This is a genomic window from Mycobacterium sp. 050272 (assembly GCF_039023525.1).
Lineage (GTDB): Bacteria > Actinomycetota > Actinomycetes > Mycobacteriales > Mycobacteriaceae > Mycobacterium.
The window spans coordinates 456434-512879 of the sequence record NZ_JBCHKV010000002.1; the positions used below are offsets into that span (position 1 = coordinate 456434).

A 56446-nucleotide genomic window follows, 5' to 3' on the forward strand; every position below is an offset into this window, starting at 1 on the left:
CGTCCAGCACATTCTCGGCCAGATAGTCGCCGATCGAGTGGTGACGGCCGGAGAAGCCGCTGATCAGCCCGGCGGCGTCCTTGGTGTTGCGCAGCGACAGGGTGGCCAGTTGCAGCGCGGCGATCCAGCCGTCGGTGCTGGTCCACAGCCGCAGCACGTCGTCGCCGTCGAGCTCGAGCGCGTTGAGGTCGAGCAGGAATGCCGCGGATTCGCGTTGGTCGAACCGCAAGAGCGTCGCGTCGATTTCGCTGACCTGGTCGCGCACCTTGAGCTTGCCGATCGCCGGTGTACGGGTTCGGCTGGTCACGATCAGGTGCAGGTTGTCCGGGCCGACGTCGAGCAGGAATTCCAGCGCCGCGATCGTCTCGGGATCGTCGATCAGATGCCAGTCGTCGAGCACGATCGCCACGGGCAGACGGTATTCCGCGACTTGGTTGACCAGCTCGGCCAGCACATAACGCCGCGCGTCGCGGGAGTGCTGTTCGAGCAGATCGGCCAGTTCGGCGCCCACCGTCGGCTCGACGCGACGGGCCGCCTCGATGAGGCTGCGCAGGAAGGAATAGACGTCGTTGTCGTCGCGGTCGAGACTGATCCACGCCGTTGGTACGCCTTCGGCACGCAATTCGCGCTGCCATTGCATCGCCAGGGTGGTCTTGCCGAATCCGGCCGGTGCGTGGATCAAAGTCAGGCGCTTGCTGCGGTTGGCGCGCAGTAAGTCGATGAGGCGGTCGCGAGCGACCAGCTTGCCGAAGTAGGTGGGCGGTTGGATCCTGGTGGCGACGATCCGTGCGGAGCTCGCGTTGGTCTGCACCGAATACGCCTCCCCTCGCGCGGCTACCCCGCAATGCAGCGAGGCAGCTTATCCGATCCCCCATCACATCTTTATCCAAACCGTCCGCCCTTGCCAGGCCTGGGACTTTCGGATCGGGTGATACGGCGGTCGCAGGCGGTGCAGCCGCGGGCTCCTACTACGGTCGCAGATCAAGATCGAACCTCAGCACGATGCGTGGGAATAGCCGAAATTCGTAGCGTCGATGCATGACACGACACGAGGAGCGATCCGATGGCTGACATCGGCGCTGTGTGGAGGCGTCCGGCATCCGTCGAACGCGCATCGGTGACAGGCTGGTTTGCCGGGGTGGTTCTCCCGGCGAATTCAGCCCAGGTCGGCGTCGGGTCGTTCCCGTTGCCGCACAACAGTATTGGCCGCCTGCTCGCGGACTTGGTGGTAGGAGCGCGCGAGGCTGTCCGCAGTGCATTTGGGACCCGAGCGCCACGCATGCAACCCCGGCAGCGTTACCACCACCCGCGCCGCGAGGCCTTCATCGAGGACGCGGCGATGTCTCGCGAGATGTACCGGCTGTGACAGGTTGGGATGTACTACCGGGGTAGGACATCGATGCCTGCCCCGGGGTGATGTCAACGGCCCTCGCGCCCTTTACGATCAGGCCATGCCGGACGCGCTGAAGCGCCGCGTACGAACCTGGGCGCGAAGAAAAGAGCAGTTGCTGCCCTACGGCTTCAGCATGACCGTCGTCGCCGGTTTCGACGCGATGATGCTCGTGGTAGGCAGCATCGCGGCCCTGCAGCGTCCCGCTTCTGAGTGGCCGATCGTGGTGATCGCGATGGTGATCGCGTTCAGCCCCGAGATGGTGTTCTTCGCCTTCGATCTCAGCGGCATCGTCAACAGGCACGAGGGCCCCACGCTCTGGGCGGCGTTCATGGTGGGGACCGCGATCCTGCTGTTCGCCACTCCCACAGCGATTACCGGTGATTTCGCTCCGCTGATGCTGACCCTGACCGTCGGCATGGTCAGCGCCATCACCTCGACACGGGGCGGCGCGCTGGCCGCTGTTTCGGCGGCCGCCCTGCTGGGCTACGCGGCAGCCATGCACCGCCTGAACACCCCAGCGCTATACCTGGCTTTCGTCGCAATCGGCTGGCTCGTCGGATATCTGATGCGCACCCAGCAAGACCTCCTGACCAAGCAGGGCCAGATGCAGGACCAGCTGGCTGCGCACGCCGCAGCCGACGAACGCCGGCGCATCGCCCGGGAAGTGCACGACGTCATCGCACATTCGCTTAGCGTCACGCTGCTGCACTTGACGGGAGCACGCCACGCGCTCGAGCACGACGGCGTCGACGAGGACTCCGTTCGCGCCCTGCAGCGCGCCGAACACCTGGGGCGACAGGCAATGGCAGACATCCGACGCACCGTCGGATTGCTCGATGCCGAAACCACGGGACTCACCCCGGAGCCGGCCATCACCGATATCCCGACCCTGGTGGAGGATTTCAGCCGTGCCGGACTGAATGTCAGCTTCGGTGTCAGCGGATGCCTCGACGACATTTCGGCGGCCGCCGGACTCGCGTTGTATCGGATCGCCCAGGAGTCGCTGGCCAATGTCGCCAAGCATGCACCCGACGCGGCGACCAGGATCACCCTCACCGTCTCGCGCACCGCGGCGACCCTGAACGTCGTCAACGAGCTTCCCGCCGCGGCCGCCGAAGACCCCGTCGAGCCAGGGCGCGGATTGCACGGTATGACGCAGCGCATCGAATTACTCGGTGGCACAATCGATTTTGGCCCCAGCCAGGATGGGTGGTCGGTGCATGCCAGTGTGCCGTCGGGCGCCCACGAATCCGACCCACCGCCGCGGGTGACGGCGTCGTGAACGAAGACGAATCCCTGGTGAACGCCCTGATCGTCGACGATCAGGAGTTGGTCCGCTCGGGCTTGTCGTTGATCCTGCGTGCCAAGCACGGCATCGTCGTGGTCGGCGAATGTTCGGACGGTGACGAGGTTCCCGACGCCGTGGCGCGCCATCGACCCGATGTCGTGGTCATGGATCTGCGCATGAAACGCGTCGACGGAATCGAGGCGACCCGGCGGCTGAGCGAAAGCGGCGGGCCACCGGTGCTCGCGCTGACCACGTTCAACGACGACGAGCTGTTATCTAGCGTATTGCGCGCTGGGGCAGCGGGTTTCGTGCTCAAGGAGTCGCCGGCTGAGGAACTCATCCGTGCCGTTCGGGCCGTCGGCAACGGCCACAGTTACCTCGACCCCGCCGTCACCGCGCGGGTACTGACCACCTATCGCGCCAGTGCCGCATCATCGGCGGCCCCGACCGTCTCGATCGACGAGCTCACTCCCCGCGAGCGCGATGTGCTCACGATGATCGCCAAGGGGCACACCAACGCTGAGATCGCCGACGAGCTATTCATCTCGGGCCTCACGGTCAAGACGCACATCGGTCGCATCTTCACCAAGCTCGCGTTGCGCGATCGTGCCGCCGCGATCGTCTTCGCCTACGAACACCGCATCATCGCCCCGTCCTGACCCGACGGCCTACGGCAGCACCGTGTGCATCAACATCACGTCGTATGCGGACCACAGCGACAGGTTGAAGTACAGGTCCCGGCCCGACGACCAAGGGTGGATCATCGGCGCGTAGATGCCACCGGGCATCTGGAACGACGATACGAGCGGCTGCTCCCCACTCCACGGTCCCGTCGGCGTCGGCGCGGTCCGCGCCACGACGTCGTTACTGCCACCGTTGGTGTACAGCACCAGGTACTGCTTCAGGTAGCTGTTGTACTGGGCCGACATCTCGCCAACCGGGCCGGGCCAAAGTGGTGTCGCCGCACCAGGATTGGCCGCGACCCAGTGCCCGCCGTTGTCGCCGTTCCAATATTGGTACTTGCTCAGGTCCGGCAGCTGGGCCGGGGGAACTCGCGACAGGTATGCCGCGCCACCTCGTCCCGACGGCGTTCCGAAGTTGTAGATGTAGCCGTCCTGCCCCTTCATGAACGCACCCATCTGGAAGTTCTCGTTGCCGGGGGTGTACCCGGCGCCGGGCACGGTGTCGGGCGAAGACGTGCGAATCGAGCCGGGGAAGATCCCCCAGTTCTGGCCATTGTCATTGGATCTCGCGATGGCCGAATAGTTGGTCGACCATTCGCCGTCGCGACCCCACTGCCGGATCGACATGTAGCTCATGTACTGCGTGCGGCCCAGCGACAAGGCCGACGTCGGAATGATGCCCGTTTCGTGACTCGCCTTGTGGATGGTGTTGACGACCTGCTTGGAAAGGCCGTTGGTCCAGACCGGGGAGCCGGAGTAGTTGTTGTTGGGCACCCCGTCGCCGATGTGGATTCCCTGCGACAGATCATGGTCGTTACTGCGGAACAGCACGTTGTATCGCCATTGCTGCCCGCGAACCTTGCAGTAGCCGAAGGTGTCACCGAAGGCCATCAATGCCTGCCGGTTGGCGGGATCTCCGTTGTCCCAAATGATCCCCAGGTCCGTGCCGGAAATACCGAAACGTTGCAACGTCTTGTTCGGCCCGTTGGGCCCGGTCACCCAGTCGACCAGCGACGTCGGCGCTCCGGCGATCTGAGCCGGCGGCGCTGCCGCGTCGGGCGCCGGTTGCGGTGCTGCGGCCGGCGGAGCCGGGGGGGCGGCGTTCGGCCGAAGCGGCGCCGCATTCGGCGACTGCGGCAGTCCGGGCGCCGGCGGGTTCGGCGCCGGCGGCGGCACCACCCCCGCCTGCGGAACCATCGGTGCCGAGTACCGCTGGCCGCCGCCGGTGGTCGGCTTGAGGAACGACGAAATCAGCGGGCCCAGCTTGGGCAGCGGCGCCTGGTCATTCGCGTGCGAGGGCCGCCGCCCAGTCGGCGGCTGGACGACCGGCTGAGGCGCGGGTATGGGCGCCTGCACGGGAGGCTCGATGTTCGCATCGGGCGCACCGCACGGTGTGGCGTTTGCTGACGGCGCGGGGCCTGCCGCGACGATGTAAGCGATAGCGGCCACCGGCACCAGCGCTAGCGACATGGTCCGAAGAATCCCCGACAAAGTCATACCTTTCCAGGAGCGAGACGCCACATTGACGTACGCAGTTGGCTCATGTGACGATAGTGATTCAAGGGGCTTGTGTGACCAGCGATCAGCTAATAGGTATGCATCCGTGACCGTGTCGAAACCCTGGTTTCAAGCCATTCCCAGCCGGGTTTGCTAGGCGTGCTGCGGGGCGCCCATTAGAGCTTGCCCAACGTCGGCGCGCGCCTTGGAACTCCGGGCATCCTGCGGCCCGCGGCGAAAATGCCATGGACAACCTGCGTTGCCAGGCCGGCCCGGGTACGCTCCCATGCGCAGCAAACCCGTCATCGCGGGTGGGCAGTCCGCCAAGGAGGGCGACCGGTGAGTACAGGTGATGGGTTGCAGCCCAAACGATTCGGAGCCGGACGCGCTTACCTCAGCCGAGTGGTCGCCGCCTCCATGGCCGGCACCGTCGTCGAATGGTACGAATTCTTTCTCTATGGCACCGCGGCCACCCTGGTGTTCGGCAAGATCTTCTTCGCCAAGGGGGGCAACGACCTCGACGCCATCCTGGCCGCCTTCGTGACCTACGCCGTCGGCTTTGCCGCCCGGCCGCTGGGCGGCGTCGTCTTCGGCCAACTCGGGGATCGGCACGGACGCAAGAAGCTGCTGCAGCTGAGCCTGGTGTTGGTCGGCGCCTCCACCTTCTTGATGGGTTGCCTGCCGACGTTCGCTCAGATCGGATATTGGGCCCCGGCGCTGTTGGTGACGCTGCGGTTCATCCAGGGTTTCGCCGTCGGCGGTGAGTGGGGCGGGGCGGTTTTGCTCGTCGCCGAGCACAGCCCGAACGCCAGCCGCGGTTTCTGGGCGAGTTGGCCCCAGGCCGGTGTGCCGGGTGGCAATATGCTGGCGACCACGGTGCTGCTGGTTCTCACCTCGACCCTGTCGGACGCGGAGTTCCTCAGTTGGGGCTGGCGGGTGGCGTTCTGGCTATCCGCGGTCGTCGTCCTGATCGGCTACTACATCCGCACCAAGGTCACCGACGCCCCGATCTTCCTCGAGGCGCAGCGGGATGCCGAGTGCGCCAAGTCGACTCGGGCCGGCATTCGGGAGGTGATAAAGCGTTATCCGCGTGCCATTTTCACCGCCATGGGACTACGGGTGGGGGAAAACATCATGTACTACCTGGTGGTCACCTTCTCCATCACGTATCTCAAGGTGCATGTGCACGCGAACACCAAAACCATCTTGTGGTGGCTGTTGGTCGCCCACGCCGCGCATTTCGCGGTCATTCCCTTTTTCGGGCACCTCAGCGATCGATTCGGTAGGCGCCCAGTCTATTTCGTCGGTGCTGTCGCGACCGCCACCTGGGGCTTCTTCGCCTTCCCGATGATGAACAGCGGCCACGACGCGGTCATCATGTCCGCGGTCGTCATCGGTCTGGTGTTCCACGGGGTGATGTACGCGGTTCAGCCGTCCGCCATGGCCGAGATGTTCCCGACCCGGATGCGGTATTCGGGCGTATCGCTGGGATACCAGGTCACGTCGATCGTGGCCGGGTCCCTGGCGCCGATCATCGCGGTTCGACTGCTCGAGGTCTACAACTCGTCGGTGCCCATCGCCTGGTACCTGGCTGGTGCCGCCGCGGTGAGCGCCGTAGCCGCCGTCGCCGCCCGCGAGACGAAGGGCATCGACCTCGCCGAGGTGGATCGCGCCGACGCTCAGGAGGCCGCGGGCCGGTCTGCCCGGCCTCCCGAGGGGCCCGAACCGACCGAGCTTGTCGGGGGCGCCGTCTAGCCGCAAAGCGCCGGTGAGCAGGGGGAATCGTCGTTCACACAGGTCAAAGGCGGCTGAGCGAATCGCGGCGTGCGTGTTTTGCCATGTTTGCCTGGCTCCGGGGATGGTAATGCCCCACTAGGGTGTGCGCGTCGGCCGGCCTACGCGCCCACCTAGGTCCCGTCGGTTCAGCCCGAGAGCCGACGGGTCCGCCATTTCTGGGGTCATCCAGGAGTACCCTGCGCTGGTATGGACGACGGTGTCTGGATTCTCGGCGGTTACCAGAGCGATTTCGCTCGCAACCTCACGAAGGAGAACCGCGACTATGCGGCGTTGACCGAAGAGGTGGTCGACGGCACTCTCACCGCGGCCAAGATGGAGGCCTCGGACATCGGCGTGGTCCACGTCGCGAACGCCTTCGGTGAGATGTTCGCCAGCCAGGCCCACCTCGGCGCGATGCCGGCGACGGTGTGTGACGGGCTGTGGGACATCCCGGCGTCGCGGCACGAGGCCGCCTGCGCATCCGGCAGTGTGGCCGCGCTATCGGCGATCGCCGACCTGCGCTCCGGTGCCTACGACACCGCGCTCGTCGTCGGGATCGAGCTGGAGAAACCCGTGCCCGGCGACATCGCCGCGGTGTATCTCGGCGCAGCCGCATGGACCGGGCACGAGGGAGCCGACGCGCGCTACCTGTGGCCGTCGATGTTCGCACAGGTCGCCGACGAGTACGACCGCCGTTACGGCTTGGACGACAACCATTTGCGGGCCATCGCGCAGCTCAACTTCGCCAACGCGCGGCGCAACCCCAACGCTCAGACCCGCGCATGGAGCATCCCCGACCCGATCACCGCCGACGACGCGACCAACCCGGTCACCGAGGGCCGGTTGCGCCGCTACGACTGCAGCCAAATGACCGACGGCGGAGCGGGATTGGTGTTGGTCAACGACGCCTATCTGCGCGAACATCCTGACGCGCGCCCGATCGGCCGCATCGAGGGCTGGGGGCATCGCACCGTCGGGCTGGGGCTGCAGCAGAAACTCGACCGGGCCGCAGACAACGGGGACCCCTATGTGCTGCCGCACGTGCGCTCGGCGGTGCTCGACGCGTTGGGGCGCGCACAGGTGGCGCTCGACGACGTCGACGGGTTCGAGGTGCACGACTGCTTCACGCCCAGCGAGTATCTGGCCATCGACCACATCGGGCTGACCGGTCCGGGGGAAGCATGGAAGGCCATCGAGAACGGGGAGATCGAGATCGGCGGGCGGCTCCCGATCAACCCCAGCGGTGGGCTGATCGGCGGTGGGCACCCGGTTGGGGCCTCCGGCGTGCGAATGCTGCTGGACGCGGCCAAACAAGTCAGCGGCGGCGCCGGTGACTATCAGGTCGAGGACGCGAAGACGTTCGGGACCTTGAACTTCGGCGGCAGCACCGCCACGACGGTCAGCTTCGTGGTGGGCACAACCAAAGGCGCATGACATGGACTTGCAGAACGACGTGGCGATTGTCGGCAAGTTCTTGTCGACGCTGCCCGAAGACGACGACCACCCGTACCGGACGGGCCCGTGGCGGCCCCAGACCACCGAGTGGGACGCCAACGATCTGATCCCGGTCGAGGGGGAAATCCCGGTCGACCTGGACGGGATCTATCTGCGCAACACCGAGAACCCGCTGCATCCGGCATTCAAGACGTATCACCCGTTCGACGGTGACGGCATGGTACACGTGGTCGGCTTCCGGGATGGAAAAGCCTTCTACCGCAACCGCTTTATTCGCACCGACGGCTTTGCGGCCGAGAACGACGCCGGGCAGCCGCTGTGGCCTGGCCTGGCCGAACCGGTGCAGTTGGCCCAGCGCGAAGAAGGCTGGGGTGCGCGCACGAAGATGAAAGACGCGTCGAGCACCGATGTCATCGTGCACCGGGGAATCGCACTCACCAGCTTCTACCAGTGCGGCGATCTGTACCGGATCGACCCGTACTCGGCCAACACCCTCGGCAAGGAAAGCTGGAACGGGCGCTTTCCCCGCGACTGGGGCGTCTCCGCACATCCCAAGGTGGACAACAAAACTGGAGAACTGCTGTTCTTCAATTACAGCAAGCAGGACCCGTACATGCGCTACGGCGTGGTCGACGAAGCCAATGAGCTCGCCCATTACGTCGACATCCCGCTGCCCGGCCCGCGGCTGCCCCACGACATGGCATTCACTGAAAACTACGCCATCCTCAACGATTTCCCGTTGTTCTGGGATCCGCGGCTGCTCGAACACGATGTGCACCTACCCCGCTTCTACCCCGACATTCCGTCGCGCTTCGCGGTGATCCCACGCCGCGGATCGACCGCCGACATCCAGTGGTTCGAAGCGGACCCGACGTTCGTGCTGCACTTCACCAACGCCTACGAGGACGGCGACGAGATTGTGCTGGACGGATTCTTCGAGGGCGATCCGCAACCGCTCGACACCGGAGGAACCAAGTGGGACAAGCTGTTTCGCTTCCTCGCGCTGGACCGCCTGCAGGCCCGGCTACACCGCTGGCGTTTCAACCTGGTCACCGGCGCGGTCAAAGAGCAGCAATTGTCGGACTCGATCACCGAGTTCGGCACGATCAACCCGGACTACGCGGGCGGCAGCTACCGCTACACCTACGCCGCCACCGGGAAGCCGGGCTGGTTCCTGTTCGACGGTCTGGTCAAACACGACCTGCACACCGGGAGCCAGGACGCCATCTCGTTCGGCGACGGGGTCTACGGCAGCGAGACCGCGATGGCGCCGCGGGTGGGTGCGACCGCTGAAGACGACGGCTACCTGGTCACCCTCACCACCGACATGAACACCGACGCCTCCTACTGCGTGGTGTTCGACGCGGCTCGCGTCGCCGACGGCCCGGTATGCAAACTGCAACTGCCGGAACGCATTTCGAGCGGAACACATTCGACGTGGGCACCCGGTGCCCAACTGCGCCGCTGGGACTCTGCCGAGTCGGCGCCGTCCGCCGTGGGCCTGTGAACCCCCCGGCTCGGCCACCCGTGATCATAGGATGGCAATGAACTCCGAAAAGCCCCGCCGGACCACACACTGGCCCATGCAATTGGCCCCGATCGGCGCCATCCGTTTCGCCCGCAGGTCGTCGAATTTCGAAGAGACCGTGCGGTTTTACCGTGAGTTGGTAGGTCTGCCGCTCTTCGAGACGTTCGAGGCCAGCTATGGCAGCAACGGCGCGATTTTCGGCTTGCCCAGCTGGAACCTGACGATGGAGATTGTCGCGGCTTCCGACGGCGACGTCGCCGTCGATCACCACGAACAGCTGTGCCTGTACTTTCCAGACGAGCAGTCTCAGCGCGCCGCGATCGCACGCCTGCGCGACGCCGGAGTCGAAGAGGTGCAACAGCATCCGTATTGGGCGGCAACCGGTGCGGTCACCTATCGCGACCCCGACGGTCGCGAGGTCGTGTTCGCGCCGTTTGTGTTCGGGGTCAACGAGCCCGCCGACAGCTCCGTGTCGGGCAAACACGAGTTTCCGTCGCGCTGAGGTCTCACCGCCGGGCGCGGCCGGCCATGACGGCGGCGATCAGCGACGCGACCGAGCACGCGACCGCGCCCAGCGCGGCGATCCCCCCGACATAGAGCCCGTACTCGGCGGACACCGGCGGGTTGACGTTGAGTTTGTAGTACCACACCACCAGCGCCACGATGAGCAGTGAAATCACCAGCGCGGCAATTGAAGCAATCCGCATCGACAGGCCGCGGGCCACCATTGCTCCGGCCACCAGCAAGGCCGAGGACAGCAGCACGATCAGCTGGCCCGCGCCGAATCCCGGCGGGAGCTGCAGGCTGCCGTGCTTGCCGCCGATCGCACTGGCCCAGCCGCCGCCACCCACCGACGTCGTCAGCCACGGCATCCAGGCACTGGCCGAAACGACCAGGGCAAACAACGCCACCAGCCATCCAGGACGCAGGCGGCGGGTCATGGGTGCGACCTTAATAGGGCGCTGGACGCAGCGCGCGCCCGCCACGCTCGGGATCGTCAGGCCGGGGGTTTGACTGCGAGGATCTGGTCCACGCCCATCCGGCCTTCTTCGAAGGCCAGCATGCCGCCGGCCAGGTACAGCCGCCACACGCGGGCGACTTCCTCCCCCAGCAGCGCCACGAATTCGTCGAAGCGCTCATCCAGCGTCGCGATCCAGCACTGCGCGGTGCGGGCGTAATGCTCGCGCATCGCCTGAACGGACGCGATCTCGAAGTCGCCGTCCTGCAGGTAGCGCAACGTCTGCCAGAGCGGTCGCATGTGCATGTCGGCCGCGATGTAGGCCTCGATGAACGCTCCCCCGCCCGGCGAGGCGTCGGCCCGCCGCGACATCTGCTGCAGCAGCAGCCGGCCGCCCGGTCGCAGCGCGCGACCAAGGATCCGCACGTAGGCGGGATACCACTGTTCGCCGACGTGTTCGCCCATCTCGATGGAGCCAACAGCGTCGAAAACACCAGCCCACTGGGGATCAGTGCCGAAGTCGCGGTAATCCTGCAGCCGAACCTCGATGGCCTCATCCAGACCGCGCTCGGCGGCGCGGGCCGCGATGAACTCGCGCTGCTGGGCCGACAGCGTGATACCGGTGGCACTTACGCCGTAGTGCTGAGCGGCGTACAGGATTAGTGATCCCCAGCCGCATCCCACGTCCAGCAGGCGCATGCCCGGTTCGAGCCCGAGCTTGCGACAGATGAGATCCAGCTTCGCGGTTTGGGCGTCGTGTAGCGATTGTCCTGCATCGGTGAAATACGCCGACGAGTAAGCCATGTGCTCATCGAGCAGCAAGCGGTAGAAGTCGTTGGACAGGTCGTAGTGATGGGCGATCACCGCCCGATCGCGCCGTCGGCTGTGCAGTCGCCCGGACAGCCGCGCCTCGCTGGCCGGGGTTCTCGGCGGCGGCCCGAGCGCCCCGAGCCGCGCAGCGCGCAGGGCCGCCACCATCGCGGCCCGCGGTGAGATCGAGACGCGGTCGCGCTCGCGCGCGTGCCGCCAGGCCCGCCGCAGGCCGTCGGCCAGGTCACCCTCGACATCGATATCGCCGGTCACGTACGCGCGGGCTAAGCCGAGTTCGCTTGGGCGCCAGAGCAATCGGCGCAATGCACGACGGGAACGGACCACCAGGACCGGGGCGTCTGGGTCGTTTAGCGGGCCGGCCTCGCTGCCGTCCCAGGCACGCAGCCTGACCGGCAGCTCGACACCGACGGTGGTTGCAAGCAGGTCCGCCAGACGATCAGCGGCCGGCGCCGCCATGTCCGTTGCGGCCGGGATCGGGGGCGGTGAACACGGTGACGAATCTTTCCAGGGATTCGTCGATGTCGCTTCGCAGCGCGGCGGCGACGATCATGCCGATCGGGCCGAACAGTGCGGGGCCGCCGAGGTGCACGTCGAAGCTCACGACCGAACCATCGTCTTTCGGCTTGACCTTCGCCAGCAGCTTGACCTTGACGCCTCCGACCCCGTCGCCGTTGAGTGTCATGGCTTCGGGCGGCTTGTAGTGCACGATCGTCCACTTGATCCGGTTGAGCATGCCCTTGACCTCGACGACCGATTCGATGATCGTGCCCTTTTGCAGGTCGTCGGGCAGCTTGCTGCGCCACACCCGGTGGATGCTCAACCAGTCCTTGAAGCGGGACAGGTCAGACGCGTGCGTCCAGGCCTGTTCTGGCGACAGGGGCACGTCGATTGATCCGGAAAGTTTCGCCATGTGCTAGCTCTGCTGGTCGCCCGGAGCCGACGACCCGGCGGCCTTCTTAGCCTCTTCGGCCACCTGGTGGATGGTGTCGGAGTACTTGCCCCCGGTCTTGTCGTCGACGAACTCACCGGCCTTGTCGATCGCGGTCTCGACCTTGTCGGCGTTCTGCGACAACAGGTCCTTTGCCTTGTCCAGGAATCCCATGCGCTGTCCCTTCCCCGCTGATCCCCGAAGCCGCCCGGGGATCCTGCCTTGCTGGTAAAACCCTACTGGCCCAAGTCCACCCCGGCGCCATCGGCCTCGTCGGCCGTCCGCCACAACCGGGGCTCGATGTTGAGCATTCTGGCCCGGATCCACCACGTCGCCTCGATCGCCGCGGCGCCCAATGCCCCGATCCCCAGCGCGGTCGACGTCACGGCCGGATTCGAGGGATCGAGCAGAAACTTCTCCTGCGCCAGCGGGATGCTGAAGATCGCGAGGTACGCCAGGCCGCAGGCGGTGATCAGCGCGACCCGCCACCACTGGTAGGGACGAGCCACCACCGCCAGCACCCACAGTGCGGTCACCAGCAGCGTGATCAGCGCGGCGGTCGACGCCTGGTCCTGCTCGGCGAAGGTGGCGTGCCGGCCGTGGTAGGCCAGCAGGTAGGAGACGAAAGTCGCGGTGCCGACGATCAATCCGGACGGCAGCGCCGAGGTCAGCACCCGCCTGACGAAGCCGGGATAGGCGCGCTCGTTGTTGGGAGCCAGCGACAGGATGAACGACGGGATCCCGATGGTGAACCAGGCGGCGATCGTGACGTGGATCGGCTGAAACGGGTAGAGCAGCGGATCGGCCCCGAGTGGTTTGGCCAGCAGGCATTCGATACCCACGAACAGCGCCAGCAGCACCGAGTACACCGTTTTGGTCAGAAACAGGTTGGCGACTCGCTCGATGTTGCCGATCACCCGCCGGCCTTCGCCGACGACGTAAGGCAGCGTCGCGAACTTGTTGTCCAGCAACACGATCTGCGCCACGGCGCGCGATGCCGGGCTTCCCGCACCCATCGCCACACCGATGTCGGCGTCCTTGAGTGCCAGCACGTCGTTGACGCCGTCGCCGGTCATCGCCACGGTGTGTCCGTGCGCTTGCAAGGCGTGTACGATGGCCCGTTTCTGATCGGGCCGCACCCGGCCGAAGGTGGTGTAAGCGTCCAGCGCGTCAGCCAATTCGTCTGGTTCCGTGGGCAATTGACGGGCATCCATGGCCTCGCCGCGCAGCCCCAGCTTGGTTGCTACAGCGCCGACCGATACCGCGTTGTCACCAGAAATCACCTTCACCGAAACATTCTGGGCGGCAAAGTACTCCACCGTTTCGCGGGCATCCGGACGTATTTTCTGCTCAAGCACCACCAGCGCGACCGGCGTGACCTGACCCGGCGCGTCCGGGTGGTCCACGGCGACATCGGCGGCGCCGAGCAACAGTACCCGCAATCCCTGGGCGCCGATCCGTTCGGCCTGTGCGGCCGCGGCCGAGGCCGGATCGAGCAACACGTCGGGCGCGCCGATCACCCAGTTGCCGTGATCGCGGTAGGACACACCGCTCCATTTAGTGGCCGACTTGAACGGTGCTGTGGCCGTGGCGATCCAGCCGGGCGACCGGTCGAAGGTCTCGGCGATCGCCCGCATGCTGGCATTGGGGCGGGGGTCGGCCGCGGCCAGCGCGGCCAGCGCGTCGGGCATGGCCTTGTTGCCGGTGAGTTCGACGACGTCGCAGACCCGCATGCCACTTTCGGTCAGCGTGCCGGTCTTGTCGGCGCACACCACGTCCACCCGGGCCAATCCCTCGATCGCGGGCAATTCCTGTACCAGGCAACGACGTTGCCCGAGCCTGATGACACCGACCGCGAACGCGATCGAGGTCATCAGCACCAGGCCTTCGGGCACCATCGGCACCAACGCACCGACGGTGCGCAGCACCGACTGCCGCCAGCCCGCATGCGTGGTGGTGAACAGCTGCGTGTAGATCGTCAGCAGGCCGGCCGGCACCAACAGATAGGTTATGAACTGCAGAATCCGGTTAATGCCGTTGCGCAGCTCGGATTTCACCAGGGTGAACTTGCTGGCCTCCTCGGCGAGCTTGGCGGCGTAGGCCGCCGGACCGACCTTGGTGGCGCGATAGGCACCCGTGCCCGCGACAACGAAACTCCCCGACATGACGGCATCGCCAATGTTCTTGCCGACCGGGTCCGCCTCGCCGGTCAGCAGCGATTCGTCGACCTCCAGGTTGTCTTCCTCGAGCACCTCCCCGTCGACGACGATCTGGTCTCCGGGACCGAGCTCGATGACGTCGTCGAGCACCACCTCGCCGGGCAGCAGTATCGCGGTCCCGGATTGCCTGCGCACCAACGGTTTTGCCTGACCGACGATCGCGAGGGTGTCCAGCGTCTGTTTGGCCCGGATCTCCTGAATCATGCCGATGACGCTGTTGGCGATGATCAGCAGGCCGAACAGCCCGTTGATGACCGAACCGGTCGCGAGCACAATCGCCAGCAACACGCCCAGGATCGCGTTGATGCGCGTGAAGACGTTGGCCCGGACGATGTCCGCGGTGCTGCGGGCAGCACGTGCCGGGACCGCGTTGCTGTGACCGTCGGCTACCCGCTGCGCCACCTCTGCATCGGTTAGCCCGCGATTCATCGGGTGAACGTTCCCAGCTTGTCGGAGTCGTAGTACTCCAGGTTCAGGGCGTTCGGCGAAAATACAGCCTTGGAAATCGTTCCGGGCGGGGCATTTTCGTCGGTGATCGAGAAGGTGAAGGTGTCGCCGTCCCAGTGCGTGAGTCCGAATGTCCGATTCTTCGGCCCCAGCGCGAGCAGAAGTTGTCCGTTGTTCTGGGTCACGACGGCCGGGCCCCAGTAGTCGCTGGCGTAGACGCCGAGGTAGTCGGTGAGCGGCCGGGCCGGCGCGGGGTTGGTTGGGGCCTGCTTGCCGACCAGCGAGCCCTCGGCGTTGTTCATCCAACCGATGGCGTGGTTGTACAGCGCCGGCCAATCCTCACGAATCTGGCCGTACTGCACCAGGTCCATGAATTGGGCGGTCAGCGCTTCGGGGATGCCGTACGGCGCACCGTTGGTCAACGCGATGATGCCCACGTCCTCCGACGGCATCGCGACGAAGTTGGTCGCCGCGCCCGATGCGAAGGCGCCGGAGTGGCTGTATTCGGTGCGTCCCGACGAGGTCACCGACGCGTTGAAGCCGTGACCGTAGGTCCCGGCCCTGGCTTTTGGCGATGACGCCGGCGAGGAAACGATCTGCGGCGTGATCGCGGGCAGCAGAGCCTCAGGCGAGGCGATCTGCTGGCCGTTGTAGGTTCCGTTGGCCATCACCATGGTCAGCCAGCGCGCCATGTCGTTGATCGACGAACTCACCCCACCCGCCGGCGTCTGCGCATCGGGGTCACGCTGGAAGCGCGGCTCCCACTTCTCGCCCACCTTGACGTGCAGCACCGCCCGGTTGGGCCGGGCCAGAAAATCGGCGTACTTCGAACTCGTCGACGCCATACCCAGGGGGCGGTAGAGCACCTCGTCGGACAGGTCCTCCCAGGATTTGCCCGCGGCGGCCGCCACCGCTTCAGCTGCAGCCGTCAAGCCAAAGTTGGTGTAGGCGTAGCTTGTTCGAAAAGGAGCGAGCGGCAAGTACTTCAGCCGCTCCAGCACTTGGCGGCGGTCATACCCGAGATCCTCCAGCTTGTCGCCGGCGTGATCGGGCAGCCCAGAGCGGTGCGAGTACAGGTCGGCCACGGTCACATGGCCGGTGACATAGGGATCCGACAGCGCAAACCATCCCAGCTTGGACACCACCGGGGTGTCCCAGGTGACGACATTGGTGGCCACTTCATGTGCCACCACGGTCGCGCCCACCGATTTCGACACCGATGCCAACTGGAAGACCGTGTCGGCGTCGACCTTGTTGTCTTCAGCGTTGCCTCTGGTCGCGTCTTTCACTCCGAATCCCTTGGCGTATACCGTCTTTCCGCCACGGACAATGGCAACCGACAGGCCGGGGACCCCGGTGCTGCGCATCAGGTCGCCGACCAGGCCGTCGACCTTCGCGATCGCCGCGTCGATGCGGCCGGCGGGAATGTCCAGGCCCGACATCTCGTTGGGGGGCGCTTCGGACAGCGTCGAGAGCGGGCTCGATATGGGATGACCTGAGCCACATCCGACCAGCGACAACAACACCACGACAGCGGCGAGGGCCGCGCGTTTCGTCATGCCCGCAGACTTTAGCGTGCTCGCCCGATGGGATTGGATAGCTCTACAGCCGCCACCACGGGTTGAATCGCAGCGGCCCGGACGGATCCAGCCGTTGTCCGGGGGCCGGAACCGCCACCGCGACGTCAGCGGCCTCGGCGGCCGCCAGCATCCGCTCGACCGGCTCTGCCCACGGGTGTGGCGCCAGCCGGAAGGTGCCCCAGTGGATCGGCACCAACAGACCGGACCCGCCGGCCGTGAGATCTGCGTGGGCCCGGACCGCCTCTTCGGGATTCATGTGAATGTCGGGCCACCCCGGGTTGTAGGCGCCAATGGGCAACAGCGTCAGGTCGAACGGTCCGTGCTCGGACCCGATCTGCTCGAAGCTCTTCGTGTATCCGGTATCCCCGCCGAAATAGGCGCGATGGCTGGGACCGACGATTCCCCACGACGCCCACAGCGTCGTGTTGCGGTCCAGGAAGCGGCCCGAAAAGTGCCGTGCCGGCAGGCAACTCAGGGTCAGCTCGTCGACCTGGCCGCTTTCATGCCAGTCGAGTTCGACGATGCGATGCCCAGGTATCCCCCACGCGCGCAGGTGTGCGCCCACACCGAGCGGGACGAAGAACGGCGCCCGTTGGGTACGGGCCAACGCCATGACCGTGTCGATGTCGAGATGGTCGTAGTGGTCATGGCTGATCACCACCGCGTCGATGGCGGGCAGCGCTTCGAGCTGCACCGGCGGCGGATGCAGGCGCTCGGGTCCGATCACGTCCGACGGCGAGCAGCGGTGGCTCCACACCGGATCGGTCAGCACCCGGCAGCCGTCGATCTCCAGCAGGGCGGTCGAGTGACCCAGCCAGCTGACGGCCAATCGGCCCGGGTCGGCATCGAACGTCCCCGGCGCACCCAGCGGGATCGGCCCCGGCGGACGGCTGCGGCCGCGTCGCCCGACGAACTCCCACGCGATCAGGGCAAACTGCTCGCGGTCCAGGCTGGCATTCGAGGCGGGCTCGAGGTTGACGAAGACGCCGTCGCGCACGTTGGGCGAGTGCTGCGTCACGTCCCGGATCGACGACGGACCGGCGCCCAGCGCGGCCGGCGCCCCCTGCAGCGCGCGCAACATCCACCCGCCGGCGGCGAGCGAGACCGTGCCGGCGGCCAGGCGCAGTGTTGCGGGCACCATGACCGTCAGGCGCCCTGGAACCTCGGCGGCCGCTTCTCCACCCGGGCGACTTGCGCCTCGATCACGTCCTGGCTGCCCCAGGCCTTGTCGAACAATTCCTTGTGCACCGGCCAGGCCTCCTCGATCGAACCGTCGTCGTTGAGTACCCGCTTGGCGTGCTGAATCGCCAGCGGCGCCAGCCCGCTGATCTCCGCACCCCAGGCCTGGGCGTCCGCCAGCGTCCCGATCCGGTTGGCCATCCCGGTCTGTAGCGCGGTCTCGGCGGTCAACTTCTCCGCCGTCAGCAGCATCGCCCGGGCCCGGCCGTGGCCGACCAGCGACGACAGTCGCCGGATGCTCCAGTTATCCAGGGCCAGGCCGTATTTCGACGTCGGAAATTGAAAGAACGCGTCCGGGGCGACGACTCGCAGATCGCATTGCATGGCCAGCTGCAGACCCGCGCCGATGGCCGGGCCGTTGATCGCGCCGATTACCGGGATGGGGGCGGCGTCCAGCGCCTTGTGCAGCTCGATGAGCCGGTCCGGGTAATCGGCGGCAAACGCATCACCGGACAGGTCCGCACCGGCGCAGAACACCGTGCCCTGGCCGGTCAGCACGATCGCCCGGATGGATCCGTCACCGGCCTTCAGCACGGCCTCCCGGAGCTCGTCGACGAGCTCGGAGTTCAGGGCGTTGCGACGCTCCGGACGCTGCAACTCGATGGTCATTACGGCTTCGACCTGCGTGATACCGATCATGGGCGCCAGCCTATATAGCCTGGCCGCGTGAGTCGCATCACGACTGAACAACTGCAGGATGCCGTGCTGGACGAGGGCTCGTTTGTGAGCTGGGACAGCGCTCCGTTACAGATACCGATCAGCGAGGCCTACGCGCGCGAGCTCGCCGACGCCCGGGCCGCCACCGGCCTGGACGAAGCGGTTCTCACCGGCGAGGGACGAATACACGGGCGCCGGGTGGCGGTCGTGGTGTGCGAGTTCGGCTTCCTCGGCGGTTCGATCGGGGTCGCGGCGGCCGAACGGATCACCACCGCCGTGCAGCGGGCCACGGCCGAGCGGCTCCCGCTGCTGGCCTCGCCGAGCTCCGGCGGCACCCGCATGCAGGAGGGCACCGTGGCGTTCCTGCAGATGGTGAAGATCGCCGCGGCCGTCCGGCTGCACAAACGGGCACATCTGCCCTACCTCGTCTACCTGCGCAACCCGACCACAGGCGGGGTGTTCGCGTCCTGGGGATCACTGGGCCATATCACCGTCGCCGAACCGGGCGCGCTGATCGGGTTCCTCGGGCCGCGGGTGTACGAACAGCTCTACGGCGAGCCGTTCCCGAAGGGCATCCAGACCGCCGAGAACCTGCAGCGGCACGGGGTGATCGACGGCGTCGTCGCGATCGACGAGCTGCGCCGGACGGTGGATCGCGCGCTGACCGTCATCGCCGACGCTCCCGAGCCGCTGCCCCGCGCGGCACCCGGCGAATCGATACCCGATGTGCCGGCCTGGGATTCGGTGACCGCGTCGCGGCGACCGGATCGGCCGGGTGTCGGGCATCTGCTGCGCCACGGCGCCACCGACCTGGTGCTGCTGTCCGGTACCGGCATCGGGGAAGCGGCGACCACCCTGTTAGCGCTGGCCCGATTCGCCGGCCAGCCCGCGGTGGTCCTCGGCCAGCAGCGCCTCACCGGCGGGCTGGTGGGGCCCGCGTCGTTGCGGGAAGCCCGACGTGGCATGGCGCTGGCCGCCGAGCTGCGACTGCCGCTGGTGCTGGTGATCGACACCGCGGGCCCTGCCCTGTCGGCCGAAGCCGAGCAGGGCGGGCTGGCCGGTCAGATCGCCCAATGCGTGGCCGAGCTGGTGACGCTGGACACCCCGACGGTGTCGGTGCTGCTGGGTCAGGGCAGCGGCGGGCCGGCGCTGGCGATGGTGCCGGCCGACCGGGTCCTGGCCGCGCTGCACGGCTGGCTGGCGCCACTGCCGCCCGAGGGCGCCAGCGCGATCGTCTTCCGCGACACCGAGCATGCGCCTGAACTTGCTGCGGCCCAAGGCATTCGATCGGCAGACCTGTTGCGGGCCGGGATCGTCGACGCCATCGTGCCCGAGCATCCCGACGCCGCCGACGAGCCGCTGGAGTTCTCGCAGCGACTGTCGGCAGCCATCGCCGCCGAAGTTCAGGCGCTGCGCGACATCCCCGGCGACGAACGGATTGCCGAGCGGCTGCGCCGCTACCGCGGCATCGGATTGCCCTGAAACCGAATGGGTCGTCAGCCCTCCGGTAGCCCCAAATAGCGCTGGATCGTCGGGCCGAGCCAGTCAACAACCTCGTCCGGGGTCATGTCGACAAGGGGCGGAATCCGTAACACGAAGCGGCACAACGCCATACCTAGAATCTGACTGGCAACCAGCCCAGCTCGCAGGCCGGATTCATTATTGGGTGCGAAAGATGCTGCCAGCGGCTGGATTTGGCTCCGAAATATCTCCTGCATGCGCTGTGCGGCTTCTTCGTTGGTGGCGCTGGACCGCAGCAGGATCACCAACGCGTCATCGTCCCAGCGTTCGAGAAAGTGTCGGACCAGCGACCGTCCGATCTGGGCGGGGTCCATCGCCGCGACATCCGGGAACCGCAGATCGAAGTCCGCCGCGGCCGCGAACAGCTTGTCTTTGCTGCCGTAGTAACGCATCACCATCGCCGGATCCACTCCGGCATCGGCGGCGATCCCCCGGATCGTCGCCCCCTGGAAGCCGGCCGACCCAAACCGCTCCCGGGCAGCGGCCAGGATCACCGCCTTGGTCTGTTCCGACGTCCGCCGCATGTCAACAATTGTAGGCCAACAACTGTTGACATCGGGTGCGAGGCGCGCAAGCATGGAATATGCCAACAAGCGTTGACTAGTTCCGAGAGGAGCCGAAAACCATGAACGACACCGATGTCCTGGTCGTTGGCGCCGGACCTACCGGCCTCACAATCGCTGCGTCACTTGTCGCCCGGGGGATCCGAAGCGTCATAGTCGACAAGCAGGCCCAAGGAGCGAACACCTCCCGCGCGGCCGCGGTCAACGCCCGCACGCTCGAGGTGCTTGAAGACCTCGATGTGGCGCGGCGAATGGTCAAAACGGGGCTGATCGCGCCGCGCTTCACCATCCGCCAAGGGCGGCGCATATTGATTCCGGTCGACTTCACCGAGTTGCCGACCGCGCATCCCTACACCCTGATGCTCTCGCAGGCCGACACCGAGCGGTTGTTGCTGGAGCGACTGCACGAGCTGGGCGCCGACGTGGTCCGACCCAAGATCCTGAGCCGCGTCATCCAGGATGCAAACGGCGTCACGGCCACTTTCGAGGATGGCGACGACATTCGGGCCGCCTACATCGTGGGCGCGGACGGGATGCACAGCACTGTGCGTGCGCAAGCCGGAATCGGTTTTACCGGTGGCGAATTCGCCGAATCTTTTACGCTTGCCGATGTCCGCGTGTCCGGCGAGGCGCCTCGTGACGAGGTCGTCCTGTTCTATGCCAAGGAAGGCTTGAATGTATTAGCACCCCTGCCCGACAACATCTTTCGTGTCGTTGCTCCCACTACGGAAGCACCCCAGGTGCCTTCATCGCAGTTCGTGCAGTCGCTGTTGGATACCCGGGGGTTCGGGCCGGGCCGGACGGCGGTCACGGAGCTACTGTGGGGGACCCGGTTCCGCATTCACCATCGCGTCGCCGACAACTACCGGGCAGGTCGCGTAATACTCGCCGGAGATGCCGCCCACGTCCATAGCCCCGCCGGCGGTCAGGGCATGAATCTTGGTATCGCCGACGGTATTTCACTAGCCGCGGCGCTCTCCGAGGTCCTCTCGGGCGAATCGGATGCGGCGCTGGACCGCTATTGCGCCCTTCAGCGCCATCGGGCCGAGCAGGTCCTCAAACTCACGGGTCGCCTCACCCGGATCTCGACGCTGCCGCGGCCGATACGCCCAATCCGTAACTCCGGAATGCGCCTGGCCGCGCAGTTCCCCGCTGTGCGACGGCAGCTCGCGTTGCAGTTGAGCGGCCTGCGGCACCGTTGATCCGCCGCCATGGCGGCGGTTTAAATCTCGAAGTCTCTTGCTGTCCGGTCGGAGGCGTCGCCGACGGGTCTGCGACGGTCGGTCAAAAGATGGCGGTATCGCGGCACTCGAGCGAACAGCTCTGCATGCCTGCCGACATGGGTGATCGTGGGGCCCGGTGCGGCCTCGTCCACGAAGGCCACCCGATCCGCGAGCAGCATGGTGGACAACCGGCGCGCGACGACGATGCCGGTGGCCCCCTTCAGCGCCGCCCGCAGCGCCGGGGCGGTCTCCGTCCCGGTATGCACGCCGAGGCCGGGCCGGGCCTCGTCGATCACCAGCAGTTTGGGCGTCGCGACAATCGCCCGGGCCAGGCACAAGCGCTGGCGCTGGCCGCCGGACAGGCGCATGCCCTGTTCGCCGATGCGGGTATCGATCCCGAACGGCAGGTCGTAGACGAAACGCGCCGCCGCGATGTCGATGGCCGCGGACAATTCCGCGTCGGTGGCATCCGGCCGGCCGATCCGCAGGTTCTCGGCCACCGACATCGAAAACACGGTCGGGTCCTCGAGTGCCGTACACACCGCGCGGCGCAGCGACGGCAGCGACATGTCGCGAATATCCCTGCCGTCCAGCAGTATCCGCCCCTCGGCGACGTCGTAGAGGCGGGAAAGCAACGCTGTCAGTAGCGATTTCCCCACACCCCGCGCACCCACCAGGGCCACCGTCTCGCCGGGTTCGACCACCAGCGTGACATGGCGAAGCAACCATTTGTCGCCCGCGACCGGGTCGGGCACCCGAAAACCCACGTCGCGCAGCTCGAGACGGCCGGCTCGGCCCGGTTGAGAGCTGGGTCCGTCCGCGATATCGACGGGTGTATCGAAGATTTCGGCGACGCGGCCCGACATGGCCATCGCGTCCCGGGGCATCGACGGCAGGAAGGCAGGTGCATCCGGCGGGCGCATGGCCTCAGTCACAGCGATTCCGTCTCTGGAGTTCCGTTACGCGCAGTGGCACCGAAATCGAAGACCCGCAACAACAACGCCGACCAAGACTTCCAATGTCCTGGGCTGCCACCTGGATTCGATCATGACATGGCGGTACCGATCGCTCGTCGCGGTGCAGACTCGAAAACGTAACCATTTGGCCACCGGGCCACTCCCCGATGACCCGTCCACGGCAACAATCCGGCAAAATGGACGCCATGGACTCTGGTGTCAGCTCACCGCGCGTCTTGGTCGTCGACGACGACTCCGATGTGCTCGCCTCGCTGGAGCGTGGCCTGCGGCTTTCCGGCTTCGAAGTGTCCACCGCCGTCGACGGGGCCGAGGCCCTGCGCAGCGCCACCGAGACCCGCCCGGACGCGATCGTGCTGGATATCAACATGCCCGTGCTGGATGGGGTCAGCGTCGTCACCGCACTGCGAGCGATGGACAACGACGTCCCGGTCTGCGTGCTGTCCGCCCGCAGCTCGGTCGACGATCGCGTCGCGGGCCTGGAGGCAGGCGCCGACGACTACCTCGTCAAGCCATTCGTGCTGGCCGAGCTGGTCGCGCGGGTGAAAGCGCTGCTGCGCCGCCGCGGTGCCGTCGCGTCGACCTCGTCGGAAACCATCACCGTCGGCCCGCTGGAAGTCGACATTCCCGGCCGGCGGGCTCGGGTCAACGGCGTCGACGTCGACCTGACCAAGCGTGAGTTCGACCTGCTGGCCGTGCTGGCCGAGCACAAGACCGCCGTGCTGTCCCGCGCGCAGCTGCTGGAGCTGGTGTGGGGCTACGACTTCGCCGCCGACACCAACGTCGTCGACGTCTTCATCGGCTACCTGCGCCGCAAGCTGGAGGCCAACGGCGGGCCCAGGCTGCTGCACACCGTCCGTGGGGTTGGATTCGTACTGCGAATGCAGTGACGACGCGGTAGGCAGCACAGCCATGAATTTCCTGTCGCGGATCTTGGCCCGAACGCCCTCGCTGCGGACCCGGGTGGTGCTGGCCACAGCCATCGGTGCCGCGATTCCGGTCCTGATCGTCGGTGCCGTCGTCTGGGTCGGCATCACCAACGACCGCAAGGAGCGGCTGGACCGCCGGCTCGACGAGGCCGCCGGTTTCGCGATCCCGTTCCTGCCGCGCGGCCTGGACGAGATCCCGCGCTCACCCAACGATCGCGACGCGATCATGACGATCCGGCGTGGCACCCGGATGAAGTCGAATTCGGACGTGACGCTGCCCAGGCTGGACGTCGACTATGCCGACACGTACGTGAACGGCGTGCGCTACCGGGTGCGCACGGTGGAGATCCCCGGGCCGGAGCCGACCTCGCTGGCCGTCGGCGCGACATATGACGCCACCCTCGCCGAGACCAACAACCTGCACCGCAGGGTGCTGCTCATCTGCGGCTTCGCCATCTTCGCGTCGACCGTGTTCGCTTGGCTGCTGGCCTCTTTCGCGGTGCGGCCGTTCAAACAGCTTGCGCAGCAGACGCGATCGATCGATGCGGGCGACGAGGCACCCCGGGTCGAAGTGCACGGCGCCACCGAGGCCGTCGAGATCGCCGAAGCCATGCGCGGAATGCTGCAACGCATTTGGGATGAGCAGAACCGAACCAAGGAGGCACTCTCGTCGGCGCGCGATTTCGCTGCCGTGTCCTCCCACGAACTCCGCACTCCCCTGACCGCGATGCGCACCAATCTCGAGGTCCTGTCGACCCTCGATATGCCCGACGACCAGCGCAACGAGGTGCTCAGCGACGTCATCCGGACCCAGTCCCGCATCGAGGCGACGCTGAGCGCGCTGGAGCGGTTGGCCCAGGGCGAACTGTCCACCTCCGACGACCACGTGCCGGTCGACATCACCGAGCTGCTCGACCGCGCCGCCCACGACGCGACAAGGGTCTACCCCGACCTGGATGTGTCGTTGGTGCCCTCGCCCACCTGCATCATCGTCGGAATGCCGGCCGGGTTGCGCCTGGCGGTCGACAACGCGATCGCCAACGCCGTCAAACACGGCGGCGCCACCCGGGTCCAGCTGTCGGCTGTCAGTTCGCGCGCCGGAGTCGACATCGCCGTCGATGACAACGGCAGTGGCGTGCCCGAAAGCGAGCGCCAGGTGGTGTTCGAACGGTTCTCACGCGGGTCGACGGCCTCACAATCGGGCTCGGGTCTGGGGCTGGCTCTGGTGGCCCAACAAGCCCATTTGCACGGCGGCACGGCGTCGCTGCAAGACAGCCCGCTGGGCGGTGCCCGGCTGCTGCTGAGCCTGCCCGCCCCCAGTTAACCCTCACGTGCCGGAGTTGTTGTGCCACGGCGTAAACCCCGCCCGCAACGCGGATTGCTCGTCGTGAAACCACACCTGCGCCGGCGGCGGCACCGCGATCTTCCTGGTCGGCGAATCCCGTTGCACGCCAGGAATATCCGTCGTCGCAGGATCGGTCACGATCCTCGTCGTCGCAGGGTCGGGTATCACTGGGCGATCGACCGGAACATCAAGTGGCACTGAACGTTTGACGGGCCGGGCCAAACACGCCAGCGTCAACATCAATCCCATCGCGAACGACACGCCGAAGAGCCACCAGTTCACGTGATTCATCGGCGCATACCGACGGCCGCGGTTATCACCCAGGCGAGGCCCGAGCCCGCCACGAAGGCCAGTAGGTACCACAACCACTGGATCACGAAATCCATAGCGAATCCTGCCTGACCACCCACGGTTTCGACGCGGCGATTCTTGGCGCGACCATCGTGCGGTCAACGGCAAGCTGGTCGACGACAGTCAGATTCGACCAGGTGTGCGCGGCGTCGGAGTCGATCGTGTTCTTCTGGTCTTGTGACGCCGCGGTACCGGTCAAGGAGATCGTGTCCCCGTTGACGGTGAAACCGAAGTCGATAATCGACGCGCTGTTTTTGAAAATCGTTCCGGCATTAGAGAAATCGAGTGCGTCGACATTCGGGTCGATTTGGATGCGGTCGATGATGCCGACGCCGGCGGGCAATGCGCCTTTCAGCACCTTCGTCAGCACGGCCTTCGCGGAATCGTCGGGGAATTCACCGGTCAGGGTTATGTCGTTGCCGTTGCGGATAATCGAGAGCGGCGCCAGTGAAAACGGCGGCTTGCCAGGGTTATCCGACGACACCACTATCGGCGGCGCATGGGCAGCCCGGGACGGGGCGTAACCGATCACGGCTATCAGCAAGGGAATAACCACCAAGCCGATCAACCAGCCCATACCCAGCGAACGCGGGTAGGAGATCGGGGTCCGCCGCGGCGTTTCGCCCGGCCGGCCGAAGCGCCCCCCTAGCCCCACGACTGCCCCCTCCTCGACTTCCGGCGCCCTGACGCATCCGTTCTGCCGACGATATTGCAGCGTACCGGCCGCACCTGTGGTCACTCGTTGCGTCGGGCACACTGGAGCAATGGGCAGTGAACCGACCGACAACGAAACCCTGGCGCACATCCGCAACCTCGTCGACGAGGAAAAAGATCTCCGGGCGCAGCTGCAGCACCGCGACATCAGCGAGTCCGAGGAGCATGAACGACTCCGGCGGGTCGAGGTCGAACTCGACCAGTGCTGGGACCTGTTACGACAGCGGCGCGCGCTGCGCGAAACCGGTGGTGATCCACGGGAAGCCGCGGTACGCCCCGCCGACCAGGTCGAGGGTTATCTGGGTTAGCCATGTCCCTCGGTGACGCGCCGGATTTCGACGCCGTTGTCGTGGGCGGGGGCCACAATGGTCTGGTAGCAGCCGGCTATCTGGCCCGGGCCGGCCTCCGGGTGCGATTGCTGGAGCGGTTGGGGCACATCGGCGGGGCCGCGGTGTCGGCGCGCGCCTTCAACGGCGTCGATGTCCGGGTGTCGCGATACTCGTATCTGGTCAGCCTGTTGCCACCGCACATAGTCGCAGACCTGGGCGCCGACGTCCGGCTGGCCCGGCGGCAATTTTCTTCGTACACACCCCAACCCGCGACCGGCGGACGCAGCGGACTGCTGGTCGGGTCCCAGGAATCGTTCCGCGCGGTCGGGGCCGCCGACGACGAGCACGGCTTCGCCGAGTTCTACCGGCGCGCCCGCCTGGTGACCGAGCCGCTCTGGCCGACGCTGACCCAACCGCTGCGCACCCGAGAGCAGGCCCGCCGCCTCGTCTGCGCCGGCGGCAATCCGGCTGCCGACGCGGCATGGCGGTCGATCATCGAGGAGCCGATCGGAGGCGCGATCGCCGACGCGGTACGCGACGACCTGGTCCGCGGGGTGATCGCCACCGACGCGTTGATCGGCACGTTCGCGCGCCTCGACGATCCGTCGCTGCGCCAGAACATCTGCTTTCTGTACCACGTCCTCGGCGGCGACTGGGACGTCCCGATCGGCGGGATGGGCGCGGTGACGGCAGCCCTGGCCGCCGCCGCTGTCCGGCATGGGGCTGAAATAGTCACCGGCGCAGAGGTTTACGGTGTGGAGCCGGACGGCCAGGTGCACTACCGCCATGACGGCGAACAGCGCCGGATTCGAGGCCGGTTCGTTCTGTCCGGCGTCACCCCGACGGTGCTGGCCGAGCTGCTCGGTGAGCCGCCGGGACCGGTGGCACCGGGGTCGCAGGTGAAGGTGAACATGGTGCTGCGGCGGCTGCCCCGATTGCGCGACGACAGCCTCACCCCCGAGCAGGCGTTCGCCGGCACGTTTCACGTCAACGAGACGTGGAGTCAACTGGATACCGCCTACACGCGCGCGGCCGCCGGCAAGCTACCCGAACCGCTGCCGTGTGAGGCGTACTGCCATTCGCTGACCGATCCGAGCATCCTGTCCGCGGAGCTGCGAGAGTCGGGTGCGCAGACGATGACCGTATTCGGCCTGCACACACCGCACCCGTTGCTGGACAACGTTTCCCGCGACCAGCTGACGGAGTCGGTGCTAGCGTCGCTGAATTCCGTTCTCGCCGAACCGATTCAGGACGTGCTCATGAGCGACGCGCACGGCCGGGCCTGCATCGAGACGACAACCACACTGGACCTGCAGCACACACTGGCGATGACGGCGGGCAACATCTTTCACGGCGCCCTGTGCTGGCCGTTCGCGGACAACGACGAAGCGCTCGACAGCCCGGCCCGTCAGTGGGGGGTGGCGACCGCCCACGAACGAATCATGGTGTGCGGCTCGGGTGCTCGCCGCGGTGGCGCCGTGTCGGGCATCGGCGGCCACAATGCCGCGATGGCGGTGCTGGCCTCGCTTGGCTAGAGCTCGCCTAGCGCCCGTCGATCGGGGCGTAGTCGCGCTCGGTGTAGCCGGTGTAGATCTGGCGCGGACGGCCGATCTTGCTGTCACCCTCGTCGTGCATCTCCCGCCAGTGCGCGATCCAGCCGGGCAGGCGGCCCAGCGCGAACAGCACGGTGAACATGCGGACCGGGAAGCCGAGCGCCCGGTAGATCAGCCCCGTGTAGAAGTCGACGTTCGGGTACAGCTTGCGCTCGATGAAGTAGTCGTCGGTCAGCGCCGCCTCTTCGAGCTGCTTGGCGATGTCCAGCAGCGGGTCGCCGCCGAGCTTGGCCAGAATCTTGTCGGCCTGCTCCTTGACGATCCGGGCACGCGGGTCGTAGTTCTTGTAGACCCGGTGGCCAAAGCCCATCAGCTTGACGCCCTCTTCGCGGTTCTTCACCTTGCGGACGAACTCGCCGACGTCGTCCCCGCTCTGGCGGATCTGCTCGAGCATCTCCAGCACGGCCTGGTTGGCACCGCCGTGCAGCGGTCCCCACAGCGCGTTGATGCCGCCGGAGATCGAGGTGAACAGGTTGGCCTGCGACGAGCCCACCAGCCGAACCGTCGACGTCGAGCAGTTCTGCTCGTGGTCAGCGTGCAGGATGAGCAGCATGTCCAGCGCCCGGACCACCTCGGGGTCGGCGTGGTACGGCTCGGCGGGCAGCCCGAACGTCATCCGCAGGAAGTTCTCCACCAGCGACTGCGAATTGTCCGGGTAGAGGAACGGCTGCCCGACCGACTTCTTGTAGGCGTAGGCGGCGATCGTCGGCAGCTTGGCCAGCAACCGGATCGTGGAGAGCTCGACGTCCTCGGTGTCCATCGGGTCGAGCGAATCGGGGTAGTACGCCGACAGCGCGTTGACGGCGCTGGACAGCACCGGCATCGGGTGCGCGTTGCGCGGGAAGCCGTCGAAGAACCGCTTCAGGTCCTCGTGCAGCATCGTGTGCAGCTGAATCCGCTTGGTGAAGTCGGCCAGCTGGTCGGTGGTGGGCAGCTCGCCGTAGATCAGCAAGTACGAGACCTCGAGAAAGGTCGACTTCTCCGCGAGCTGATCGATCGGATAGCCGCGATAGCGCAGGATGCCGGCGTCGCCGTCGATGTAGGTGATCGAGCTCTTGCACGCGGAAGTGTTGACGAAGCCGTTGTCGAACGTCGTGTAGCCGGTCTTGGACAACAGCGGGCCAAGAGCAATACCGTCGGCGCCTTCGGTGGCTTTGACGATCTGCAGGTCGATCTCACCGCCTGGGTACTTCAGAGTTGCGGTGTCGTCGGTTTCGGCCACGAGAACCCCTTTGCGCTCTGGCTGGTATGGCTGCGCCTTGGCTAGGTGCGTACAGCTGAAGGTAGTCGTTATCGCGCCGACGCGCCTGCCCGGGGTCTGGTCGCGCACAACACCGCTTTACTCAACCTTGACTGCGTGTTGAATACCCGCCCGCAGGATCGGGGACGTGACTACGCTTCAAGCCGTGGAACTGGGGGTTTTGGGACCTCTCCAGGTCCGACAGGATGGAGCGCCCGTCGCTGTCCCGGGCTCCAAACCTCGCGTCGTCCTCACGATGCTCGGGTTGCACCCCGGCTCGGTTGTGGCGGCCGACACACTCGTCGAATTGCTCTGGGGCGACGACCCGCCGCGCACCGCCGCCAAAGCGCTGCAGACGCACATCTCCTCGCTGCGTCGCGCCCTGGGCGACGGCTTCGTGTTGACTGCCGGCGTTGGTTGGACCCTCGCCGACAGCGACGTCGATGCCGCGCGGTACAAGACCGCCGCCCGACTGGGACGTGATGCCGCCACGGCCGGCGACACCAGCCAGGCGGTGGCTCGGTTCGAGGAAGCGCTTGCGCTCTGGCGAGGTGTCCCCGAACTGCCCGATTCTCGGCGGGGGAGATCCGAGAAGACGCGCTGGATCGAGGGCCACGCCGCCCTCGTAGAGGATCGCCTGGACGCGCTGCTCGCGACCGGTCGCGCCGCGGAAGTTGTGGGCGATCTCGAAGCGGCGGTGGCTGACGCGCCACTGCGCGAAAGGCGTTGGGGGCAATTGATGCTCGCCCTCTACCGCGCCGGCAGGCAAGGCGAGGCCCTCAGTGCTTATCAACGCGCACGGTCGCTATTGGCGGACGAGTTAGGCGTGGACCCCGGGCCGGAGCTGCGGCGGCTCGAGGCCGCGATCGTCGCCCAGGATGCATCGCTGGATATTCCGGTGGCACAGAGCCTTTCAGTAACAACTCGCGCCGTCACCTTCCTGCTGACCGACATCGAGGGCTCGACTGCAGCCTGGGAGGCGGACGCCAAAGCCATGGGGGTCGCGCTGGCGCGACACGACGAGCTCGTCGAACAGGTCGTTACCTCACGGGGCGGACGGCTGATCAAGACGCGCGGCGAGGGCGACGCCACGTTTTCGGTCTTCGAGCGACCCTCGGCGGCGGCCGCTGCCGCCATCGAGATGCAAGATGCGATCGCGGCTGAGCCGTGGGCGTTGGCCGATCCCATGCGTGTCCGGGTGGCACTGCACACCGGGGAAGCCGAGCTCCGCGACGGCGACTACTTCGGCCGGGCGGTCAACCGGGCTGCGCGGTTGCGCTCGCTGGCCGAGGGTGGACAGATCCTGTGCTCGGGTGCGACCGCGGAGCTCGTCATCGATTCGCTGTCCGACGACGTATTGCTCAACGACCTGGGCATGCGGCAGCTGAAAAACCTGGCGCGCCCGGAGCACGTTTTTGAGCTCCGCCTGGACACCGACGAGCCTCGTCAGCAAGCCTCGCCCGAGGAGCCCATCGAGCGCCCGAGCCTGCCCGCCGTGCTCGCCGGCCCCGGGCCGTTCGTCGGGCGCGGGCACGAACTCGGGCGGCTGTTTTCGGCGTGGCAGACCACCCTCGCCGGTGGCACGAATGCGGTGCTGATCGCGGGCGAACCCGGTGTCGGCAAGACGCGGCTGTCCGGCGAATGGTCTCGACAGGCCTTCGACCAGGGCGCACTGGTGATCTACGGCCGTTGTGACGAGGACCTCGGTGCGCCGTACCAGCCGTTCGCGGAAGCGCTGCGTTCGCTGGTGCCATGCCTGGGCGCCAAGGGCCTGCGCGGGCTGCGCGGGGTGGAATCTCTGCTCGCGCTGGTTCCCGGGCTCCCCGACGTACTACCCGATCTGGCCGCGCCGACCCGCGCCAATCCCGATACCGAACGCTTTGCCTTGTTCGATGCCGTCGTCGCCCTGTTGGGACTTGCGTCGGTCAGTACACCGGTCGTGTTGATTCTCGACGACCTGCACTGGGCCGCCAAACCTACGTTGCTGCTGTTGCGCCACCTGCTGCGCTTCGGCGAGCACGCTCGCGTACAGATCGTCGGCACGTACCGCAGCACCGACCTCGACCGCTCACATCCGCTCGCGGCCATGCTCGCCGACCTGCACCGCAGTGCCCCTTCTGGCACCGCCAGTCGCATTCAGCTCAGCGGACTGGACGAAGACGACGTGAGCACGTACGTCGCCGAGGCCGGCTACCACGACGAAGAGCTGGCCCGGGCGCTGGCGGCGGTCACCGGCGGCAACCCGTTCTTCCTCATCGAGGCGCTGCGGCACGTCGAGGAAAGCGGCGGCCATTGGGATCCCAGCACGTTGCCGCAAGGGGTTCGCGAGGCGGTGAGTCGCCGGCTTTCGCAGCTTTCGCCGGATACCAACAAGGCCCTTGGGGCAGCAGCGGTGGTGGGCAGCCGATTTGGCATCGACCTGGTCGAGCGCGTGGTGGGTGAAGACCTCGTCGACGCGTTCGACGAAGCGTGCAAGGCCGGCATCGTCATCGAAGAGCCCGGCGGCAACTACCGGTTCAATCACGCCTTGGTTCGACAGCCGCTGCTGGCGGAGCTGGCGTCGGTGCGCCGCATGCGGCTGCACCAGAGCATCGCGACAACGCTGGAGGCTCAACCCGGCGCCGATGACGAGCTGCTGGCCGAACTGGCTTACCACTACTTCGAATGCGCGTGGGCGGGCAACGCGGCCAAGGCCGTTGACTACTGCCGGCGTGCGGCCGACCAGGCGATGGCTCGCCTCGGTTACGAAGGTGCCGCGGATCTCTACGGTCGGGCGCTGCACGCGCTGGAGGAGATCGACGACGAGTTGCCCGACCGCGAAGATCAGGTGACCGAGCTACTGATCGCGCGATGCGAGGCTCTGCTGGCCGCAGGTGACGTGACTACGGCATCTGGCGCCGTCTCCCAATTACAAAGAGCAACAGAAGATTCGGCCCGGCTCGCAGCGTGGGCCACGTGCTTCGACGGTGAACTGTCGATGCTGATTCAGCCCGGGCGACTCGACGAAATCGAGGCCGCGCTGAGCGGAGCCGCCGCGAAACTAGCCGAACTGAACGACGCCGCAGGCGAAGCGAAGGCGCACACCGTGCGTGCGTCGTGCCTCGCCCGCCTCGGAAGAGTCGGCGACTGCGAAATCGCCTTGGACGATGCGCTGACCGCCGCGCGCCGCGCCGGTGAGCACCGCCGGGTGAATGCGGTGCTGGCCGGTGCGCCGCTCGCGGCGCTGTGGGGCCCCAACCCGGTTCCGCGGGCCGGCGGGCGCTGTCTCGATGTGGTGCGGCTGCTTCGGATCACGACCGATTCGCCTGCGGTGGAAGCGACGTCGACGCGGTGTCAGGCCGTCTTGGAGGCTTTCCGCGGCCGCGCCGAGGCAGCACGACGCATGATCGACTCGGCCCGGCGGACGGTCACCGAGCTCGGTCTGCGGCATGCACTGCTCGAAGTCGAGCAATTTGCCGGCATCGTCGAGCTTGTCGTCGACGACCCTGCTGCGGCCGAACCACATCTGCGTCAGGCCTACAACGGCTTTCGCCGGATGGGCCTCGACGCCGACACCGCCGAGACGGCCGCCCTGCTGGGCCGCGCCTGCCTCGCGCTCGACCGCAAGGCCGACGCGGACGAATTATGCACGGAGAGTGAGCGTCTCGCCGGGCACGCGCTGAAGCCCGCGATGGCATGGCGGATGCTGCGCGCGCAGCTTCTTTCCCACCAGGGTGATCACGACGAGGCCCGGCAACAAGCCAAAGCTGCCGTCGCCCTGGCCGAGCGGACCGACGCGCTGGTTGACCATGGCGACGCGTGTCTGGCGCTGGCAACCGTGTTGGGCGCAGCCGGCGACGCCATGTCGGCGCGCGCCGCCGCCGAGCGGGCCGTCGACCTGTACGAGTGCAAAGGTGCTGCGGCACTTGCCGAGAAGGCGCGTGGTGTTCTGGGCAAGCGCGTCCAGCCGGTGGCCGAGGCTCTACCTGAAGCTCCGAGCGTCGAGCTGGACAACGCGGCCGTGCGGGTCGGCGAACGCGCGATGGCCGCCATGCATCGCGGGGACTGGGACGAGGTCGAGCGGCTATTCGCACCCGAGGTCTCGATCGAGAACCGGCGGAAGGTCGTCGGCTTGACGCTGTCATCCGACGCGATGCGGGCTGGGCTGAGGCGCGAGCTCGAGATGGGCACCGTGCGGATCGGTCATGTCATGGTCGCCGCGCGAGGCGATCGGCTGGCTCTCTCCCGAATGGTGACGAGCAGTCCCGACGCGAGTCCGGGAGCGCCCCGCGACGAGTTTCTTCAGCTGTACGCCATCGACGACGAGGGGCGAGTCGTGCGGCAAGTATGGTTCGACGTCGACGACCTCGACGCCGCTCTCGCCGAACTCGACGCCGCGCAAGCGCGTCTCGAGGAAGAGCATCCGCAGGCACCAGGGCTGGAAAACGCGGCAAGCCGAGTGCTCGTGCGCTACATGTCGCACTTCGCAGCCCGCGACTGGGTCGCCATGGCCGAGACGCTGGCCGACGATTTTTCGACCGCCGATCGTCGCCGCGTTGTGAACGCCGGCGCCCGACGCGGCCGGGATGCCGAAATCGCGAACATGCAGTCCATCGCCGATGTCGGGACCCTATACATAACGTCGACCGCCATTGCGACCCGCGGGGAGCACCTCGTTCTCGCTCGTCACCATCTGTCTGTCCGCGACTGGCCCGACGCATTCAATAACCCGATCGGCGTTGTCGAGATCAACGGCGACAACCAGATCGTGGCCCACGTCATGTTCGACCCGGATGACATCGACGCCGCGATCGCCGAGCTCGATGCCCGATACCTCGCCGGCGAAGCAACTGCCCACGCAGGGACGTGGTCGCTGATCACGGAGGCTTACGCCGCGATCAATCGACACGAAATCCCTGCCACGACGGCCGACTTCGAGGACAAGGACTACCGGCGTGGAGCAGCTTTCGCGCCCGGTGCGATGGTCGAGTATCTGCGCGCAGGTTGGGAATTCGATCAGCACATTCAATTTTACGTCGAGGCCGTACACCGGCTGAGCGACCTCGGAGCGGTCGTCACCCACAGCGGGAATGGGACCTCGCGTGAGGGCTTTGACGCCGAGTGGCGAGAAGTCATGCTCTATACGACCGACGGCGACATGTTCAACCGCTGCGAGGTCTTCGACGAAGCCGACCTGGACGCCGCGATCGCTCGGTTCGACGAGCTCAGCCGGCCGACACCGCAGCTGGAAAACGCTGTGGCAGAGCGATTCCTGGCGGATGCCGCGCTCGCGAGGTTCGATGAGCTGAGTCGACCAGCGCCGCGTTTGGAAAACGGTGCCAGCCGGGTCTACGACCGATTGAACACGTATTTCGCGGCCCGTGATTGGGTGGCGACGTCAAAGGCAATGGCACCGAACATGATCGACGACGATCGTCGACGCACGGTGAACGCCGGCATCCGACGCGGCCGGGATGGCGAAATCGCAAACAGTCAAGCCGTCGCGGAACTCGCCGACCACATTACGTCGACCGCCATCGCGACCCGTGGCGAGCGCCTTGCGCTGTGTCGTACATGCATATTCGGACAACGTCAGGAATCCGAGGCATTCCGCCTCGAATTTCTCAGCGTCGTCGAGATCGACACCGACGAGCAGTTGGCCGCTCACGTGGGGTTCGACCCCGAAGACTTCGACTCCGCGATCGCCGAGCTCGACGCCCGCTATCTCGCCGGCGAGGCGGCCGCCCACGCGCACACGTGGTCGCTCATGGCGCGGACTCACGCCGCGCTCAACCACCGCGAGATACCCACAACGACATCAGACTTTGTCAATGTTGATCACCGGCGGGGCGTTGCTTTCGCACCAGGCGACCTCGTCCCCTACACCCGTGACACATTCAAAGACGTTCCTGACGCCGGCTTTCACATCGTCGCGGTACATCGGCTGAGCGACGTCGGAGCGGTCATTACCCAGGCGATACATGGGACGTCCCGAGAGGGTCTTGACGCGGAGTGGCAAAACGTCGGCCTTTTCACATTCGAAGGAGAACTCGCTAACCGCTGTGAGATCTTCGACGAGGCGGACCTCGACACCGCGATCGCTAGATTTGACGAATTGCAACCGCAGACAAACGGACTGCAGAACGCGGCAAGCCAAGCGTTCCAACGACTTCGGGCGCATGCAGCGGCCCGCGACTGGGTCGCCGTGGCCGAGGTGTTAGCCGACGACATTTCCACCGACGATCGCCGCTCGGTAGTAAACGCCGGGATCCGACGGGGTCGCGATGCCGAAATCGCGAACATGAAAGCGGTCCGTGATATTGGAAGCACGAAAGCAACATCATGGTCGCCCGCAACCGTCATTGCGATCCGCGGGAACCGCCTCGCGCTGTGTCGAGCGGAGATCTTGGGCCCCGATCAGGCATTCAACATCGAAATGCTCCTCGTCACCGAGGTCGACCCCGACGGTCGGATCGTGACGCACGTCGTGTTCGACCTCGACGACATCGACGCCGCCTTTGAGGAACTCGACGTTCGCTACCTCGCCGGCGAAGCTGCGGAACATGCGCACACGTGGTCGGTCATCGCGGAGGTCCCCGCCCGATTCAATCGTCGCGAACTTCCCCCGACGATTCCGGATCCCCCTTACATCGATCATCGACCGCTCGTATCGAGCGAGGGGGCTGAACTGGCCGCATCTATTCGTGCCGTGTGGGACATCACTTCGGATGCCAGCGTCCACATTGAAGCCGTGCGTCAATTGAGCGAACGCGGAGCCGTCTTCACCGAGGTGCTGAACATGACCTCGCGAGAGGGCCTCGACGCGGAAGTACGGATGATCATGATGTTCATAGTCGAAGCCGGCTTGATCAGCCGCGTCGAAGTCTTCGACGAGGCGGACCTCGACGTCGCGCGTGCGAGATTCGAAGAGCTGCAACCACAGTCGCAGCGGCTGGAGAACGCGGCAAGCCGAGCACACGTGCGCCTCAGGGCGTCCGTTGTGGGGGGTGACTGGAACGCGCTCAACAACATATTGGCCGAGGACATTACGATCGATGATCGCCGTCGGGTGGTGAACTCCGGGATTCAACGTGGCCGAGATGCAGCCATCGCGGACATGCGCGGCGCCATCGACTTGGGACTCACGAATATTTCGTTGACCGTAATCGCGACCCGCGGCGATCGCCTCGAGCTCTGTCGTACCCGAATAGGAGAGCAAGATCGACCTGATGCGTTTCGGCTCGAGTTTTTGAGCGTCGTCGAGACCAATGCTGACGAGCAGATCGTGGCGCGAGTCGCATTCGACCCCGACGACATCGACGCCGCCTTCGACGAACTCGACGCCCGCTACCTCGCTGGCGAAGCGGCCGACCACTCACGCACGTGGATAGCCATGACGCAGGTCCAAGCCGCGTACAACCGACACGAAGTGCCCCGGACGACAGCGGGGTTGGCCAGTGTCGATCATCGCCGAGGTACAGCATTCATGCCCGGCGACGCGGTCCCATTCCTGCGGTCGACTTGGAACGTCGTGCCGGACGTCAAGGGTCGCATCGAGGCTGTGCACCAGCTGACCAGCTTTGGAGCGGTAGTCACCGAGGTAATGACTGGAACCTCACAAGATGGCTTCGCTGCCGAGTGGCGCGAGATCGGCCTTTTCGGATTTGACGGCGATCGGACGTGTTGCTTCGAGTTGTTCGACGAGACGGACCTCGACGCCGCGCTCGCAAGGTTCGACGAACTCGATCGACCGGGCGCCTAGGGTTGCAGCCGTTCGACGCGGTCGCCGGCGACCCGAATGCGGTTATGCAGTCGGTTTTCTCGACCCTGCCAGAACTCCACCGTCTCGGGCGCGATCAGGTAACCGCCCCAGTTCGGCGGCACCGGAACGCTCTCGGAATCGGCGAAGCGAGCGGTCACGTCGGTGAGCTGATCGAGCAGCGCCGCCCGGGATGCGATCGGCTGCGACTGGCGCGACGCCCACGCACCCAGCTGTGAGCCGCGCGGCCGCTTGGACCAGTAGTCCGCGGTGTCCTGCGGGTCGACCTTGGTCACCGCGCCGCGGACATGAACCTGGCGCCCCAGCAGATACCAGGGAAAGGTCGCCGACGCATACGGCGTCTCGGCCAGCTCGAGACCCTTGGCGGAGTCGTAGTTGGTGAAGAAGGTGATACCGGTCTCATCGACGCTCTTACACAGCACCGTGCGGCTCGTCGGCTTGCCGTCGGAGACCGTCGCCAGCACCATCGCGTTGGGCTCGGCGACCCCGAAACGTTCGGCGTCTTCAATCCACTTCCGCAATAACGCAAGCCAGCCGTCGTCGAGCCAGGAAGCGTCGAGATCGGAGCTGCCGTCGCGCTCCGCCGACCCGTACTCCACGCGCATCCGCTGCAGGTGATCTTGGTCAGTCAAGGGGTCTGGTCCGGCCATCGGACCAACGCTACCGGCGGTAGCTACCGGCCGGTAGCGTCGGCAAAAAGCCGAGGTGCAAGAATTTTCCTATGTCTGTGGTCCCGGAAAATTTTGTCCCCGGTCTCGAGGGCGTCGTCGCCTTCACCACCGAGATCGCCGAACCGGATAAAGACGGCGGCGCGCTGCGCTACCGCGGCGTCGACATCCAGGATCTGGTGGATCAGCAGGTGACATTCGGCGATGTCTGGGCTCTTCTGGTCGACGGTAGGTTCGGCCACGGTTTGCCGCCCGCCGAGCCGTTCCCGTTGCCGATCCACACCGGCGATGTGCGCGTCGACGTTCAGGCGGGCCTGGCGATGCTGGCGCCGATCTGGGGCTACCAGCCGCTGCTCGACACCGACGAAGCCGTCGCCCGCGACCAGCTGGCCCGAGCGTCGGTGATGGCGCTGTCCTATGTCGCGCAATCCGCGCGCGGAATCTACCAGCCGGCCGTGCCGCAGCGGGTGATCGATGAATGCCCAACCGTCACAGCACGTTTCATGACCCGCTGGCAGGGTGAGCCCGACCCGCGGCACGTCGAGGCCATCGATGCCTACTGGGTCTCGGCCGCCGAGCACGGCATGAACGCCTCGACGTTCACCGCGCGGGTGATCGCGTCCACCGGCGCCGACGTCGCCGCGGCGTTGTCGGGGGCGATCGGGGCGATGAGCGGTCCGCTGCACGGCGGCGCGCCGGCGCGGGTGCTGCCGATGATCGAAGAGGTCGAGCGCACCGGTGACGCGCGCGGCCTGGTCAAGAAGATCCTGGACAGCGGAGACAAGCTGATGGGATTCGGGCACCGGGTCTACCGCGCGGAAGACCCGCGGGCGCGAGTACTGCGGGCCACTGCCGAGCGACTCAAAGCGCCGCGCCACGAGGTCGCCGTCGCGCTGGAGCAGGCCGCCCTGGCCGAGCTGCGCGAGCGGCGTCCGGACCGGGCGATCGAGACCAACGTAGAGTTCTGGGCCGCGGTCATCCTGGACTTCGCCGAGGTGCCCGCCAACATGATGCCGGCGATGTTCACCTGCGGGCGCACCGCGGGCTGGTGTGCGCACATTCTCGAGCAGAAGCGGCTCGGCAAGCTGGTGCGCCCCTCGGCCATCTACGTGGGCCCGGGCCCACGCAGCCCGGAATCCGTCGAGGGTTGGGACCGGGTTCTCAGCCACGCTTGACCCACTTGTCGGTGCCCGGCGTTTGAATGGTCTCGCCGCGATGAATTTGTGTCGCGGACGCAGTCAATAACCGTGAGCCGGTCCCCAGCCGGGGCCGGCGCGCGACACGACAGCAAGGAGATCGCAATGCCCATCACCATCGAACCCGCAGTAATCCCCCACCTGGTCGTTAGCGATTCTGCCGCCGCGATTGACTTCTACGTCAAGGCTTTTGGCGCTGAAGAGCTGGGACGCGTGCCGCGTCCCGACGGCAAGATCGTCAACGCCGCGGTGCGCATCAACGGCTTCACCGTGATGCTCAACGACGACTTCCCGGAGACCTGCGGCGGCAAGTCGATGACACCGAAGTCGCTGGGCGGAACGCCGGTGACGATCCACCTGACCGTCACCGATGTCGACGCCAAGTTCCAGCGGGCGGTCGACGCGGGCGCGACGGTGGTGGTCCCGCTCGAGGACATGTTCTGGGGCGACCGCTACGGCGTCGTCGAGGACCCGTTCGGCCACCGCTGGTCGCTGGGTCAGCCGGTGCGCGAGGTCAGTCCCGACGAGATCCAGGCGGCGATGTCGACCAGCTAGCCGAGCAGCCGCGCCAGCAGCCGGCGTTTCGGCGCCGGTGGCGCGGTCGCAGCGGCAGCCAGCATGTCGGCGACGTCGGTGAATTTATTGCGTGGGCGGCCGTCGTCGATGCCACGGGCGATCTCGGCGGCATCGATGGCGGCCCATCCCGCGGAGTCGACGACGTCGGGCTGGCGGGCGTGCACCAGCTGCTCCAGCCCGTCGGCTTTGGTCACCGGGTCGGTCAGCTCGCCTGCGTTGTAGTCGGCGACCAGCGCTTGGACGGTCTGCAACGAGCATGACTTATTGGTGCCGATGAATCCGGTCGGGCCTCGCTTGATCCACCCGGCTACGTAAGCCCCGGTCACCGGCTGGCCGGACTCGGGATCAACCACACGACCGCCGTCGTTCGGAATAACCGACGTCGACTCGTCGAACGGTAGACCACGAATCGGCTTGCCGCGGTAGCCAATCGACGTCAGCACCAGACCCGCATCGATGCGCTGCGTGTCTTCGGTGCCGGTGATCGAGAACTCCACCCCGGCGGCGCGGCGCTCACCCAGGACGCGCGAGGGCGTGAGCTGATAACTCAGCCGGATGCGCGGGCGGGGCCCGGGCACTGACGCGTCGCCGAGCGCGCTCAAGATCTCGAGCTTGTTTCGGGTCAACCGGTCCGAGGCGGTTGCGAGGTCGCGCGCCACCAGCTCGTGGTCGTCGGCATCGAGCACCACGTCGGATGTGCCGGTGAGCCCGATCAATTCGGGCAGGGTGAACGCCGAGTGGGCGGGCCCGCGCCGGGCGGCGATGACGACCTCGCGGACTGCCGAGTGGCGAAGCACTTCGAGTGCACGGTCGCAGATGTCGGTCCGGGCCAACTCGTCCGGGTCGGTGGTAAGCACACGGGCGACATCGAGCGCGACGTTGCCGTTGCCGACAATCACCACGCGTTCATGAGTCAAATCCACTGGCAGATTGACGAAGTCGGGATGACCGTTGATCCACGCGACGAGCTCGGTGGCGGTTGCGGTGCCGGGCAGGCCCATGCCGTCGATGTCGAGCCGTCGATCGTCAGGCGCACCGACCGCGTAGAGCACGGCGTGGTGGTGCGCCAGCAACTCGGCGTGACTCAGGTGCTTGCCGACCTCAACGTTGAGATAAAACCGGAAGTGCCGATGCCTGCAGACCCGGTCGAAGAGCTGGGTGACCTTCTTGGTGTTCTGGTGATCGGGGGCTACCCCGGCGCGCACCAAACCGTAAGGTGTGGGCAGCTTTTCGAAGACGTTGACCCGCACGCCGTGCTGGGTGAGCAGCTCGTCGGCGGCGTACATCGCTGCGGGGCCGGACCCGACGATTGCCACGGTCAACGGCCGACGACGCGCGTGCACCTGCGCGGCCGGCAGCACTGGCGCCAGCTTCGATGTCGGCGGCAGTTTCACGTCGGCCGGCCGCTCCGGGTAGAACGACGCGTTGATCTCGACGAACGGGAGCTGCTTGCCGTCCAGCCGGCTGTCGGGCGCGATCGCGCCCACCGGGCAGGCGCTCACGCATGCCCCGCAATCCACACAGGCGACCGGATCGATGTAGAGCATCTCGGTGGTCGCGAAGTCCGGCTCGTCCGGCGACGGGTGAATGCAATTCACCGGACAAGCGAAGACGCAGGACCCGTCGTTGCAGCACGACTGGGTAATAACGTGCGGCATAAGGGAGCTCGCAGCGCTTATGCGGCCGGCACAGCGGCCAGGTGCTGGCGCTGCGGCTCGCTGCGGTAGCGCGACGGCTTGCCATTGATCTTGCAGATCCGCCACATCAGCCGCGCGGACCAATTCTGCATCAGGCCGGTGTCGTAGGCCAGCATGCGCACATCGCCGAACATGTCGGACAGCCACTTGCGCGATTCCGGCGAGCGGAAGAACAGTTCCTTTTTGACCTCGCGCGGAATATCGAACTCGCGCCAGAAAGCCTTGGGCGGCACCACAATTGCCCGGCACAATATCTTCATGGTCAGCGGAAGGTACAGCGCCGTCCAGAACCGCTGCCTCTTGGTCAACTCCGGCAACCGCTTGCGCAGGAATTCGTGCGCGAATGAAATGTGCCGCGCTTCCTCGGCCACGTGAATCGCCATCACCCGTTCCATGATCGGATGCAGCGACTTGCCTTCGCGCAGAACATTTTTCTGCGTGTGATCGATGGGCTCCTCACCGGCCAGCACACCGATGAAGAACGCCACCGGCAGCGGCCCCGCCACCAGCGGAACCAACGGCGAGAGCCATTTCAGCATTCGCGGCATGCCCGGGACGTCGGCACCGATGCGGTTGACCATCTCCTGGAACATCATCGTGTGGTTGCACTCTTCAACCGATTCGTGCAAGCAGTACCGGTATTCGGGAGACCCGTTCGGCACCCAGAACGTGTAGTTCATCAGGCCACGGATCAGGATCGACTCGAAATGCAGACCCACCTTGGCCACATTCGCCTGGCGCCACATGCCGATCTTGATCTGGCGCTCTTGCGACTGGGCCTGATACCAGGGGTGGCGACCCAACGGGTCGGTCGCCGGCAGGATCCACCGCGGGTCGTTCTCGGTGACAGCGAATTCGGGTGACTCCCAATCGATGTCGGTGTACGGGTTGAAGTTCCGCCGCACCGACCCCTCAGACAGTGTGGCAAGCATCTTGACGTACTCGGCGTCGTCGCGCACTTCCATCTTCTTGCGCCAACGCCGGACCGTTCGCGTTCTAGCCATACCCAAGCCTCCCCAACGAGGTTTACAATCGGCCGTGCTGTGTCCAAACAGTACCGCAGGTACCGGAAACTTTTCTAGAGCCCTGACGGCCACTGTTGCCTGACCGGTGGTCACCGACTCCATGTGGTATGGCTCACACTTACCGGCCTCATCCTCGATACGTAGCCGTCGGCGGAACTGAACAAACAGCCCGCCCCAGCACCGTCACGGGTCGGCTCACTACCCTGATGAGCATGGCTGACCAGCTCCAGATCCCCGCTGACCTCAAACCCCGCGACGGCCGCTTCGGCTGCGGCCCCTCCAAGGTCCGACCCGAACAATTACAGGCGCTGACCACGACCGCCGCCGCGCTGTTCGGCACTTCGCACCGGCAGGCGCCGGTCAAGAATTTGGTGGGCCGGGTGCGCAAAGGGGTGTCGGAGCTGTTTTCCGTACCCGACGGGTACGAGGTCATCTTGGGCAACGGTGGCGCGACCGCGTTCTGGGATTCGGCCGCGTTCGGGCTGATCGACAAGCGCTCGCTGCACCTGACCTACGGCGAGTTCAGCTCGAAGTTCGCGTCCTGTGTCGCCAAGAACCCGTTCGTCGGGGATCCGATCGTCATCAAGGCCGACGCCGGCAGTGCACCCGAGCCGCAAACCGACCCGTCGGTTGACCTGATCGCGTGGGCGCACAACGAGACGTCGACCGGCGTCGCGGTCCCGATCAAGCGTCCGGCCGGATCGGGCGACGCACTCGTCGCGATCGATGCGACGTCCGGGGCCGGCGGCCTGCCGGTCGACATCACCGACACCGATGCTTATTACTTCTCCCCGCAGAAGAACTTCGCCAGCGACGGCGGACTGTGGCTGGCGATCATGAGCCCCGCCGCGCTGGCCCGGGTCGAGGCCATCGCCGGGACCGGTCGCTGGGTCCCCGACTTCCTGTCGCTGCCGATCGCGATCGAGAACAGCCTGAAGGATCAGACGTACAACACCCCGGCGATCGGCACGCTCGCGCTGATGGCCGAACAGCTCGACTGGATGCTGGGCAACGGCGGACTGGACTGGGCGGTCAAGCGCACCGCGGACTCGTCGCAGCGGCTGTACTCGTGGGCCCAGGAGCGGCCGTACACCACGCCTTTCGTCAGCGACCCGGCGCTGCGCTCTCAGGTGGTGGGGACGATCGACTTCGTCGACGACGTCGACGCCGCGGCGGTGGCCAAGATTTTGCGTGCGAACGGAATCGTCGACACCGAGCCGTACCGCAAGCTCGGCCGCAACCAGTTGAGGATCGCGATGTTCCCCGCGGTCGACCCCGATGACGTCAGCGCGCTGACGCAGTGCGTCGACTGGGTCGTCGAGCGGCTTTAGCAATCCGGCGATTCGGCCATCGGCGCGCAAACCGCCCAGCGTGTCAGCACAGGTTGTGGGCGTTAGCTGGACTAAAGTGCGGCACAGTGACGGGTCGTCGCTGACCTGCACAAAGCCTGCGAGGAGAAGCCATGCGGGAACTCAAATTGGTCGGGCTGGACGCCGACAGCAAATACGTCATCTGCGAGGGCGATGGCCCCGAAGAGCGATTCAAGCTGGCGGCCGACGATCGACTGCGTGACCTGCTGCGTGGCGAAACGGCGCCGCCGGAGCAACCGCACCTCGACATGGAAGTCACCAACATGCTGAGCCCCAAGGAGATTCAGGCCAAGATCCGCGCGGGCGCCTCCGTCGAGCAGGTAGCCGCGGCATCGGGCTCTGACCTCTCCCGGGTTCGCCGGTTCGCCCACCCGGTGTTGCTGGAGCGCTACCGCGCCGCCGAGCTGGCAACTGCCGCGCATCCGATGCTGGCCGACGGCCCCGCGGTGATGACCCTGCTGGAGACCGTCAGCGCCGCGATGGTCACCCGCGGCTTGGACCCCAGCGGACTCAGTTGGGACGCGTGGCGCAACGAGGACAATCGCTGGACCGTGCAGCTGGCCTGGAAGGTCGGTCGCTCCGACAACCTTGCGCATTTCTTCTTCGTTCCGGGCGCCCACGGCGGCACCGTCACCGCGGTCGACGACGCGGCCAGCGAGCTGATCGACCCGGACTTCGAGCGTCCGCTGCGCCCGCTGGCCCGGGTGGCCCATGTCGAATTCGAAGAGCCGGAGCCCGTCGCACCCGCCCCGACCCCGGATCCGCCGGTGCACAGCCGCCGCGGCAAGCCGGTCATTCCGGCGTGGGAAGACGTACTGCTCGGCGTGCGCTCGGGCGGCCAGCGCTAGCTACGACAGCGTGAGCGCGAGCAGCGCCAGCCACGCGATCGTCACGCCCACTCCCGCGCCCAGCACGAACCAGCGCAGCACCGGCGTGCGCCGCCACCCCCACAGCGTCGGCGCCAGGCCTCCGGCAGCCACCACGTTGAGCCCGACGGCCAGCAGGGGATGCACCCGGACCAGCCCGAGACTGAGCACCACGATCGCGGCGCCGGTCACCGCGGCGACGAAACCCGCGACCGTCAAACCCGTTGCCCAGGGCACAGACTGGGCCGGCTGGCCGAGTTTGTCGCTCACCCGCCGAGCCTAACGCGCTCGTAGAACGCCAACGCCGCGGCGGTCGCGACGTTGAGCGAGTCGGTACCGCGCGACATCGGGATGCGTACCCGCACGTCGCTGATCCGCAGCGTGGCCGGGGTCAAGCCCGGACCTTCGGCGCCGACCAGCACCGCGATCCGGTCATCGCGTGCGGCCGCCATCGCCTCGGCCAGCGAGCACGCCCCGACGTCCGGGGTCATCGCCAGCAGCCGGAATCCCTTTTCCTTGAGCATCCCGAGATCGGCGGGCCAATTCGCCGAGCGGGCATACGGCACCAGCAGCGCATGCCCCATCGACACCCGCACGGCGCGGCGGTAGAGCGGATCGGCGCAGCCGCTGCCGAACACCACCGCGTCCACGCCCAGCCCCGCGGCGTTGCGGAAGATGGAGCCCAGGTTCTCGTGATCGTTCACACCTTCGAGCACGGCGATCGTCCGCGCGCCCTCGACGAGTTGCGCGACGCTCGGCTCGGGCACCCGTCGCGCGGCGGCCAGCACACCGCGGTTGAGGTGGAAGCCGACCACCTGCGCCATGACCTCCGCGGACGTGCGGTAATACGGCGCCCCTACCGCGGGCAGGTCGCCTTTGAGTTCGTCGAGCCGGCGCTCGGTGCCCAGCAGCGCGTGCGGGGTGAACCGCGACGCCAGCATGCGCTGCACGACCAGCACCCCCTCGGCGATCACCAGACCTTTGCCGGTAGGCAGGTCGGGGCGGCGGTCGATGCTGTTGAGGTCGCGGAAATCGTCGAGCCGCGGGTCGTCGGGATCGTCGACGTCCTGGACATCCAGGCGCGGGCTCACGGGCTTTCGTCGACGAGCGCCAACATCAAGTCGGCCGCCTCGCGAAGGGTGGCGCGTTTGCCGCTGTCCATCGTCGCCAGCTGCTCGGCCAGCCACTCCTGGCGGGCGCGTCGGGCGGCCTTGACCAATTCGGCGCCGGACTCGGAGACCGAGACCAAAACCTGCCGGCCGTCGACGGGGTGCGGGGTGCGGTCCACGAAGCCCTCGTCGGCGAGCGACGCGATCACCCGGGTCATCGACGGGGGCCGGACGCGTTCGCGAATCGCCAAGGCGCCTGGCGTCATCGCGCCCTCGTTGGCCAGGGTCGTCAATGCCGACAGCTGAGAAAGCGACACCGGAGACGATGGATTCCGGAACCGCAGTTGGCGCGCCAACCGCATAACCGCCAACGACAGGTCGGCCGCCAGCCGCGCATCGCTGTCAGGCATGGCGCGAGGTTACATCGGAACCCGAGAGTTCGGGCTGAGAAACGTCGAACGGTCGCCTATCGCGGATTCGCTGGGGCAGACAGTGATGCCCACGCCGCAGTGGCCCCGGCTGCGGGTTAGATTGATCGCGATGAGCGCCGAACCTGGCCGGAGTCCCGAGCCGCCACCGCTGCCATCCGGGCTGCTGCGAGCGTGGCCGTTCATCACGATCGGCGCCTTGGGCTGGCTGATCGCCGTGGCCGCCGCGTTTCTTGTTCCCTCGCTCGAGAGTTGGCGTCCGGTGGCGCTGGCCGGGCTGGGAACCGGCGCGGTGGGTACGACCATCTTCTTGCTGCAGCTCGCCGGGGCCCGTCGTGGCGAGCGAGGCGCTCAGACAGGCATGGAAACCTTTCTCGATCCTAAATAGCTTCAGCCGGGAGGAAGCGATGGTAGCCCCGCTACTGCAGGCGCAGATCGACATCGACGCGCCGGCCTCGAAAGTCTGGGCCCTGATCTCCGACTTCCGCCGCATGCCGCAGTGGAGTCCGCAGTGTCGCTGGATGAAAGCGTTCGGACCGCTGCGTCCGGGCACCCGCACGTTGAACCTCAACCGGCGCCTGGGCCTGCTCTGGCCCACCACGGCCACGGTCGTCGAGGTCATTCCGGAGCAGAAGCTGGCATTCCGGGTCGACACAAACCGGACGATCTGGAGTTATGAGCTCGAGCCCAACGGCGACGGCACCCGGGTCGTCGAGAGTCGGCACGCCGAAAACGGCCTCAGTGCGTATGCGAGCCTGTCGATAAACGCGTTTCTGGGTGGGACAGCGAACTTCGAACGCGAATTGGTCGAGGGGATGAACGCCTCGCTGGCGAGAATCAAGGCCGCGGCCGAGAAGAGCTAGTCGGGCGAATCCGACGATTCGGGCGTTTCGGCCACGGCTTCGGGCGTTTCGGCCACGGCTTCGGGCGTTTCGGCCACGGCCTCCGGCGTTTCGGCCACGGCTTCGGGCGTTTCGGCCACGGCCTCCGGCGTTTCGGTCACGGCTTCGGGCGCCGCAGTGGGCTCCACCGGCGACTCCGCCGACACCTCGGGCGATTCGTCGGACGGCTCGGGCACCACCGCCCGCACCTCGGGCGATTCGTCGGACGGCTCGGGCACCACTGCCGGCGCCTCGGGCGGATCAGTGGCAGGCTCCATGACGTCCAGGACACCGTCGTCGTAGGGCTCGTACGCCGGCGAACCGCTACCCGCCGGCGCCGGTGTGTCCGAATGTGCGCCGCAGCCGTACAGCTTGTCGACGATGTGCCCGTCCGCGGACAGCTCGTTGCCGCAGACGCCGAACATCGCGCCCAGCGACCCTGCCAGCGGCAGGAAGAAGCCACAGTCGCGGCACACCCGTTTGGTGGACCGCGCCATCGCCGCGTCGGGGCCGTAGTCGCCGTTGTGCCAGCGCTCGGCCGCGTCGGCCCGGCCCCACAGACTCATCACCCAACGCCGGCCCAGCCCGACTTCGGCGGCGGTCTCGTCGACCTGCGGGTCACCGCTGGACATGAAGCCGGGAACCAGCCGCTCGTCGTTGGCCGCCGGCGGCAGCAGATCGCCGGGGCTCAGATCCCCCTGGCGCACCCGTTGGTCCCAGGGCACCCAACTGGGCGCCAACAGCGACGTCGGCCCGGGGACCAGCACGACCTCGCTGATCGTGGCCTGGTCGGCGCCGGGGTAGGCAGCGACGACGGCGGCCCACTGCCAACCGGTGTAACCGGGCAGGTGAGCCAAGAACCGGTGCGTGGCGGCGTTCGGGTCTTCGAAGCTGACGCCCAGATAATCCCCGACCGCGTCGGGTCCGCTGAACTCCTCGACGGCCGCCCTGGCCTGGTCGACCGCACGCGTGAGCACCGCCGTCAACTCTGCCGGCCAGTCGGCCACGGTTGCCACGGCGGATTCCTCGATGGGTCCGGTCACGCTGTCTTCTCCATGCATCGCGTCTCCAATAGTAGGTTGGCGAGCCGCACCCGGTTGCCCCTCGGTCTAAGTTGGCGAGCCACGCCCGGTTGCCCCCCGGTATAGGACAGAATTGATTTGTGTCTGGACGGCGGCGTGACGATCCGGGCCGTGCGCCCTCCAACCCGGGCCGCCGGACCCGCACTGGATCGACGAATCAGCACCCCGGCATGGCCAACTACCCCACCGACGACGCGGACTATCGACGCACCCGTCGCCCACCCGCGCCGCCCAGTGCCAACCGCTACCTGCCGCCGCTGGGCCGGCAGAAAGAACCGAACCGCGACGCTGCGCCCCCGCGTCGCGAGTCCTCGGGTGAGCGTGAACGCATCACCGTCACCCGCGCCGCCGCCCTGCGCAGCCGCGAGATGGGCTCCCGGATGTATTGGATGGTGCAACGGGCGGCCACCGCCGATGGCGCCGATAAGTCGGGCCTTACCGCGCTGACGTGGCCGGTGGTCGCAAACTCCGCGGCGGACTCCGCGATGGCCGTCGCGCTGGCGAACACGTTGTTCTTCGCCGCGGCCAGCGGCGAGAGCAAGTCGAAAGTTGCGCTGTATCTGTTGATTACGATCGCGCCGTTCGCGGTGATCGCGCCGCTGATCGGGCCCGCGCTGGATCGCTTGCAGCACGGCCGGCGCGTCGCGCTGGCGTTGTCTTTTGGGCTGCGTACCGCGCTGGCAGTGCTGCTGATCATGAACTACGACGGCGCCAGCGGCAGTTTCCCGTCCTGGGTGCTCTATCCGTGTGCGCTGGGGATGATGGTCTTCTCGAAGTCGTTCAGTGTGTTGCGCAGCGCGGTGACGCCCCGGGTAATGCCGCCGACCATCGACCTGGTGCGGGTCAACGCGCGGCTGACGATGTTCGGTCTGCTTGGTGGCACCATCGTCGGTGGCGCGATCGCAGGCGGCGTCGAGTACGCCGGCGCGAACCTGCTCAAGCTGCCGGGAGCATTGTTCGTCGTGGTGGCGGTGACGGTGGCGGGCGCCTTCCTGTCGATGCGAATACCCCGTTGGGTCGAGGTGACCGAGGGTGAAGTTCCAGCCACCCTGAGCTATCGCCAGGACAGCGAGCCGCTGCGCCGCAGCTGGCACAAGGAAGTCAGTGGGGCACTGCGACAGCCCTTGGGCCGCAACATCATTACCTCGCTGTGGGGTAATTGCACGATCAAGGTGATGGTCGGGTTCCTATTTCTGTATCCCGCGTTCGTCGCGAAATCGCACGAAGCCAACGGCTGGCAGCAACTCGCGATGCTGGGCATCATCGGCGCGGCGGCCGGGCTCGGAAACTTCGCCGGCAACTTCACCAGCGCACGGCTGAAATTGGGCAGGCCCGCCGTGCTGGTGGTGCGCTGCACCGTGGCGGTGTGCGCGGTCGCATTGGCCGCCGCGCTGGCCGGCAGCCTGATGGCGGCCGCGATCGCCACCCTGATCACGTCCGCCGCTGCCGCCATCGGCAAGGCGTCGCTGGACGCATCCCTGCAAGACGACCTGCCCGAAGAATCCCGGGCGTCAGGGTTCGGGCGCTCGGAGTCGACGCTGCAGCTGGCCTGGGTGCTGGGCGGCGCGGTGGGGGTGATGGTCTACACCGAGCTGTGGGTAGGCTTCACGGCCATCAGTGCGATATTGATTCTGGGTCTGGCGCAAACCATCGTCAGCTTCCGCGGCAACTCGTTGATCCCGGGCCTGGGCGGTAACCGGCCGGTGATGGTCGAGCAGGAAGGCATGCCCCGCGACAGCGGCATGACCGCGGCGGTCCCGAAGTGAAACGTGGTGCGGCCGTTGCCCTTGCGGTCGCGGTCGTGCTGCTGGCCGCAGGCGCTGGAGTCGGCACCTGGTGGCTGCTGCGCGACTCGGGCCCGCAGCGACCGGAGATCAGCGCGTACTCGCACGGGCACTCGATCCGGGTGGGGCCCTACATGTACTGCAATGTGCTCAACCTCGATGACTGCCAGCAACCACAAGCTCAGGGCCAGCTGCGGGTCACCGGCGGCTCCCCGGTCCAACTCTCGGTCCCCGAGGCGATTTCGCGCGCACCGTGGCGGCTGCTGCAGGTTTATGAGAACCCCGCGAACACGTCGACCACCATGTTCCGGCCCGGCACCCGCCTGGCCGTGACGATCCCATCGGTCGACCCACAACGCGGGCGGCTGACCGGAATTGTCGTGCAGTTACTGACCTTGGTGGTCGACCAGGCGGGCGAACTGCATGAGGCCCCGCATGCGGAATGGTCGGTACGGCTGGTTTCTTAATGCCGCGCCTACGCGCCGTGGCTGGCCGACACCCGCTCGCCGTCGACCGGCGGCCCCGGCGGCGTCCCGTCACCGAAAGGCTTGCCGCCCAATGCCTCCCGGCCGTGTGCGGTGAGCCAGCTCGCCAGTTCCGGTCCCTTGGGCACGATGCGGGTCGGATTGATGTCGGCATGCACGATGTAGTAGTGCTGTTTGATCTGCACGAAGTCGATCGTGTCGCCGAAGCCCGGCGTCTGAAACAGGTCCCGGGCGTACGCCCACAACACCGGCATCTCGCTCAGTTTGCTTCGGTTGCATTTGAAGTGCCCGTGATACACCGGGTCGAAGCGGGCCAACGTGGTGAACAGTCGCACGTCGGCTTCGGTGATGGTGTCGCCCACCAGGTATCGCTGATTGGCCAGGCGATCGCTCACCCAATCCAGCGCGGCGAACAACCGGTCGTAGGCGGCATCGTAGGCGTCCTGCGAGCCCGCGAAACCGCACCGGTACACCCCGTTGTTGATCTCGGTATAGATCCTCTTGCTGACCTCGTCGATCTCGGCGCGCAGCCGCTCGGGGTACAGCTCGGGCGCACCATCGCGGTGCAACGCGGTCCACTCGGTTGACAAGTCCAGCGTCATCTGCGCGAAGTCGTTGGTGACGACGGCCCCCGTGGGAACGTCCACGATTGCTGGGACGGTGATCCCCTTGGGGTAGTCGGGGAAGCGCTTGAAGTAGGCGTCTTGCAGCCGCGGGATCTTCAGGACCGGGTCTACGCCACCCGGGTCGAGGTCGAACGTCCAGCTGCGCTGATCGTGGGTTGGGCCGCAAAACCCAATGGAGAGAGCATCTTCGAGGCCCAGCAAGCGCCGGACGATAATCGCGCGGTTCGCCCATGGGCAGGCGCGGGCGACGACTAGCCGATACCGGCCAGGCTCGACGGGATAGCCGTCGCGTCCGTCGGCGGTGATCCGAGTGGTGATGTAGTTGGTGTCCCGGGTGAACTCCCCTGCACCGGCAACGTAGGTGGCCATGAGAGACGATTCTGCTACTCGGCAATCGAGCCGGTCGACGCAGCCACCGTCAGAAATCGTCGAGCCAGGTCGGGCACCGTCGACTCACCCGCTTCCCAGTGCGCGGTCCACGTGCCGTCGGACCGATCGACGATCCCGGCCTCGGGTGCTGCCCCTGGCCAAAAACCCGCTGTGGCAACCACTTTGCGTACAAACCACCGGCACCGACCGCAGCGGCGGCCGATGGTTGATCGAACGGGTGGATCAGCTCCAAAGGAAGATGACCGAGAAGCAACTTCTCGGCGAAGGACGGTTGATCTTAACCACTTTCGGGGAACGCTCTTGCTTGCGGGTCGGCGACGTGCGCCTGCTGTCCCGGCGCAGGCTCCTCGCGACCCGACTGTCGCGAGCACGCAGTACCCACAGCGGACCGCGGTACTCGCTGCGCCGAAGGGACGGTCAGGCGTCTAACTCCCGGGCCACGGCCTTGACCACCTCGGAGACGCGCCGTGCCACCTTGCGGTCGGGGTAGCGCCCCTTGCGCAGCTCGGGCTGCACGGTGCCCTCCAGCAGGGTGATCATGTCCTCGACCATGCCGTGCAGCTCGTCGGGACTGTGCTTGTGGTCGACGGCGGGTGCCTCGCGCCGCGTCTTGGCAAGGGTGGGCGGTGGGTCGATCAGCTTGAGGCTCAACGCCTGCGGTCCGCGCCGGCCGGAAGCCAACCCGAATTCCACCTTCTGCCCCGTCTTCAGCCCCTCAACGCCCTCGGGCAACGCCGACGAACGGACATAGACGTCCTCGCCGTCTTCCTGCGATAGGAAGCCGAACCCCTTTTCGGCGTCGTACCACTTAACCTTGCCGGTCGGCACTGGTCTCACCTGCTTGTCTGAAGGAAACGTCTAGGAATGGACAACATAAGAAGCGTCCCGCCTGTGCAGGACGCGATGCGGATTCAGATCCTACTCGGGTGGTTGCCGGACCAGCACCCCCGTTTCCTACTCACTCGCTAGGCTGGCGGTACTGCTGGAGGAGATATGCGCCTAATTCTGAACATCATCTGGCTTATATTCGGCGGCCTCTGGATGGCCGTCGGATACCTTGCTGCGGCGCTCATCAGCTTCTTGCTCATCATTACGATTCCGTTCGGTTTTGCCGCGCTGCGCATCGCCTCGTACACGTTGTGGCCGTTCGGCCGGACCATCGTCGACAAACCGACCGCCGGGGCCGGCGCCCTGATCGGAAACATCGTCTGGGTGCTGCTGTTCGGCATCTGGCTGGCGATCGGCCATTTGGTGAGCGCGGCGGCCATGGCGGTGACGATCGTCGGCATACCGCTGGCGCTGGCCAACCTGAAACTCATCCCGGTGTCGCTGATGCCGCTGGGCAAGGAGATCGTTCCGGTCGGGTCGACGGCGCCGTTCGCGCGGGTGCCCGCATGACGCTGACCGCACTGGGTGTACCGACGGTGCCGAGTCTGACCGGCGGCGCGCCCGCTGCCGGAATGCCAACGGACGGTCCGCTGCTCGACACCTACGGCAGGGCCGCCACCGATCTGCGTATATCGCTGACCGATCGCTGCAACCTGCGGTGCAGTTACTGCATGCCGGCCGAAGGCCTGGACTGGCTGCCCGGCGAGCAGCTGCTGCGGCCCGAGGAGCTGGCCAGGCTGATGCACATCGCGGTCACCCGGCTCGGCATCACCAGCGTGCGATTCACCGGCGGTGAGCCGCTGTTGTCCCGCCACCTCGAGGGCGTGGTCGCGGCGGCGGCGGCACTGCGGCCCCGTCCGGAGATCTCGCTGACCACCAACGCCGTCGGGCTCGCGCGACGCGCGGCCAAGCTGGCCGCGGCCGGCCTGGACCGCGTCAACGTCTCGCTGGACAGCGTGAACCGGAATCGCTTCGCGGCCATCACCCGTCGAGACCGGCTGGCCGACGTGGTGGCCGGCCTGGCCGCCGCCCAGGCAGCAGGGCTGGCGCCGGTCAAGGTGAACGCGGTGCTGGATCCCGCCACCGGTCGGGAGGATGTCGTGGAGCTACTGGGGTTCTGCCTCGAACACGGCTACCAGTTGCGGATCATCGAGCAGATGCCGCTGGACGCCGGGCACCAGTGGCGCCGGGATGCCGCGTTGACCGCCGACGACGTGCTGGCGGCGCTGCGGCCGCACTTCCGGCTGCGCCCGGACCCCGCGCCGCGCGGTTCCGCGCCTGCCGAGCTGTGGCTGGTGGACACCGGCCCGAATACGCCCGCCGGAAAGTTCGGTGTCATCGCCTCGGTGTCGCACGCCTTCTGCGGGACGTGTGACCGCACCCGGCTGACGGCCGACGGCCAGATCCGCAGCTGTCTGTTCTCCGCCGACGAGACCGACCTGCGCGGCCTGTTGCGCGGCGGTGCGTCCGACGACGCGATCGAGTTGGCCTGGCGCACCGCGATGTGGGCCAAGCCGGCCGGCCACGGGATCAACAACCCGAATTTCATCCAGCCCGACCGCCCGATGAGCGCGATCGGTGGCTGAGCTTCCTGTCGACACCGACGGCATCGAGGTGACGATCCGCTACTTCGCCGCCGCGCGGGCCGCCGCCGGCGCCGAATCGGAAACGGTGGTGCTGCGCCCGGGCGCCACAATGGCCGAGTTGGTTGAAACGCTCGCCGCTGCGGGTACCCGCCTTGCAACCGTGTTGGATCGCTGCTCGTACCTCTGCGATGGCGTCGCGGTCCGCGACGAAACCAAACCGTTGCGCTCGGGTAACACGATTGACGTGTTACCGCCCTTCGCCGGCGGTTAATTTTGTGAGATAGCTCACGTAACGGAATGATAACGGCCCGGACACGGGCCGATATCGGGTTGTGGTGAGCTGGGCAAATCCCAGGTGCTCCTGCGTCTTTCGAAGATGTCCGTGCGGGAAACGCCGAGTTTCGCAGAAAGTGACGGGGCCGACAGAACCGGTTACCGTCTCCCAAGGCTCGCCAAGATCAACCGAGTGGCGGTCCTCCCTCACCCGTAGCGCCGAGCTCCATCCAATGGGCGGGGGACACCGAAATCTGGATGGAGACGGGGGACCCACCGGTCCGCCGGACTGGGGTCGCGTGCGACTCCTTGGGGTGAAGCCGACGTCGGCTCAGGCGAGACGACGGAAGCCGGGTGACCTCTTGAACCCGAACCCGACAGCTGACCTCGCAGGCGCGTCACGAGAGGAAATTTTCGGCGCGTATGAGTGGACGTCACCGCAAGCCCTCGACATCCAACATCAGCGTCGCCAAGATCGCCTTCACGGGGGCGGTACTTGGCGGCGGCAGCATTGCCATGGCTGGTCAAGCAGCTGCGGCAACGGATGGCGAATGGGATCAGGTAGCCCGTTGCGAATCGGGTGGCAACTGGGGAATCAACACCGGCAACGGCTACTACGGCGGCGTTCAGTTCAACGCCGGCACGTGGGCCTCGCACGGCGGGGGCGAATACGCCCCGTCGGCCCAGCTGGCCACCAAGGAGCAGCAGATCGCCGTCGCTGAGCGCGTTCTCGCGACGCAGGGCCGCGGCGCGTGGCCCGTGTGCGGTACCGGGCTGTCGGCCCCGACACCGCGCGAGGTCCTTCCGGCTCCGGCGGGCTTGGACCTGCCCGGGCTGAACGGCCCGCTGGCCCCGCCGCCGGCCGACGCGCCGCCGCCGGACGCTCCCCCGCCGCCGCCCGCGCCGGTGCAGCTGGCGTCCTTCGACCAACCGGCACCGCCCCCCGCGGATCTGCCGCCCGCCCCACCCGCGGATCTGCCGGCGCCTCCGGCTGACGCGCTGCCACCGGCGCCGCCCGCCGACGCTCCGCCGCCCGCCGACGCTCCGCCGCCCGCCGACGCCCCGCCGCCCGCGGATGCGCTGCCACCGGCGCCGCCCGCCGACGCTCCGCCGCCCGCCGACACTCCGCCGCCCGCGGACGCCGTGCAGCAGGCCACGAAGGTCGGCTACACGCAGAAACTCTGGGAAGCGATCCGCGGCGAGGACGTCAACGGCAACGACGCCCTGGACTCGCTGGCGCAGCCTGCCCCCGTCAACTGACGCGGGCGGGCCGGCGCTGAATTCACGGCGCTAGGCCGAACCGACCCATTCGTCGGTTCCGTCGTCGAAAAACTGGTGCTTCCAGACCGGTAGCCGGGCCTTGATGGTGTCGACCAGCCGGGCGCAGGTGGCGAACGCTTCCTGTCGATGATCGGCGGCAACCGCGGCCACCAATGCCGCCTCGCCGATGTGCAGCACGCCGATCCGATGGCTGGCCGCGACCGCGCGCACGCCGTGAGAAGCTTCGCTGACCTCGGCCACCACCGCCGCCATCACCTGCGCGGCCGACGGATGCTCGGAGTACTCGAGCCGCACCACCCGGCGCCCTTCGTCGTGGTCACGGATCATGCCGACGAACCCGACGATGGCCCCGGCGGAGCGATGGCCTACCAGTTCTTCATGCTCGGCCAGAGAGATCGGCCGGTCGGTCATCGCCGCACGCAGGACGACCGTCATCGCTCGTGGTCTTTGCCCGCGATCTGGTCGAGGGCGTGGTCGAGCACGTCGGCAAGCACTCCCAGGCCGTCACGTACGCCGCCCGGCGAGCCGGGCAGGTTGACGATCAGCGTCCGATCGGCCACGCCGCATACGCCACGCGACAGCACCGAAGTCGGCACGTTGGGCAACCCGGATTGGCGGATCGCCTCGGCCAGGCCGGGAATCATGTAGTCGACCACCGCGACGGTCTGGTCCGGGGTGCTGTCGGTCGGCGAGATCCCGGTGCCACCGGTGGTGAGGATGACGTCGACGTCGTCATCGAGTGCATTGCGCAGCGCCTCTCCGACCGGGTTCCCGTCGGCGACCACTTCCGGATCTGGGGCCGAAAACCCGTGCTGCTCAAGCCATTCAGCGATGATCGGTCCGCATTTGTCGGTATACACACCGTCGGAGGCCCGAGTCGACGCGACAATGATGCGTGCGGACCGCGCGCCCATCAGCGCACCCAACTTCCGGTCTTGCCACCCTCCTTGCGGAGCACGCGCACATCGTCGATACGGGCCGCCGGGTCAACCGCCTTGATCATGTCGTAAAGCGTAAGCGCGGCCACGCTGACAGAGGTCAGCGCCTCCATCTCTACGCCGGTGCGGTCGGTGCTGCGCACCGTTGCGACGATCTCGATGTCCGACTCTCCCACGGTGAAATCGACGTCCACTCCGGTGAGCGCGAGTTGGTGGCACAGCGGGATCAGGTCGCTGGTGCGCTTGGCTGCCAGAAT

At 66.8% G+C, this 56446-nt stretch carries 51 protein-coding genes, 5 pseudogenes and 1 riboswitch (2 of these 57 cut by a window edge); of the genes and pseudogenes, 26 read left to right on the plus strand and 30 right to left on the minus strand.

What is annotated here, in order from left to right; translation table 11 throughout:
* Positions 1–811: the 5' end (the start) of a LuxR C-terminal-related transcriptional regulator gene (locus tag AAHS21_RS06910; protein ID WP_342926935.1), read on the minus strand. 1931 nt of this gene lie to the left of the window's left edge; only the first 811 of its 2742 coding nucleotides appear in the window; it begins with the start codon at positions 809–811; the stop codon falls past the left edge of the window.
* Positions 812–1063: 252 nt separating this feature from the next.
* Here AAHS21_RS06910 and AAHS21_RS06915 point away from each other — a divergent pair, with 252 nt between their 5' ends.
* The 3 genes from AAHS21_RS06915 (at position 1064) to AAHS21_RS06925 (ending at position 3340) form a co-directional block, all read left to right on the plus strand.
* A complete protein-coding gene (locus AAHS21_RS06915; RefSeq protein WP_342926936.1) occupies positions 1064–1366 on the plus strand; it encodes a hypothetical protein in 303 nt (100 codons plus the stop codon).
* Positions 1367–1451: 85 nt separating this feature from the next.
* Positions 1452–2675 (plus strand): histidine kinase, encoded by a 1224-nt coding sequence (locus tag AAHS21_RS06920; RefSeq protein WP_342926937.1) that lies wholly within the window; start codon positions 1452–1454, stop codon positions 2673–2675.
* Positions 2672–3340 (plus strand): response regulator transcription factor, encoded by a 669-nt coding sequence (locus AAHS21_RS06925; protein WP_342926938.1) that lies wholly within the window; start codon positions 2672–2674, stop codon positions 3338–3340. Before AAHS21_RS06920 ends, AAHS21_RS06925 begins: the two co-directional genes overlap by 4 nt.
* A gap of 9 nt (positions 3341–3349) precedes the next feature.
* Here AAHS21_RS06925 and AAHS21_RS06930 read toward each other — a convergent pair whose 3' ends face one another.
* Complete coding sequence (locus tag AAHS21_RS06930; RefSeq protein WP_342926939.1) at positions 3350–4861, minus strand: DUF4185 domain-containing protein; 1512 nt, start codon at positions 4859–4861, stop codon at positions 3350–3352.
* A gap of 339 nt (positions 4862–5200) precedes the next feature.
* Here AAHS21_RS06930 and AAHS21_RS06935 point away from each other — a divergent pair, with 339 nt between their 5' ends.
* The 4 genes from AAHS21_RS06935 (at position 5201) to AAHS21_RS06950 (ending at position 10122) form a co-directional block, all read left to right on the plus strand.
* On the plus strand, positions 5201–6616 hold the full coding sequence (locus AAHS21_RS06935; RefSeq protein ID WP_342926940.1) for an MFS transporter: 1416 nt from the start codon (positions 5201–5203) through the stop codon (positions 6614–6616).
* A 228-nt stretch (positions 6617–6844) separates the two neighbouring features.
* A complete protein-coding gene (locus tag AAHS21_RS06940; RefSeq protein WP_342926941.1) occupies positions 6845–8071 on the plus strand; it encodes an acetyl-CoA acetyltransferase in 1227 nt (408 codons plus the stop codon).
* Between the two features lies 1 nt (position 8072).
* The gene (locus AAHS21_RS06945; RefSeq protein WP_342926942.1) at positions 8073–9599 is read left to right on the plus strand and encodes a carotenoid oxygenase family protein; all 1527 of its coding nucleotides are present in this window, start codon (positions 8073–8075) and stop codon (positions 9597–9599) included.
* A 37-nt stretch (positions 9600–9636) separates the two neighbouring features.
* Positions 9637–10122, plus strand: coding sequence for a VOC family protein (locus tag AAHS21_RS06950; protein ID WP_342926943.1), 486 nt, complete (start codon positions 9637–9639; stop codon positions 10120–10122).
* 4 nt (positions 10123–10126) lie between these two features.
* Here the strand turns inward: AAHS21_RS06950 and AAHS21_RS06955 are convergent, their stop codons facing one another.
* The 8 genes from AAHS21_RS06955 to AAHS21_RS06990 all read right to left on the minus strand — a co-directional run bounded on the left by AAHS21_RS06955 (position 10127) and on the right by AAHS21_RS06990 (position 18461).
* Entirely contained in the window at positions 10127–10561 is a 435-nt protein-coding gene (locus AAHS21_RS06955; protein WP_342926944.1) for a hypothetical protein, read from the minus strand.
* Between the two features lie 56 nt (positions 10562–10617).
* The gene (locus AAHS21_RS06960; protein ID WP_342926945.1) at positions 10618–11865 is read right to left on the minus strand and encodes a cyclopropane-fatty-acyl-phospholipid synthase family protein; all 1248 of its coding nucleotides are present in this window, start codon (positions 11863–11865) and stop codon (positions 10618–10620) included.
* Complete coding sequence (locus AAHS21_RS06965) at positions 11846–12319, minus strand: SRPBCC family protein (protein WP_342926946.1); 474 nt, start codon at positions 12317–12319, stop codon at positions 11846–11848. Before AAHS21_RS06965 ends, AAHS21_RS06960 begins: the two co-directional genes overlap by 20 nt.
* A 3-nt stretch (positions 12320–12322) precedes the next feature.
* Positions 12323–12511 (minus strand): antitoxin, encoded by a 189-nt coding sequence (locus AAHS21_RS06970; RefSeq protein ID WP_342926947.1) that lies wholly within the window; start codon positions 12509–12511, stop codon positions 12323–12325.
* A gap of 62 nt (positions 12512–12573) precedes the next feature.
* On the minus strand, positions 12574–14985 hold the full coding sequence (locus AAHS21_RS06975; protein WP_342926948.1) for a cation-translocating P-type ATPase: 2412 nt from the start codon (positions 14983–14985) through the stop codon (positions 12574–12576).
* A complete protein-coding gene (locus AAHS21_RS06980; protein WP_342926949.1) occupies positions 14982–16562 on the minus strand; it encodes a serine hydrolase in 1581 nt (526 codons plus the stop codon). The genes AAHS21_RS06975 and AAHS21_RS06980 overlap by 4 nt, the downstream gene beginning before the upstream one ends.
* Before the next feature lie 43 nt (positions 16563–16605).
* Positions 16606–17724 (minus strand): MBL fold metallo-hydrolase, encoded by a 1119-nt coding sequence (locus AAHS21_RS06985; RefSeq protein WP_342926950.1) that lies wholly within the window; start codon positions 17722–17724, stop codon positions 16606–16608.
* Positions 17725–17729: 5 nt separating this feature from the next.
* Positions 17730–18461, minus strand: coding sequence for an enoyl-CoA hydratase (locus AAHS21_RS06990; protein ID WP_096289974.1), 732 nt, complete (start codon positions 18459–18461; stop codon positions 17730–17732).
* A 27-nt stretch (positions 18462–18488) separates the two neighbouring features.
* On the opposite strand from AAHS21_RS06990, the gene AAHS21_RS06995 reads away from it, so the two are divergent.
* On the plus strand, positions 18489–19961 hold the full coding sequence (locus AAHS21_RS06995; protein WP_342926951.1) for a carboxyl transferase domain-containing protein: 1473 nt from the start codon (positions 18489–18491) through the stop codon (positions 19959–19961).
* Between the two features lie 14 nt (positions 19962–19975).
* Here AAHS21_RS06995 and AAHS21_RS07000 read toward each other — a convergent pair whose 3' ends face one another.
* Positions 19976–20524, minus strand: coding sequence for a TetR family transcriptional regulator (locus AAHS21_RS07000; RefSeq protein ID WP_342926952.1), 549 nt, complete (start codon positions 20522–20524; stop codon positions 19976–19978).
* Between the two features lie 101 nt (positions 20525–20625).
* On the opposite strand from AAHS21_RS07000, the gene AAHS21_RS07005 reads away from it, so the two are divergent.
* A complete protein-coding gene (locus tag AAHS21_RS07005; protein ID WP_342926953.1) occupies positions 20626–21765 on the plus strand; it encodes an FAD-dependent oxidoreductase in 1140 nt (379 codons plus the stop codon).
* A 20-nt stretch (positions 21766–21785) separates the two neighbouring features.
* On the opposite strand, the pseudogene AAHS21_RS07010 reads toward AAHS21_RS07005, so the two are convergent.
* A pseudogene (locus tag AAHS21_RS07010) lies at positions 21786–22685 on the minus strand (ABC transporter ATP-binding protein); the annotation flags it as partial.
* Between the two features lie 254 nt (positions 22686–22939).
* Here AAHS21_RS07010 and prrA point away from each other — a divergent pair.
* Entirely contained in the window at positions 22940–23650 is a 711-nt protein-coding gene (prrA, locus tag AAHS21_RS07015) for a two-component system response regulator PrrA (RefSeq protein WP_342926954.1), read from the plus strand.
* Positions 23651–23672: 22 nt separating this feature from the next.
* Entirely contained in the window at positions 23673–25013 is a 1341-nt protein-coding gene (locus AAHS21_RS07020) for a HAMP domain-containing sensor histidine kinase (protein ID WP_342926955.1), read from the plus strand.
* Between the two features lie 3 nt (positions 25014–25016).
* On the opposite strand, the gene AAHS21_RS07025 is transcribed toward AAHS21_RS07020, so the two are convergent.
* From AAHS21_RS07025 to AAHS21_RS07035, 3 genes and pseudogenes are all read right to left on the minus strand, one after another.
* Positions 25017–25172, minus strand: coding sequence for a hypothetical protein (locus AAHS21_RS07025; protein ID WP_342926956.1), 156 nt, complete (start codon positions 25170–25172; stop codon positions 25017–25019).
* Positions 25173–25324: 152 nt separating this feature from the next.
* Positions 25325–25420: pseudogene (locus AAHS21_RS07030) on the minus strand (hypothetical protein); the annotation flags it as partial.
* A complete protein-coding gene (locus AAHS21_RS07035) occupies positions 25408–26124 on the minus strand; it encodes a hypothetical protein (RefSeq protein ID WP_342926957.1) in 717 nt (238 codons plus the stop codon). The pseudogene AAHS21_RS07030 and the gene AAHS21_RS07035, both read right to left, overlap by 13 nt.
* A 25-nt stretch (positions 26125–26149) precedes the next feature.
* On the opposite strand from AAHS21_RS07035, the gene AAHS21_RS07040 reads away from it, so the two are divergent.
* Both AAHS21_RS07040 and AAHS21_RS07045 read left to right on the plus strand, forming a co-directional pair.
* Complete coding sequence (locus AAHS21_RS07040) at positions 26150–26407, plus strand: DUF2630 family protein (RefSeq protein WP_342926958.1); 258 nt, start codon at positions 26150–26152, stop codon at positions 26405–26407.
* A 2-nt stretch (positions 26408–26409) separates the two neighbouring features.
* The gene (locus tag AAHS21_RS07045) at positions 26410–27963 is read left to right on the plus strand and encodes an NAD(P)/FAD-dependent oxidoreductase (protein ID WP_342926959.1); all 1554 of its coding nucleotides are present in this window, start codon (positions 26410–26412) and stop codon (positions 27961–27963) included.
* Positions 27964–27970: 7 nt separating this feature from the next.
* Here the strand turns inward: AAHS21_RS07045 and AAHS21_RS07050 are convergent, their stop codons facing one another.
* Positions 27971–29263: a citrate synthase gene (locus AAHS21_RS07050; RefSeq protein WP_342926960.1), complete on the minus strand. Its 1293-nt coding sequence runs from the start codon at positions 29261–29263 to the stop codon at positions 27971–27973.
* A gap of 184 nt (positions 29264–29447) precedes the next feature.
* On the opposite strand from AAHS21_RS07050, the gene AAHS21_RS07055 reads away from it, so the two are divergent.
* Positions 29448–37022: a BTAD domain-containing putative transcriptional regulator gene (locus AAHS21_RS07055; protein ID WP_342927110.1), complete on the plus strand. Its 7575-nt coding sequence runs from the start codon at positions 29448–29450 to the stop codon at positions 37020–37022.
* On the opposite strand, the gene pdxH is transcribed toward AAHS21_RS07055, so the two are convergent.
* Positions 37019–37690 carry a pyridoxamine 5'-phosphate oxidase gene (gene pdxH / locus AAHS21_RS07060; protein WP_342926961.1) on the minus strand — a complete coding sequence of 224 codons (672 nt, stop codon included), beginning with the start codon at positions 37688–37690 and terminating at the stop codon, positions 37019–37021. The genes AAHS21_RS07055 and pdxH overlap by 4 nt on opposite strands.
* Positions 37691–37761: 71 nt before the next feature.
* On the opposite strand from pdxH, the gene AAHS21_RS07065 reads away from it, so the two are divergent.
* Both AAHS21_RS07065 and AAHS21_RS07070 read left to right on the plus strand, forming a co-directional pair.
* On the plus strand, positions 37762–38883 hold the full coding sequence (locus tag AAHS21_RS07065; protein ID WP_342926962.1) for a citrate synthase 2: 1122 nt from the start codon (positions 37762–37764) through the stop codon (positions 38881–38883).
* A gap of 126 nt (positions 38884–39009) precedes the next feature.
* On the plus strand, positions 39010–39459 hold the full coding sequence (locus AAHS21_RS07070; RefSeq protein WP_342926963.1) for a VOC family protein: 450 nt from the start codon (positions 39010–39012) through the stop codon (positions 39457–39459).
* Here AAHS21_RS07070 and AAHS21_RS07075 read toward each other — a convergent pair.
* Both AAHS21_RS07075 and AAHS21_RS07080 read right to left on the minus strand, forming a co-directional pair.
* Positions 39456–41138 (minus strand): FAD-dependent oxidoreductase, encoded by a 1683-nt coding sequence (locus AAHS21_RS07075; RefSeq protein WP_342926964.1) that lies wholly within the window; start codon positions 41136–41138, stop codon positions 39456–39458. The genes AAHS21_RS07070 and AAHS21_RS07075 overlap by 4 nt on opposite strands.
* A gap of 17 nt (positions 41139–41155) precedes the next feature.
* Positions 41156–42181, minus strand: coding sequence for a diiron oxygenase (locus AAHS21_RS07080; RefSeq protein ID WP_342926965.1), 1026 nt, complete (start codon positions 42179–42181; stop codon positions 41156–41158).
* Between the two features lie 233 nt (positions 42182–42414).
* On the opposite strand from AAHS21_RS07080, the gene serC reads away from it, so the two are divergent.
* Entirely contained in the window at positions 42415–43533 is a 1119-nt protein-coding gene (gene serC / locus AAHS21_RS07085) for a phosphoserine transaminase (protein WP_342926966.1), read from the plus strand.
* 131 nt (positions 43534–43664) lie between these two features.
* A complete protein-coding gene (sepH, locus tag AAHS21_RS07090; protein WP_342926967.1) occupies positions 43665–44420 on the plus strand; it encodes a septation protein SepH in 756 nt (251 codons plus the stop codon).
* Here sepH and AAHS21_RS07095 read toward each other — a convergent pair whose 3' ends face one another.
* Genes AAHS21_RS07095 through AAHS21_RS07105 form a run of 3 tightly spaced genes read right to left on the minus strand, consistent with a single transcriptional unit; the run spans position 44421 to position 45957 of the window.
* Positions 44421–44708, minus strand: coding sequence for a DUF2537 domain-containing protein (locus tag AAHS21_RS07095; RefSeq protein ID WP_342926968.1), 288 nt, complete (start codon positions 44706–44708; stop codon positions 44421–44423).
* The gene (locus AAHS21_RS07100; protein ID WP_342926969.1) at positions 44705–45529 is read right to left on the minus strand and encodes an RNA methyltransferase; all 825 of its coding nucleotides are present in this window, start codon (positions 45527–45529) and stop codon (positions 44705–44707) included. The genes AAHS21_RS07095 and AAHS21_RS07100 overlap by 4 nt, the downstream gene beginning before the upstream one ends.
* Positions 45526–45957: a MarR family transcriptional regulator gene (locus AAHS21_RS07105; protein ID WP_096289991.1), complete on the minus strand. Its 432-nt coding sequence runs from the start codon at positions 45955–45957 to the stop codon at positions 45526–45528. The genes AAHS21_RS07100 and AAHS21_RS07105 overlap by 4 nt, the downstream gene beginning before the upstream one ends.
* A gap of 130 nt (positions 45958–46087) precedes the next feature.
* On the opposite strand from AAHS21_RS07105, the gene AAHS21_RS07110 reads away from it, so the two are divergent.
* Positions 46088–46363 carry a DUF2530 domain-containing protein gene (locus AAHS21_RS07110; RefSeq protein WP_342926970.1) on the plus strand — a complete coding sequence of 92 codons (276 nt, stop codon included), beginning with the start codon at positions 46088–46090 and terminating at the stop codon, positions 46361–46363.
* Positions 46364–46382: 19 nt separating this feature from the next.
* Positions 46383–46838, plus strand: a complete 456-nt coding sequence (locus AAHS21_RS07115) for an SRPBCC family protein (protein WP_342926971.1) — start codon at positions 46383–46385, stop codon at positions 46836–46838.
* A gap of 290 nt (positions 46839–47128) precedes the next feature.
* Here AAHS21_RS07115 and AAHS21_RS07120 read toward each other — a convergent pair.
* Positions 47129–47899, minus strand: a pseudogene (locus AAHS21_RS07120) (DUF3027 domain-containing protein); the annotation flags it as partial.
* Positions 47900–48108: 209 nt separating this feature from the next.
* Between AAHS21_RS07120 and AAHS21_RS07125 the strand changes: the two are divergent.
* Positions 48109–49704, plus strand: coding sequence for an MFS transporter (locus AAHS21_RS07125; RefSeq protein WP_342927111.1), 1596 nt, complete (start codon positions 48109–48111; stop codon positions 49702–49704).
* Complete coding sequence (locus AAHS21_RS07130) at positions 49701–50189, plus strand: DUF2771 domain-containing protein (protein WP_342926972.1); 489 nt, start codon at positions 49701–49703, stop codon at positions 50187–50189. The genes AAHS21_RS07125 and AAHS21_RS07130 overlap by 4 nt, the downstream gene beginning before the upstream one ends.
* A gap of 8 nt (positions 50190–50197) precedes the next feature.
* Here the strand turns inward: AAHS21_RS07130 and AAHS21_RS07135 are convergent, their stop codons facing one another.
* The 4 genes and pseudogenes from AAHS21_RS07135 to AAHS21_RS07150 all read right to left on the minus strand — a co-directional run bounded on the left by AAHS21_RS07135 (position 50198) and on the right by AAHS21_RS07150 (position 52051).
* Positions 50198–51202, minus strand: a complete 1005-nt coding sequence (locus AAHS21_RS07135; RefSeq protein WP_342926973.1) for a glutathione S-transferase C-terminal domain-containing protein — start codon at positions 51200–51202, stop codon at positions 50198–50200.
* Between the two features lie 14 nt (positions 51203–51216).
* Positions 51217–51345, minus strand: a pseudogene (locus tag AAHS21_RS07140) (hypothetical protein); the annotation flags it as partial.
* Positions 51342–51605: pseudogene (locus AAHS21_RS07145) on the minus strand (hypothetical protein); the annotation flags it as partial. The pseudogenes AAHS21_RS07145 and AAHS21_RS07140, both read right to left, overlap by 4 nt.
* Positions 51606–51640: 35 nt before the next feature.
* On the minus strand, positions 51641–52051 hold the full coding sequence (locus AAHS21_RS07150; RefSeq protein ID WP_085221888.1) for a cold-shock protein: 411 nt from the start codon (positions 52049–52051) through the stop codon (positions 51641–51643).
* Positions 52052–52216: 165 nt separating this feature from the next.
* Between AAHS21_RS07150 and AAHS21_RS07155 the strand changes: the two genes are divergently transcribed.
* The 4 genes from AAHS21_RS07155 to AAHS21_RS07170 all read left to right on the plus strand — a co-directional run bounded on the left by AAHS21_RS07155 (position 52217) and on the right by AAHS21_RS07170 (position 55230).
* Positions 52217–52621: a YccF domain-containing protein gene (locus AAHS21_RS07155; protein WP_342926974.1), complete on the plus strand. Its 405-nt coding sequence runs from the start codon at positions 52217–52219 to the stop codon at positions 52619–52621.
* Complete coding sequence (gene moaA, locus AAHS21_RS07160) at positions 52618–53697, plus strand: GTP 3',8-cyclase MoaA (protein ID WP_342926975.1); 1080 nt, start codon at positions 52618–52620, stop codon at positions 53695–53697. Before AAHS21_RS07155 ends, moaA begins: the two co-directional genes overlap by 4 nt.
* Positions 53690–53968 (plus strand): MoaD/ThiS family protein, encoded by a 279-nt coding sequence (locus AAHS21_RS07165; RefSeq protein ID WP_342926976.1) that lies wholly within the window; start codon positions 53690–53692, stop codon positions 53966–53968. The genes moaA and AAHS21_RS07165 overlap by 8 nt, the downstream gene beginning before the upstream one ends.
* Positions 53969–54205: 237 nt before the next feature.
* Positions 54206–54382, plus strand: a riboswitch (cyclic di-AMP (ydaO/yuaA leader).
* A gap of 11 nt (positions 54383–54393) precedes the next feature.
* Positions 54394–55230, plus strand: coding sequence for a transglycosylase family protein (locus AAHS21_RS07170; RefSeq protein ID WP_342926977.1), 837 nt, complete (start codon positions 54394–54396; stop codon positions 55228–55230).
* Between the two features lie 30 nt (positions 55231–55260).
* On the opposite strand, the gene AAHS21_RS07175 is transcribed toward AAHS21_RS07170, so the two are convergent.
* The 3 genes in view from AAHS21_RS07175 to moaC are tightly spaced (each overlapping or abutting the next) and all read right to left on the minus strand, a layout consistent with a single transcriptional unit that may run on beyond the window.
* The gene (locus tag AAHS21_RS07175; RefSeq protein WP_342926978.1) at positions 55261–55686 is read right to left on the minus strand and encodes a molybdenum cofactor biosynthesis protein MoaE; all 426 of its coding nucleotides are present in this window, start codon (positions 55684–55686) and stop codon (positions 55261–55263) included.
* Positions 55683–56165, minus strand: a complete 483-nt coding sequence (locus tag AAHS21_RS07180; RefSeq protein ID WP_342926979.1) for a MogA/MoaB family molybdenum cofactor biosynthesis protein — start codon at positions 56163–56165, stop codon at positions 55683–55685. The genes AAHS21_RS07175 and AAHS21_RS07180 overlap by 4 nt, the downstream gene beginning before the upstream one ends.
* Positions 56165–56446, minus strand: partial view of a cyclic pyranopterin monophosphate synthase MoaC gene (gene moaC, locus AAHS21_RS07185; RefSeq protein WP_342926980.1) — the 3' portion only. 246 nt of this gene lie beyond the right edge of the window; 282 of the gene's 528 nt are visible here — the last part of the coding sequence; its start codon lies off the right edge, out of view; it ends in the stop codon at positions 56165–56167. Before moaC ends, AAHS21_RS07180 begins: the two co-directional genes overlap by 1 nt.

Excerpts from the sequence above, each read along its gene's own strand:
- AAHS21_RS07110 (WP_342926970.1), top strand. The coding sequence starts at position 46,088 with ATGAGCGCCGAACCTGGCCGGAGTCCCGAGCCGCCACCGCTGCCATCC.
- AAHS21_RS07180 (WP_342926979.1), bottom strand. The coding sequence starts at position 56,165 with ATGGGCGCGCGGTCCGCACGCATCATTGTCGCGTCGACTCGGGCCTCC.
- AAHS21_RS07000 (WP_342926952.1), bottom strand. The coding sequence starts at position 20,524 with ATGCGGCGGACGTCGGAACAGACCAAGGCGGTGATCCTGGCCGCTGCC.
- AAHS21_RS06915 (WP_342926936.1), top strand. The coding sequence starts at position 1,064 with ATGGCTGACATCGGCGCTGTGTGGAGGCGTCCGGCATCCGTCGAACGC.
- AAHS21_RS07040 (WP_342926958.1), top strand. The coding sequence starts at position 26,150 with ATGGGCAGTGAACCGACCGACAACGAAACCCTGGCGCACATCCGCAAC.
- pdxH (WP_342926961.1), bottom strand. The coding sequence starts at position 37,690 with ATGGCCGGACCAGACCCCTTGACTGACCAAGATCACCTGCAGCGGATG.
- AAHS21_RS07075 (WP_342926964.1), bottom strand. The coding sequence starts at position 41,138 with ATGCCGCACGTTATTACCCAGTCGTGCTGCAACGACGGGTCCTGCGTC.
- AAHS21_RS07115 (WP_342926971.1), top strand. The coding sequence starts at position 46,383 with ATGGTAGCCCCGCTACTGCAGGCGCAGATCGACATCGACGCGCCGGCC.
- AAHS21_RS07045 (WP_342926959.1), top strand. The coding sequence starts at position 26,410 with ATGTCCCTCGGTGACGCGCCGGATTTCGACGCCGTTGTCGTGGGCGGG.
- AAHS21_RS07105 (WP_096289991.1), bottom strand. The coding sequence starts at position 45,957 with ATGCCTGACAGCGATGCGCGGCTGGCGGCCGACCTGTCGTTGGCGGTT.
- AAHS21_RS06950 (WP_342926943.1), top strand. The coding sequence starts at position 9,637 with ATGAACTCCGAAAAGCCCCGCCGGACCACACACTGGCCCATGCAATTG.
- serC (WP_342926966.1), top strand. The coding sequence starts at position 42,415 with ATGGCTGACCAGCTCCAGATCCCCGCTGACCTCAAACCCCGCGACGGC.
- AAHS21_RS07020 (WP_342926955.1), top strand. The coding sequence starts at position 23,673 with ATGAATTTCCTGTCGCGGATCTTGGCCCGAACGCCCTCGCTGCGGACC.
- AAHS21_RS07080 (WP_342926965.1), bottom strand. The coding sequence starts at position 42,181 with ATGGCTAGAACGCGAACGGTCCGGCGTTGGCGCAAGAAGATGGAAGTG.
- AAHS21_RS07005 (WP_342926953.1), top strand. The coding sequence starts at position 20,626 with ATGAACGACACCGATGTCCTGGTCGTTGGCGCCGGACCTACCGGCCTC.
- AAHS21_RS07065 (WP_342926962.1), top strand. The coding sequence starts at position 37,762 with ATGTCTGTGGTCCCGGAAAATTTTGTCCCCGGTCTCGAGGGCGTCGTC.
- AAHS21_RS06930 (WP_342926939.1), bottom strand. The coding sequence starts at position 4,861 with ATGACTTTGTCGGGGATTCTTCGGACCATGTCGCTAGCGCTGGTGCCG.
- AAHS21_RS07070 (WP_342926963.1), top strand. The coding sequence starts at position 39,010 with ATGCCCATCACCATCGAACCCGCAGTAATCCCCCACCTGGTCGTTAGC.
- AAHS21_RS06985 (WP_342926950.1), bottom strand. The coding sequence starts at position 17,724 with ATGGTGCCCGCAACACTGCGCCTGGCCGCCGGCACGGTCTCGCTCGCC.
- AAHS21_RS07125 (WP_342927111.1), top strand. The coding sequence starts at position 48,109 with ATGGCCAACTACCCCACCGACGACGCGGACTATCGACGCACCCGTCGC.
- AAHS21_RS07155 (WP_342926974.1), top strand. The coding sequence starts at position 52,217 with ATGCGCCTAATTCTGAACATCATCTGGCTTATATTCGGCGGCCTCTGG.
- AAHS21_RS06975 (WP_342926948.1), bottom strand. The coding sequence starts at position 14,985 with ATGAATCGCGGGCTAACCGATGCAGAGGTGGCGCAGCGGGTAGCCGAC.
- sepH (WP_342926967.1), top strand. The coding sequence starts at position 43,665 with ATGCGGGAACTCAAATTGGTCGGGCTGGACGCCGACAGCAAATACGTC.
- AAHS21_RS06990 (WP_096289974.1), bottom strand. The coding sequence starts at position 18,461 with ATGATCGGTATCACGCAGGTCGAAGCCGTAATGACCATCGAGTTGCAG.
- AAHS21_RS07175 (WP_342926978.1), bottom strand. The coding sequence starts at position 55,686 with ATGACGGTCGTCCTGCGTGCGGCGATGACCGACCGGCCGATCTCTCTG.
- AAHS21_RS06955 (WP_342926944.1), bottom strand. The coding sequence starts at position 10,561 with ATGACCCGCCGCCTGCGTCCTGGATGGCTGGTGGCGTTGTTTGCCCTG.
- AAHS21_RS06945 (WP_342926942.1), top strand. The coding sequence starts at position 8,073 with ATGGACTTGCAGAACGACGTGGCGATTGTCGGCAAGTTCTTGTCGACG.
- AAHS21_RS07135 (WP_342926973.1), bottom strand. The coding sequence starts at position 51,202 with ATGGCCACCTACGTTGCCGGTGCAGGGGAGTTCACCCGGGACACCAAC.
- prrA (WP_342926954.1), top strand. The coding sequence starts at position 22,940 with ATGGACGCCATGGACTCTGGTGTCAGCTCACCGCGCGTCTTGGTCGTC.
- AAHS21_RS06980 (WP_342926949.1), bottom strand. The coding sequence starts at position 16,562 with ATGACGAAACGCGCGGCCCTCGCCGCTGTCGTGGTGTTGTTGTCGCTG.
- AAHS21_RS06940 (WP_342926941.1), top strand. The coding sequence starts at position 6,845 with ATGGACGACGGTGTCTGGATTCTCGGCGGTTACCAGAGCGATTTCGCT.
- AAHS21_RS06920 (WP_342926937.1), top strand. The coding sequence starts at position 1,452 with ATGCCGGACGCGCTGAAGCGCCGCGTACGAACCTGGGCGCGAAGAAAA.
- AAHS21_RS06965 (WP_342926946.1), bottom strand. The coding sequence starts at position 12,319 with ATGGCGAAACTTTCCGGATCAATCGACGTGCCCCTGTCGCCAGAACAG.
- AAHS21_RS06970 (WP_342926947.1), bottom strand. The coding sequence starts at position 12,511 with ATGGGATTCCTGGACAAGGCAAAGGACCTGTTGTCGCAGAACGCCGAC.
- AAHS21_RS07170 (WP_342926977.1), top strand. The coding sequence starts at position 54,394 with ATGAGTGGACGTCACCGCAAGCCCTCGACATCCAACATCAGCGTCGCC.
- AAHS21_RS06960 (WP_342926945.1), bottom strand. The coding sequence starts at position 11,865 with ATGGCGGCGCCGGCCGCTGATCGTCTGGCGGACCTGCTTGCAACCACC.
- moaA (WP_342926975.1), top strand. The coding sequence starts at position 52,618 with ATGACGCTGACCGCACTGGGTGTACCGACGGTGCCGAGTCTGACCGGC.